Source organism: Dyadobacter sp. SG02, from assembly GCF_900109045.1.
GTDB lineage: Bacteria > Bacteroidota > Bacteroidia > Cytophagales > Spirosomataceae > Dyadobacter.
In genome coordinates, this window is the sequence record NZ_FNYL01000016.1 from 115,344 (window position 1) to 173,014 (window position 57,671).

The 57,671-nt window shown below is 49.2% G+C and carries 54 protein-coding genes (2 of these 54 cut by a window edge); 26 read left to right on the plus strand and 28 right to left on the minus strand.

What is annotated here, in order from left to right; genetic code table 11:
* Together BMW93_RS29545 and BMW93_RS29550 are read left to right on the plus strand one after the other, a co-directional pair.
* On the plus strand, positions 1–934 hold the 3' portion of the coding sequence (locus BMW93_RS29545) for a gliding motility protein (protein ID WP_090385054.1). Its footprint begins 77 nt before the window's first position; the window shows 934 of its 1,011 coding nt (coding positions 78–1,011); its start codon lies off the left edge, out of view; it ends in the stop codon at positions 932–934.
* Between the two features lie 46 nt (positions 935–980).
* A complete protein-coding gene (locus BMW93_RS29550) occupies positions 981–2,066 on the plus strand; it encodes a complex I subunit 1 family protein (RefSeq protein ID WP_090385056.1) in 1,086 nt (361 codons plus the stop codon).
* Here the strand turns inward: BMW93_RS29550 and BMW93_RS29555 are convergent, their stop codons facing one another.
* Genes BMW93_RS29555 through BMW93_RS29565 form a run of 3 tightly spaced genes read right to left on the minus strand, consistent with a single transcriptional unit; the run spans position 2,067 to position 4,455 of the window.
* Entirely contained in the window at positions 2,067–2,519 is a 453-nt protein-coding gene (locus BMW93_RS29555) for a DUF3299 domain-containing protein (RefSeq protein ID WP_090385059.1), read from the minus strand.
* Positions 2,520–2,578: 59 nt separating this feature from the next.
* Positions 2,579–3,823 (minus strand): FtsX-like permease family protein, encoded by a 1,245-nt coding sequence (locus BMW93_RS29560; RefSeq protein ID WP_090385061.1) that lies wholly within the window; start codon positions 3,821–3,823, stop codon positions 2,579–2,581.
* Positions 3,824–3,828: 5 nt separating this feature from the next.
* Positions 3,829–4,455 (minus strand): ABC transporter ATP-binding protein, encoded by a 627-nt coding sequence (locus BMW93_RS29565; protein WP_090385063.1) that lies wholly within the window; start codon positions 4,453–4,455, stop codon positions 3,829–3,831.
* Positions 4,456–4,616: 161 nt separating this feature from the next.
* On the opposite strand from BMW93_RS29565, the gene BMW93_RS29570 reads away from it, so the two are divergent.
* The 4 genes from BMW93_RS29570 to BMW93_RS29585 all read left to right on the plus strand — a co-directional run bounded on the left by BMW93_RS29570 (position 4,617) and on the right by BMW93_RS29585 (position 7,814).
* The gene (locus tag BMW93_RS29570; protein ID WP_229240973.1) at positions 4,617–5,636 is read left to right on the plus strand and encodes a hypothetical protein; all 1,020 of its coding nucleotides are present in this window, start codon (positions 4,617–4,619) and stop codon (positions 5,634–5,636) included.
* A gap of 61 nt (positions 5,637–5,697) precedes the next feature.
* Positions 5,698–6,348, plus strand: a complete 651-nt coding sequence (locus BMW93_RS29575; protein WP_090385069.1) for a DUF6089 family protein — start codon at positions 5,698–5,700, stop codon at positions 6,346–6,348.
* 3 nt (positions 6,349–6,351) lie between these two features.
* A complete protein-coding gene (locus BMW93_RS29580; RefSeq protein ID WP_090385072.1) occupies positions 6,352–6,894 on the plus strand; it encodes a DUF2911 domain-containing protein in 543 nt (180 codons plus the stop codon).
* Between the two features lie 26 nt (positions 6,895–6,920).
* Positions 6,921–7,814, plus strand: a complete 894-nt coding sequence (locus BMW93_RS29585; protein WP_090385074.1) for a trypsin-like peptidase domain-containing protein — start codon at positions 6,921–6,923, stop codon at positions 7,812–7,814.
* A 12-nt stretch (positions 7,815–7,826) separates the two neighbouring features.
* On the opposite strand, the gene BMW93_RS29590 is transcribed toward BMW93_RS29585, so the two are convergent.
* A complete protein-coding gene (locus tag BMW93_RS29590; protein ID WP_090385077.1) occupies positions 7,827–8,522 on the minus strand; it encodes a YjjG family noncanonical pyrimidine nucleotidase in 696 nt (231 codons plus the stop codon).
* Positions 8,523–8,905: 383 nt separating this feature from the next.
* On the opposite strand from BMW93_RS29590, the gene BMW93_RS29595 reads away from it, so the two are divergent.
* The 4 genes from BMW93_RS29595 to BMW93_RS29615 all read left to right on the plus strand — a co-directional run bounded on the left by BMW93_RS29595 (position 8,906) and on the right by BMW93_RS29615 (position 12,580).
* Positions 8,906–9,505 (plus strand): RNA polymerase sigma factor, encoded by a 600-nt coding sequence (locus BMW93_RS29595; protein ID WP_015813074.1) that lies wholly within the window; start codon positions 8,906–8,908, stop codon positions 9,503–9,505.
* A 370-nt stretch (positions 9,506–9,875) separates the two neighbouring features.
* Entirely contained in the window at positions 9,876–10,538 is a 663-nt protein-coding gene (nth, locus tag BMW93_RS29605; RefSeq protein WP_090385084.1) for an endonuclease III, read from the plus strand.
* A 72-nt stretch (positions 10,539–10,610) separates the two neighbouring features.
* On the plus strand, positions 10,611–11,471 hold the full coding sequence (locus BMW93_RS29610) for an FKBP-type peptidyl-prolyl cis-trans isomerase (protein ID WP_229240977.1): 861 nt from the start codon (positions 10,611–10,613) through the stop codon (positions 11,469–11,471).
* A gap of 92 nt (positions 11,472–11,563) precedes the next feature.
* Positions 11,564–12,580: a hypothetical protein gene (locus tag BMW93_RS29615; protein ID WP_143061743.1), complete on the plus strand. Its 1,017-nt coding sequence runs from the start codon at positions 11,564–11,566 to the stop codon at positions 12,578–12,580.
* Here the strand turns inward: BMW93_RS29615 and BMW93_RS29620 are convergent.
* From BMW93_RS29620 to BMW93_RS29635, 4 genes are read right to left on the minus strand one after another with little or no spacing between them, the layout of a single operon-like run.
* Complete coding sequence (locus BMW93_RS29620; RefSeq protein ID WP_090385091.1) at positions 12,564–13,697, minus strand: DegT/DnrJ/EryC1/StrS family aminotransferase; 1,134 nt, start codon at positions 13,695–13,697, stop codon at positions 12,564–12,566. The two genes, BMW93_RS29615 and BMW93_RS29620, sit on opposite strands and share 17 nt — an antisense overlap.
* Positions 13,698–13,710: 13 nt before the next feature.
* Entirely contained in the window at positions 13,711–14,301 is a 591-nt protein-coding gene (locus tag BMW93_RS29625) for an acetyltransferase (RefSeq protein ID WP_090385093.1), read from the minus strand.
* Positions 14,295–14,873: a sugar transferase gene (locus BMW93_RS29630; protein ID WP_090385096.1), complete on the minus strand. Its 579-nt coding sequence runs from the start codon at positions 14,871–14,873 to the stop codon at positions 14,295–14,297. Before BMW93_RS29630 ends, BMW93_RS29625 begins: the two co-directional genes overlap by 7 nt.
* A gap of 4 nt (positions 14,874–14,877) precedes the next feature.
* The gene (locus BMW93_RS29635; RefSeq protein ID WP_090385097.1) at positions 14,878–17,292 is read right to left on the minus strand and encodes a thiamine pyrophosphate-dependent enzyme; all 2,415 of its coding nucleotides are present in this window, start codon (positions 17,290–17,292) and stop codon (positions 14,878–14,880) included.
* Between the two features lie 207 nt (positions 17,293–17,499).
* Between BMW93_RS29635 and BMW93_RS29640 the strand changes: the two genes are divergently transcribed.
* Positions 17,500–17,898 carry a DUF1573 domain-containing protein gene (locus tag BMW93_RS29640; RefSeq protein WP_019944729.1) on the plus strand — a complete coding sequence of 133 codons (399 nt, stop codon included), beginning with the start codon at positions 17,500–17,502 and terminating at the stop codon, positions 17,896–17,898.
* A gap of 68 nt (positions 17,899–17,966) precedes the next feature.
* Here the strand turns inward: BMW93_RS29640 and BMW93_RS29645 are convergent, their stop codons facing one another.
* On the minus strand, positions 17,967–20,720 hold the full coding sequence (locus BMW93_RS29645; protein WP_229240978.1) for a putative LPS assembly protein LptD: 2,754 nt from the start codon (positions 20,718–20,720) through the stop codon (positions 17,967–17,969).
* A gap of 243 nt (positions 20,721–20,963) precedes the next feature.
* On the opposite strand from BMW93_RS29645, the gene BMW93_RS29650 reads away from it, so the two are divergent.
* The 4 genes from BMW93_RS29650 (at position 20,964) to BMW93_RS29665 (ending at position 25,483) form a co-directional block, all read left to right on the plus strand.
* Positions 20,964–21,761: an N-acetylmuramoyl-L-alanine amidase gene (locus BMW93_RS29650; RefSeq protein ID WP_090385103.1), complete on the plus strand. Its 798-nt coding sequence runs from the start codon at positions 20,964–20,966 to the stop codon at positions 21,759–21,761.
* Between the two features lie 128 nt (positions 21,762–21,889).
* On the plus strand, positions 21,890–22,855 hold the full coding sequence (locus BMW93_RS29655) for an MlaD family protein (RefSeq protein ID WP_090385106.1): 966 nt from the start codon (positions 21,890–21,892) through the stop codon (positions 22,853–22,855).
* Between the two features lie 105 nt (positions 22,856–22,960).
* The gene (locus BMW93_RS29660) at positions 22,961–24,574 is read left to right on the plus strand and encodes an acyl-CoA carboxylase subunit beta (RefSeq protein ID WP_090385109.1); all 1,614 of its coding nucleotides are present in this window, start codon (positions 22,961–22,963) and stop codon (positions 24,572–24,574) included.
* 24 nt (positions 24,575–24,598) lie between these two features.
* Positions 24,599–25,483, plus strand: a complete 885-nt coding sequence (locus tag BMW93_RS29665; RefSeq protein WP_090385112.1) for an NAD(P)-dependent oxidoreductase — start codon at positions 24,599–24,601, stop codon at positions 25,481–25,483.
* Positions 25,484–25,556: 73 nt separating this feature from the next.
* Here BMW93_RS29665 and BMW93_RS29670 read toward each other — a convergent pair whose 3' ends face one another.
* Both BMW93_RS29670 and aroB read right to left on the minus strand, forming a co-directional pair.
* Positions 25,557–26,132, minus strand: a complete 576-nt coding sequence (locus BMW93_RS29670; protein ID WP_090385115.1) for a DUF4136 domain-containing protein — start codon at positions 26,130–26,132, stop codon at positions 25,557–25,559.
* Positions 26,133–26,222: 90 nt separating this feature from the next.
* Positions 26,223–27,257, minus strand: coding sequence for a 3-dehydroquinate synthase (gene aroB, locus BMW93_RS29675; RefSeq protein ID WP_090385117.1), 1,035 nt, complete (start codon positions 27,255–27,257; stop codon positions 26,223–26,225).
* Positions 27,258–27,536: 279 nt separating this feature from the next.
* Between aroB and BMW93_RS29680 the strand changes: the two genes are divergently transcribed.
* Both BMW93_RS29680 and BMW93_RS29685 read left to right on the plus strand, forming a co-directional pair.
* Positions 27,537–28,595 carry a VOC family protein gene (locus tag BMW93_RS29680; protein ID WP_090385121.1) on the plus strand — a complete coding sequence of 353 codons (1,059 nt, stop codon included), beginning with the start codon at positions 27,537–27,539 and terminating at the stop codon, positions 28,593–28,595.
* Positions 28,596–28,676: 81 nt separating this feature from the next.
* On the plus strand, positions 28,677–29,858 hold the full coding sequence (locus tag BMW93_RS29685) for an ATP-binding protein (RefSeq protein WP_090385123.1): 1,182 nt from the start codon (positions 28,677–28,679) through the stop codon (positions 29,856–29,858).
* Position 29,859: 1 nt separating this feature from the next.
* Here the strand turns inward: BMW93_RS29685 and BMW93_RS29690 are convergent, their stop codons facing one another.
* On the minus strand, positions 29,860–30,864 hold the full coding sequence (locus tag BMW93_RS29690) for a 1-acyl-sn-glycerol-3-phosphate acyltransferase (RefSeq protein ID WP_090385126.1): 1,005 nt from the start codon (positions 30,862–30,864) through the stop codon (positions 29,860–29,862).
* 104 nt (positions 30,865–30,968) lie between these two features.
* On the opposite strand from BMW93_RS29690, the gene BMW93_RS29695 reads away from it, so the two are divergent.
* Together BMW93_RS29695 and BMW93_RS29700 are read left to right on the plus strand one after the other, a co-directional pair.
* A complete protein-coding gene (locus tag BMW93_RS29695; protein ID WP_090385128.1) occupies positions 30,969–32,009 on the plus strand; it encodes a hypothetical protein in 1,041 nt (346 codons plus the stop codon).
* A gap of 40 nt (positions 32,010–32,049) precedes the next feature.
* Positions 32,050–32,898, plus strand: a complete 849-nt coding sequence (locus BMW93_RS29700; protein WP_090385130.1) for a TIGR01459 family HAD-type hydrolase — start codon at positions 32,050–32,052, stop codon at positions 32,896–32,898.
* Positions 32,899–32,900: 2 nt separating this feature from the next.
* On the opposite strand, the gene BMW93_RS35980 is transcribed toward BMW93_RS29700, so the two are convergent.
* From BMW93_RS35980 to BMW93_RS29715, 4 genes are all read right to left on the minus strand, one after another.
* Entirely contained in the window at positions 32,901–34,328 is a 1,428-nt protein-coding gene (locus BMW93_RS35980) for an FtsX-like permease family protein (RefSeq protein WP_229240980.1), read from the minus strand.
* Positions 34,304–35,557 carry an ABC transporter permease gene (locus BMW93_RS35985; protein WP_229240983.1) on the minus strand — a complete coding sequence of 418 codons (1,254 nt, stop codon included), beginning with the start codon at positions 35,555–35,557 and terminating at the stop codon, positions 34,304–34,306. Before BMW93_RS35985 ends, BMW93_RS35980 begins: the two co-directional genes overlap by 25 nt.
* On the minus strand, positions 35,554–35,889 hold the full coding sequence (locus tag BMW93_RS29710) for a PadR family transcriptional regulator (protein ID WP_090385133.1): 336 nt from the start codon (positions 35,887–35,889) through the stop codon (positions 35,554–35,556). Before BMW93_RS29710 ends, BMW93_RS35985 begins: the two co-directional genes overlap by 4 nt.
* 122 nt (positions 35,890–36,011) lie before the next feature.
* Positions 36,012–37,022 carry an N-acetylmuramoyl-L-alanine amidase gene (locus BMW93_RS29715; RefSeq protein ID WP_090385136.1) on the minus strand — a complete coding sequence of 337 codons (1,011 nt, stop codon included), beginning with the start codon at positions 37,020–37,022 and terminating at the stop codon, positions 36,012–36,014.
* A gap of 133 nt (positions 37,023–37,155) precedes the next feature.
* Here BMW93_RS29715 and BMW93_RS29720 point away from each other — a divergent pair, with 133 nt between their 5' ends.
* Positions 37,156–38,697: a YifB family Mg chelatase-like AAA ATPase gene (locus tag BMW93_RS29720; protein ID WP_090385303.1), complete on the plus strand. Its 1,542-nt coding sequence runs from the start codon at positions 37,156–37,158 to the stop codon at positions 38,695–38,697.
* Between the two features lie 42 nt (positions 38,698–38,739).
* On the plus strand, positions 38,740–39,414 hold the full coding sequence (locus BMW93_RS29725; protein WP_229240985.1) for a Uma2 family endonuclease: 675 nt from the start codon (positions 38,740–38,742) through the stop codon (positions 39,412–39,414).
* Positions 39,415–39,426: 12 nt separating this feature from the next.
* Here the strand turns inward: BMW93_RS29725 and BMW93_RS29730 are convergent, their stop codons facing one another.
* The 3 genes from BMW93_RS29730 to BMW93_RS29740 form a co-directional block, all read right to left on the minus strand.
* Positions 39,427–40,245, minus strand: coding sequence for a hypothetical protein (locus tag BMW93_RS29730; protein ID WP_090385138.1), 819 nt, complete (start codon positions 40,243–40,245; stop codon positions 39,427–39,429).
* 145 nt (positions 40,246–40,390) lie between these two features.
* Positions 40,391–41,221, minus strand: coding sequence for an enoyl-ACP reductase (locus BMW93_RS29735; RefSeq protein ID WP_090385140.1), 831 nt, complete (start codon positions 41,219–41,221; stop codon positions 40,391–40,393).
* 111 nt (positions 41,222–41,332) lie between these two features.
* A complete protein-coding gene (locus BMW93_RS29740; RefSeq protein WP_090385143.1) occupies positions 41,333–42,352 on the minus strand; it encodes a carboxylesterase in 1,020 nt (339 codons plus the stop codon).
* A 174-nt stretch (positions 42,353–42,526) separates the two neighbouring features.
* On the opposite strand from BMW93_RS29740, the gene BMW93_RS29745 reads away from it, so the two are divergent.
* The 3 genes from BMW93_RS29745 (at position 42,527) to BMW93_RS29755 (ending at position 45,876) form a co-directional block, all read left to right on the plus strand.
* The gene (locus BMW93_RS29745; RefSeq protein WP_090385145.1) at positions 42,527–43,213 is read left to right on the plus strand and encodes a response regulator transcription factor; all 687 of its coding nucleotides are present in this window, start codon (positions 42,527–42,529) and stop codon (positions 43,211–43,213) included.
* Positions 43,214–43,282: 69 nt separating this feature from the next.
* The gene (gene hemB, locus BMW93_RS29750) at positions 43,283–44,266 is read left to right on the plus strand and encodes a porphobilinogen synthase (RefSeq protein ID WP_177194238.1); all 984 of its coding nucleotides are present in this window, start codon (positions 43,283–43,285) and stop codon (positions 44,264–44,266) included.
* Positions 44,267–44,355: 89 nt separating this feature from the next.
* The gene (locus tag BMW93_RS29755) at positions 44,356–45,876 is read left to right on the plus strand and encodes a M28 family peptidase (RefSeq protein WP_090385147.1); all 1,521 of its coding nucleotides are present in this window, start codon (positions 44,356–44,358) and stop codon (positions 45,874–45,876) included.
* 84 nt (positions 45,877–45,960) lie between these two features.
* Here BMW93_RS29755 and BMW93_RS29760 read toward each other — a convergent pair whose 3' ends face one another.
* The 4 genes from BMW93_RS29760 to BMW93_RS29775 all read right to left on the minus strand — a co-directional run bounded on the left by BMW93_RS29760 (position 45,961) and on the right by BMW93_RS29775 (position 50,839).
* Positions 45,961–48,141: a DPP IV N-terminal domain-containing protein gene (locus BMW93_RS29760; RefSeq protein ID WP_090385149.1), complete on the minus strand. Its 2,181-nt coding sequence runs from the start codon at positions 48,139–48,141 to the stop codon at positions 45,961–45,963.
* A 58-nt stretch (positions 48,142–48,199) separates the two neighbouring features.
* On the minus strand, positions 48,200–48,382 hold the full coding sequence (locus BMW93_RS29765; protein ID WP_090385152.1) for a hypothetical protein: 183 nt from the start codon (positions 48,380–48,382) through the stop codon (positions 48,200–48,202).
* 1 nt (position 48,383) lies between these two features.
* On the minus strand, positions 48,384–49,247 hold the full coding sequence (locus BMW93_RS29770) for an SPFH domain-containing protein (RefSeq protein WP_090385155.1): 864 nt from the start codon (positions 49,245–49,247) through the stop codon (positions 48,384–48,386).
* A gap of 131 nt (positions 49,248–49,378) precedes the next feature.
* Positions 49,379–50,839: an energy transducer TonB gene (locus tag BMW93_RS29775; protein WP_090385157.1), complete on the minus strand. Its 1,461-nt coding sequence runs from the start codon at positions 50,837–50,839 to the stop codon at positions 49,379–49,381.
* 173 nt (positions 50,840–51,012) lie between these two features.
* On the opposite strand from BMW93_RS29775, the gene BMW93_RS29780 reads away from it, so the two are divergent.
* Together BMW93_RS29780 and BMW93_RS29785 are read left to right on the plus strand one after the other, a co-directional pair.
* Entirely contained in the window at positions 51,013–51,879 is an 867-nt protein-coding gene (locus BMW93_RS29780; RefSeq protein ID WP_090385159.1) for a UDP-2,3-diacylglucosamine diphosphatase, read from the plus strand.
* A 2-nt stretch (positions 51,880–51,881) separates the two neighbouring features.
* Positions 51,882–53,003 carry a glycosyltransferase family protein gene (locus BMW93_RS29785; protein WP_090385162.1) on the plus strand — a complete coding sequence of 374 codons (1,122 nt, stop codon included), beginning with the start codon at positions 51,882–51,884 and terminating at the stop codon, positions 53,001–53,003.
* Between the two features lie 19 nt (positions 53,004–53,022).
* Here the strand turns inward: BMW93_RS29785 and BMW93_RS29790 are convergent, their stop codons facing one another.
* The 5 genes from BMW93_RS29790 to BMW93_RS29810 form a co-directional block, all read right to left on the minus strand.
* The gene (locus tag BMW93_RS29790) at positions 53,023–53,493 is read right to left on the minus strand and encodes an META domain-containing protein (protein WP_229240987.1); all 471 of its coding nucleotides are present in this window, start codon (positions 53,491–53,493) and stop codon (positions 53,023–53,025) included.
* A gap of 13 nt (positions 53,494–53,506) precedes the next feature.
* Entirely contained in the window at positions 53,507–54,085 is a 579-nt protein-coding gene (locus BMW93_RS29795; RefSeq protein ID WP_090385165.1) for a hypothetical protein, read from the minus strand.
* 1 nt (position 54,086) lies between these two features.
* Positions 54,087–55,382: an LVIVD repeat-containing protein gene (locus tag BMW93_RS29800; RefSeq protein WP_177194239.1), complete on the minus strand. Its 1,296-nt coding sequence runs from the start codon at positions 55,380–55,382 to the stop codon at positions 54,087–54,089.
* 192 nt (positions 55,383–55,574) lie between these two features.
* Positions 55,575–56,804, minus strand: a complete 1,230-nt coding sequence (locus tag BMW93_RS29805; RefSeq protein ID WP_229240989.1) for a serpin family protein — start codon at positions 56,802–56,804, stop codon at positions 55,575–55,577.
* A gap of 99 nt (positions 56,805–56,903) precedes the next feature.
* A protein-coding gene (locus BMW93_RS29810; protein WP_229240991.1) for an outer membrane beta-barrel protein crosses the window boundary here: on the minus strand, positions 56,904–57,671 show its 3' portion. The gene runs 636 nt beyond the window's last position; 768 of the gene's 1,404 nt are visible here — the last part of the coding sequence; its start codon lies off the right edge, out of view; the stop codon is at positions 56,904–56,906.

Sequence of the window (57,671 nt, forward strand, 5' to 3'; positions counted from 1 at the left end):
GGAGGCCGACACGAGCAATATCCGGTTTGAACTGGTTTCCAAAAATCTCGACGAGGCGTTGTTCTCCTGCAAATCGGTCGAAGATGTACAAAAGTTTCTAGATAGCCATCCCGCGCTCGCGCAAGCTTATTTCACGGATAGTCCCGTGGAGCCGGCGAAACTGGCGGCGCATTTGTTCACCATCATTCAGAACCCCGATTTGCAGGCATTCCGCACGCAGCTCGATTCGATCATCGGCGACCGGAAAATCCGCATTCTGAACCCGCTTTCGGATGCTTTCAAGCAAATTAAATACCATTATCCCCAATTCAGGATTCCCGAAGTCGATTTTATCGTTACGGGCTTCACCGGTAACGACCTTTATATTTCCGATTCGCTGATCGTGATCGGCCTCGATTACTTTGCCGGCCCGGCTGCGCGCTACCGTCCTAACGTATATGATTATCAGCTCCGCCGCTACCAGCGCGAGTACATTGTGCCGTCGATCGTTTTCTTCGAATCCAATCAGTTCAATTTCATGAACGTCGGTGATCAGACATTGCTTTCGGATATGATCGGTTATGGCAAAGGCTACGAGTTTGTGAAACAGGTAATGCCTCAAACGCCGGATAGCCTCATTATCGGATATTCAGGGGACGACCTGAGAAAAACGTACAACAGCCAGACGGATATTTGGGCATACTTCATTTCCAGCAAGCTGTTGTACGAGAAAAGCGATTTGAAAAAGCGCAAGTTCATCGACGACCGCCCGTTTACAACCGAAATAGGCAACAAAGTACCAGGCGCGATCGGACGCTGGGTCGGCTGGCGGATCGTAAGCCGTTTTCTGGCCGAAAATCCGGATACAAAGCTGACCGATCTGATGGCTATCGACAATGCGGGCCGAATTTTGCAGGAATCGGGATATAAGGGGCAGACAGACGAAGATGAGTAAGTTTTTTACTTACTTTTGCGTCATACCAATGTCCAGATAGCATTTAATGCCTTTTACGCTCATCATTTTCCTCCTGCTTGTCCCCGGCTTTGTCGTGATCGGTGTGTATCTGGAACGGAAGGTTTCGGCCTTCATTCAGGACCGCCTTGGGCCTATGGAGGTAGGTAAATGGGGGTTATTGCAGCTCTTCGCCGATTTGCTCAAACTACTTCAAAAAGAGGACATTGTTCCGAAAGCTGCCGACCGGCGACTGTTTCTGATCGCTCCTTTTGTCATTTTCATATCTGTTTTTGCAGGATTCGCGGTCGTGCCGCTTGCACCGGAGCTTGCGGGCTCAGGCGCCGCAGTAGGCGTTTTCTTCCTGCTGACAATCGTTTCCGTGGATGTGATCGGGCTGTTAATGGCAGGTTGGGGCTCCAACAACAAGTTTGCACTATATGGCGCCATGCGTGCCGTGGCGCAGATCGTCTCCTATGAAATACCGCTCGGCCTCTCGATATTATGTGTAATCATGCTCACGCAAACGCTCGATTTGCAGGTTATCAGCTACCAGCAAGGCATCTACACACCTGAAACTATGTACCTGTTCGGAATGCGTGAACTGGGGATCGATGTGACGGGAGTGGGAGGATTTCTTTCCTGGAATATCGTACGCAACCCGTTCCTGCTGATCGCCTATGTCGTTTTCTTCATTGCTTCGTTGGCTGAATGCAATCGCGCACCTTTCGACCTTCCCGAAGGTGAATCGGAGCTGGTAGCGGGCTTTCACACGGAATATTCCGGCATGCGCTGGGCATTGTTTATGCTTTCAGAATATGGTATGATGCTGCTGGTGTCGCTGTTGGGGGCTATTCTTTTTCTTGGAAGCTGGAATACGCCTTTGCCAAATATCGGCCCCATAAAGCTGGCAGATTGGACCAGCGGGGCGCCAGGCACATTCTTTGGCTACGTTACGGGCATATTCTGGCTGCTATCCAAAGCGATGTTCGGCATTCTCATACAGATGTGGGCGCGCTGGACACTCCCGCGTCTGCGTGTAGACCAGCTCATGTACCTCGGCTGGAAGGTGCTCACACCCGTAGGACTCGTATTATTCTTTATTTCAGGAATTTGGCGCCTGATCGGCGTCTGATCATTTGACGATCTCCGCGCCGTCCAGAATGTAGTTCATCTGGTAAATATCGTCGGCATTGAGTTTCAATGTACCGGTAAAAGTAAGGCGCTCGTCGGTCTTGAATTTCTTCCCGTCCTTCTTCTTGAAATTCAACGTCATAACCGTTTCCGGGCCTGCACCACCGCAGAAAAAGCACGCACTGAACGGAAATGCAGACAATACATACAAATTGGCCTCCAGATCGACCGGCAGAATGTAACCTGTTATCGAAACCTGCTGGTTTTTCAGCTTCTGTACGCTCGGCCCGAATGTCGGGTGCAGCATGTAGATCGATTCTTCTGCATACCATTTCTTTTTGAAAGAAACGTCCCGCAGGGTTTCCCAGGTTAGTTTCACCGGTTCAATTGCCGGTTTAAATGCGAACAGGGAGACAATGCAGAAAAACAATATGCTGATTTTGACAGATTTCATCAGTATTCCAATTTTGTATTACAATGATTTGTACCGGTTTAACAAATTTACACACATTATTATTCCTCCGCCAGTGTCCGCGAGATATTCAGCCGGTAAATGCCCAGCGAAGGCAATGCAGCCGCGACCACACCGATCGCGATGGCACCGAAAAACAGATAGACCTCTTCGGGTAGCAATGCAAATTTGCCCAGCGAATAATGAAAATCCTGCTCGGCAGATTTGGAAAACACCCACAAGCCAACGCGACTGGCAATGATACCCGCAAAAAATCCGATAACCGCCAGCGAGAGCCCCTCAATAAGCAACATCAGGAATAGCCGCGTGCGCGTCGCCCCCATGGATAGCATGAGCGCCATTTCGTATTTCCTGTCTTTCAATGAGTTATATAAAGAAATAAAAACGCTGACACCGGCAATAGAGATAATGATCAATGCCAGGGTCCGTAATGTTTCAATTCCAACACCTAATAAGGAGAACAGGCGGTTGATCTCGATACTCGGTAATGCGGCTTGCATGGAAGTATTGTCGTTAATCTGACGCGGGATCGTGATCAGGCCCATCGGGTTACGGAACTGGATCAATGCGCTGGTTACGTCCTTCCCTTCTTCGTCCGGCTCGGGGTCGACCTGAGTTTGGCCGGCGCTATGCTCTACTTCCGCCACAGCCGGTGTTTCGGCGCCCTCGGAATGCTCGTGAATATCCCAAACGCTCGATAGCCGCGTCACGATCAACTGATCCACAACCGTGCCGCTCGGCTGGAATATGCCTACGACCTTGTATTTTTTATCCTCGTGCTTCTCCCCTTCCGAATCCAGGCCATGTGAGCCGGAAAACTGGTCTCCGATTTTCAGCTTCGAATCCCGGGCGACCTTGCTGCCGATCGTTACTTCCATGGAGGCATTATATAAATGTCCTTCGGCCAGTTTCGCATTGAAATGCTCGATGTATTTAGGCGTAGTACCCAGAATGCGGAAACCCTGGTAGTTGTCGCCCATCGACAGCGGGATCACCGATTTCACGAACGGGTTCTTCCGAAGCGCATTCACTTCGGCCAGCGGGATATTGCCGGTAGGCGCGTCGATCTGGTAAATGCTGGAAAGGATCACCTGCAGCGGGCTGCCTTTGGCGCCTACTACCATATCGATGCCTTTCAAATTGCGCTTGAACTGCTCGTCGAGCTGTTTATTGAGGAGCAGAAGCAGGGATATCATGCCAATGCCGAGGGTCAATAGCAATGCACTCAAAAAACTGTTGAGCTTTTTTTCCCTCAGGTTGGCAATGCTGATCTTGAAGAGGTTCATATATTTTAAAGGAAAACCTGGTTAGGGAATTCATCTTTGAGGCGCTGGTCGTGGGTAACCACTACCAGGCTGGCACTTATTTGCGCAGACTGCTTTTTCAAAAGCTGGATTACGCGGTGGCAGTTGTCGTCGTCGAGGTTCGAGGTGGGCTCGTCGGCGAGAATGATGTTCGGATTGTTCATCAGGGAGCGGGCAATGCTTACACGTTGCTGTTCGCCCTGACTGAGCTGGTTCGTTTTTTTGGACAAATGCTCAGCAAAACCGAGCTCCTCGGCCAGGTGACGGGCTTTCTGTCGGTCTTCCTTCTGATTGGCCAGGTAATTGGACAGCAAAATGTTATCCATCACCGAAAGCGAGCTCACGAAATGCGGGCGTTGATAGATAATGCCGATATTTTTAGCCCGGGTAGCAGTAATTTCCTGCGGTGTCAGGTTTTTCACCGATTTACCCGCGATAACCACATCTCCTGATTCAGGCGTCAGCAACAACGCCAGTAAATGCAGCAATGTAGTCTTTCCCCTGCCCGACTGACCGAGGATAAGAAGTGTTTCTTTATCATTGCAATGAATATCGGGGAAGTTGAATTTTTTCTGAGCGGAATAAGAAAACCGTAGCTGGTTACTCGAAATCATTTTCTGTGGCGCTTTTTGAATACACAATGATAAGCAAGATTTGCGGCGTTTCTAAAAAATCATATCCACACAAATAAAACATTGTTAAAATCGTTGAAATGGTGTTGCATCCTGAAGAAAACCAACAACTATTCTATTTTTGCAAAAAAATCGATCTGAAAATGCGTAGAAATTTCGACTTGAAAAGAGTATCCGGAGCGTTGGCTTTAACCCTGGTTCTAGGGCTATTACTGTCGGGCAACGACGTAATAGCACAAAGCAGGGGTTTCTTCGTTCCCTATTCTACGGCAGGTTTTGGTATTGGTACTTCCAGCTACTATGGCGACCTCGCCCCGTATCGCCGTCCGTTGGCCTCTACCTTCAAAATGGTCCGCTGGAGTGTCGGCGGAAACTATACACGCCATTTTACACCACGCCTGGCCGCACGCGCCAGCTTCATTTACGCAAGAATCGCCGGTGACGACTATATTATGAACCGCGATTCGAAACATGAGACCAGCGTCTATTACGCGCGGAACCTGCATTTCCGCAATGATCTCAAAGAATTTTCTGTTCAGGGTATTTACAAACTGACGCCCGACAACCGGAGCTACGACCGCCGTCCGCAATTGGGCTGGTATTTGTTCGCCGGTGTCGCGCTTACCGCACATAACCCGAAAGCCCTTGATTCACTGAAAGGTGACTGGGTAAAATTGCAGCCGCTGGGAACCGAAGGGCAGGGTAATGAAGGTTACGAGAAACCGTATTCACTGGTTCAGTTCGCTATTCCGGTCGGTATCGGTGTCCGTTACAAAATCAACTCAAAGTTCGACGTTTCTGCTGAACTGGGCTACCGCAAAACTTTCACAGATTACCTCGACGACGCGCACGGCAATTATGCCGACCCGGCGCTTTTTGCGGATGATCCGTTGGCCGCACACATGGCAAACCGCACTACCGAGCAGTTCGCGGTGCGCAAGGGTGTCGACAGGACGGTAGGAGTCGGAAATTTTCTTAATGCCAACTATCCAGGTGTTTTACCGGAAGGAGCTAACCCGCTGCAAGTATTGCCTACCACCGGCTTCGGAGCCCCAGGCACGCCACGCGGCAATAGCCCGACCCAAAAGGATGCTTACCTTTTCGGTATGATCAGCATCCATTATATGCTGCCTTCGCAGGTAAAATGTCCGCCACTGAGATAATTAACTTACCCCGTTGAAATACATTTTCAGACATTTGAATAGACAATACTTGCCGGCTTCAATGCTGGCAGGTATTTGTTTTTTTATGGCCGTCACGTGTGCGCATGCGCAGCGGGTAGAGATAGGTGCGGGCGTGGGAGGCTTCAACTACCGCGGGGACATTTCGCCTACTTTTCGTTTTCGTTTTTTCAAACCGGCCGGAAGCCTTTTCTTCCGTTTCAATCCGAGCCAGGCTCTCTCGCTTCGTGCGGAAGTTGCCGGTGGCTTCATCGGTGCCGACGATCAAAAAAGCGATGATCCTTTTCAGCAAGTAAGAAATATGTCGTTCCGTACCACCATATTCGAAGGCAGTGCGGTAGCGGAATATAACTTCCTCAATTTTCAGGATCGCCGGTTTGCCGTCAATTGGAGCCCTTATGTTTTCGGAGGGTTGGGTTTCAACAAATTTGACCCGAATATCCAGACGAGTTCCTATAAAACTTCCGGGCTTGTACTCCCTTATGGCGTAGGCATCAAATACCAAATCCGTCGCCCGTGGAACATCGGGCTCGAATACGGTACCCGGAAAACTTTCACGGATTACCTCGACAACCTCGGCGGCGATCCCACATCCACCGACAAATTCCAGCAGGGCGATCCTTCCGTGAAGGATACTTATTTTTACGTGCGCCTTTCTGTTAGTTACACATTCTACAAAATCTTCTGTCCCTGATTTATGAAAAGAGTTTTACTGATTGTCTTTGCCTTAATTATCGTTGCATTAGCAGGCTTTTGGGGAGTCAGAAAATATACCAAATCGTTTAGTCCGGAGGCAGTAGCTGAAACCAGTCAGAATAGGGTTAAAATCAAAGTTTCCTACGGACAGCCCAGCAAGAAAGGCCGGCTGATTTTCGGCAGGGAGCAAGATAAAGCATTACTCCCCTACGGAAAAGTATGGCGCACCGGTGCCAATGAGGCAACACTACTCGAATTGGAAGAAGATGTAACGATGGGGGGCAAACTGGTAAAAGCCGGCACCTATTCGCTTTTTTCGGTACCTGGGCAGAGCAGTTGGAAAATCATCCTCAATTCCGAAACCGGCCAATGGGGCACGGAATATAACGACGGCAAAAATGTCATGAGTGTGGAAGTACCTATCCGCATCCGTCCGTCGGTCCAGGAAATTTTTCACATTTATTTTGAAGAAATCCCCAATGGTGTCGATATGGTCCTGAGCTGGGACCAGACGGAGGCACTCGTTCCCTTTACCCACCCTTAGTTCGATATGGCCTCGGCCAGTTTTTTATGTTTGTTGATGCTATTGAAAAAATAGATCAGTTTACCCGTCCGGTTCACTTTATCATCCGATATTACGCAGGGAGCGACATCGTTCCGGGTACGGCTACATTGTTTTTTGTCAATGAAGATGGCTTCGCGGTCACGTGCAGGCATGTCGCGCGGCAAATCCTGTATGCCAATAGTATTTATGAAAACTATCTGAAATTCAAGGGCGAACTGCGCCAATTCGAGAAAGATCCCGGGCTTGCCACGCAACGCAACTTGCTGGAAACCAAATACAAGATCGCGCCGGACAGCCCGATCCGCATTCTATTTAATTTCATCCATTGCGTATCGGCGTATAAAGGGCTCTCCATTCATCTGCATCCGACGCAGGATCTGGCAATCATCCAGTTCCGAAATTATGAATCGAAGCAATACCAGTCCCATGCACATTTCCTGAAAGATTCCAGGATGGTGAAACAAGGCCGCTATTTGTGCCGGCTAGGCTACCCGTTCCCGGAATTCACCAATTACCGGTACAACAAGCATACGGGGGACATCGAATGGACCACCGATGGGAAGATTAAAACCCCCAGTTTCCCGATCGACGGCATTATCACCCGCCATATCGGTGATAACAGCGAGGTCGTGGGCATCGAAATGAGCACACCGGGTCTACGTGGCCAGAGCGGTGGTCCGCTGTTCGACCAGAACGGGATTATTTACGGAATGCAAAGCTCCACCCGTCACCTGCATTTGGGATTCGACCAGGTCAATCGCGAGGTAACCATTGATGGACACCGGAAAAGAGTTTCCAATTACCCTTTCCTGAATGTCGGGCAATGCGTGCATGTAGACGTAATCAAGCAATTTTTAAAGGAAAAACATATTCGATATTACGAAGCGGACCCTGCCTAGCCATTCGCATCATTACAATACAAGCAAAAGCTCTTCGAGTCTCCGAATGTTATAGGTAGGCTCCTCGTCGAACTGCAATCCGGCCGGGTTCATGTAAGCGGTATCCATACCTACTTGCTTTGCTCCCAGAATATCGGCGATCCAGTTATCACCGACCATCAGGCTTTCTCCCGCCGTGGTTTGCGCGAGGTCCAATGCATGCTCGAAAATGCGGCGGTCGGGCTTTTTGGCGCTGGCCGTTTCAAATGTGACGACATGATCGAAGAAATGGCCGATTTCCGAGCTGGCGATCTTCCTCGCCTGGATTTCATTGAAGCCATTGGTAATAATGTGCATTCCGTAGCCTGCCGCAGAAACGTAATTCAATAAATCGAGCGCCCCTTCGAGCAAATGCTTCTTTGTCGGCAGCGAAGTAAGGTATAGCTCCCCGATCTCCGTATGCTCGGGCGGGCATTCGGCCCCCAATTCTTCAAAAACCATGCGGAACCGGTTCTCGCGTATATAGCTATGGTGCAACTGTCCCCTATCGAACTTATCCCACAACGCAGTATTGATTTTAAGGAATGAACACACAAATGCTTCCAAAGACGGAATACCGTAACGTGTAAGCTGGTGATGGTGGAAAATCTCTTCCAGGGATTCGGACGAATTTCTTTCAAAATCCCAAAGTGTGTGGTCCAAATCGAAGAAGATATGCTTGTATTTCATATCTGGTAAAAATTCAATTTTTATAAGAAAAGTGAAATTACGATGCGCGAGTGAAAAAAGTAGCGGTCTGCACACTAAAATCGATCTAACTTGACACGCACATCGTAGGTTATGTATTAAGTACTATTATTTATTCTAATATGTATACATGCCGGTAACAACGAACACGACGCATCTAAAACATGCACAACTTGTTAACATCTGTTAACGGGAAATAATTTTTCTGCAAAAAGGAACTCAAACATTTGCAAATTATTTTCCAAATCCATTTCTTTGATTCGTATAATTCGAAATGCCGAAAAGTCACATCTAATTTTTCACCAAACCAGAAAGGAGAAACAATATCGACGAACTGCTCTACGTTAACTAAATCGAATAGTAAAATGGAGAAAGTCCAAGTTAGCGACAGTGAGTTGGTAACATTGTATATCCGGGGCAATGAGAAGGCTTTCGAAAAGCTTGTTCAACGCCATAAGTCGAGAATATACACCACTATTTATCTGATTGTCAAGGATCAATATGTAGCCGAAGATTTATTACAGGATACATTTATTAAAGCTGTTGACACGATTAAAGGTGGTAGATATAACGACGAAGGTAAGTTCCTACCATGGATTATACGAATCGCACACAACCTCGCCATTGATTATTTCAGACGCGATAAACGCTACCCCAATGTAGTGTTCGAAGATGGGAGCAGTGTTTTCAACACGCTGGATTTTTCGGAAGATTCCGTTGAGTCGATCCAGATTCGTCAGGAGACACATGAGCAGCTGCGGGAGATGATCCAGCGGTTGCCCGACGTGCAAAAGCAAGTTCTGATCATGCGCCACTATGAGGACATGAGCTTTCAGGAAATTGCCGATGCCACGGGTGTGAGTATTAATACGGCATTGGGGAGAATGCGTTACGCGTTGATAAACCTGCGTAAGCAATTTAACCAACGTGCCCCACAGTATGACAAAAACCTTTACCTACGATGATGTTGTAAGGTATCTATATGCCGAAACAACTGAGAATGAAAATGAACAGATTGTTGAGGCGCTCGCACTTGACGATAACTTGATGAACTTTTATCTCGATTCCCTGGAAATCCAGAATCAGATGAATAAGATCACCCGGACTCCTTCCGAGAATGTGATTTCAGAAGTTTTCAGATATTCGCGACAATTCTCTTCTAAAAGATCTGCTGCACTCCTGTATTAGGGCGAGTCGGCAGATTTTTTTGTTTCCAGCTATCGGTCCGGTGGCTGGAAATTGTCATTACTTTTAAGATTTGGATCGGAACGTCGGCCTCCGTACCCATGAGATTTCTGTGTCGGAATTCGTTCCTTCCAGAACCATGATCGTATTATGTTAAAAAAAGAACGTTATAAATACTTCCTGGACTATTTTACCCAAAATTTTCCGGAACCTGAAACCGAGCTGCATTATTCCAACCCGTACGAGTTACTGGTGGCGGTAATCCTTTCCGCACAGTGTACCGACAAGCGCGTGAACATAGTCACACCAAAACTTTTCGAGCGCTTCCCGGACCCCGAGTCACTGGCAGCCTCTAACGCGGAAGAAGTTTTTACCTATATCCGATCCATTTCCTACCCCAACAATAAGGCGAAACACCTGGTAGGCATGGCGCGAATGCTGGTTGAGCAGTTTCACTCGGAAGTCCCGTCGACAGTCGAGGAATTGCAAAAAATGCCGGGCGTCGGCCGTAAAACGGCTAATGTAATCGCATCCGTGATTTTCAGCATGCCGGCCATGGCGGTCGATACGCACGTTTTCAGGGTATCGCGGCGGCTTGGCCTGGTGCCCCTCACTGCGAAGACGCCATTAGCAGTGGAGAAGGAGCTGGTAAGCCATATTCCCAAGAATTTGATCCACAAGGCACATCATTGGTTGATCCTGCACGGGCGTTACGTATGTACAGCGCGCAACCCGCAATGCTTCCAGTGCCCGCTGTCGCCATTTTGCAAATACTTTGAAAAAAATGTAAAAATCGACGTTTTTCACTCGTGATTACAACCAATCCGGACTCCACGGCGTCTACCCTGAAACTAAAACAGTCCCCATTAATTACTTAGAAAAGAAATGAAGCGTATTAATCTGGTGTGGTGTCTACTGCTGACAATGATGATCGGCTTTTCATCTTGTATGAAAGACGATAATAAGGATGAAGAGAAAATCGTAGAAAATGAGGCAGAAATAGAAGCTTTCCTGAAAGCCGACAGCCAAGGCAGTACAGCGGCAAGAGATAGTAGCGGAATCCACTACATTATCCGAAAGTCCAATCCTTCCGGCTCGTACACCAAAAAAGGTGACGGCGCTACGGTCAAGCTCAATGGTTACCTTCTTAACGGCACAAAAGTCCTGTCTATAGAAAAAGATTCATCTATCAGTTTCCCCGTACTAGGCTACTCTACTGGCCTACCGGGACTGGAACGAGCTATTTTCCTTTTAAAAACGGGAGAAAAGGCAACATTCCTGCTCCCATATTATCTCGCATTTGGAAATATTGATCGTGTAAATATCCCTGCATATTCTGTAATAAGGCTCGAACTGGAATTCATTAAGACACGAACAGAGCAACAACAGATAGATGATTTTCTAAAAGTTAAGAATTTCCCTATTTCTGAGCGCACCAGCGATGGTCTCGTATTAGTGCGAACAAACACAGTGACCGGCGACACATTAGGTGTTGGCAAATCGGTGACAGTAAAATATATTGGCAAGTTTCTGGACGACAAGAAATTTGGTGAAGGAAGTTTCAATCATACTACTGGAACAAGCGGAATCATTCCGGGATTTGATCGGGCAATAAGAAAAATGAGAAAGACTGAAAAAGCGATCGTTATATTTCCATCTCCTTTGGGCTACAAAGATTTAGGAAGTTCTGATGGTGTAATCCCAAGATACACCCCTTTACAGTTCGAACTAGAAATACTTCCGTAGAATTAATTTAAAGTTCGCCTCGAATTAATTAGTTTTTAAAAAAATAACGTTATGTTTGTAACCGATTGTTTACAAAACGTAACGTTATTTTTATGAAAAAAGTCTTAGCAAGCTTTATTTGCCTTTTCGCCTTGTCATGCGAAAAACCAGGTAATGATCCTGTTTCAAATTCTATCGAAGGATCAGGGATCGAATTCAAAGATGGGATTGCCGTATTCAACGACATGGAAACTTTCCTTTCAACGTCTGAGAAAATCGGCGCTCTAAATGGTAAGGATTATGATGAATGGAGCGAAAAAAACAAGTTTTATTCCCGCTACACCGAGTATCGGGAAGAGATTGGGAAAAAAACTATTTCTGAAATCAATCTTCGTCCAGAAGGGTCGCTAATCAAAAATGAAAAGGGCGGCTATTTCCAACTCAACAGCGTAAACTCGAACTACGCCCGCATTACAAACAAGGACGGACTAGTCATGATAGGTGGGAGCACTTATCAATTTACCTATTCAGAGATTAAAAAAATTGACGGGACCTCACAATCGTCAATCAGCTCGCTACTCAACAGCAAAACTGCGGCCGATTACCAAAGAAATCGGATAATGTCAAGTGAAGTCAAAGTCGTAAGTTCAACTGACCCAAATGCCAGAACATTCGACGAAAGTGTTGTGGTCGAACGTAAGACACAACAAGGTCCAGACATCAGCGGAGATGCTTTTTGGAACTGGTATCTAGACGCAACTTTGGAAATCAGAGGATATTCTCTTCCAGGCTGTGCAATCTGTCCGACTCCAACGCCTGGCGGATACATTTATCGCTACACCGCGGTAGTTGAGCTCTTCTACTATTCAGACGGACTGATTGACAAAGACAAAGAAACTCCTGAACGCTTTGAGCTAGCTTGGACGTACGTTCGTCACCATCCGCCGCTAGCTGAAAATCAAGGTGAAACAATTACCGGAAGCTATACAGAAAGTGGGGTGAATACAGTACTGAGAACAATATCGGATGGCGGAAAGATTCTAAGCTATGACATTGAAGCGAAAGCATTAGATGACAGGTTTAATGAAACGCTCAAAACTTCCGGTACTCGGATTATAAGAACTCAATAAAAGGCGGTGTCATTATTATTGAAATAATTGCCGTCAACTCCGAATCATCCAAATTTGACCCGGACGGCAAACAAAGTCCCCGCTCAAACAACCTTTCCGAAACGCTACCTCCAAACCGGGGTAGCGTTTCGTATATTTTCTGGCAATGCATCGGTTTCCACACCGGGCGCGATTCGATGCCTTGTTCTGAAAGCGCATTACGGACGTGAAAAGGTCGTTCCTCCTTATATTTCAAAATCAGGGCCGTCAGCCAGCGATTTGAAAATGTATAGCTGCTTTCCTCCTGAAATTCAATACCTCGAACTTCACTGAAAGAAGTTTGATAAACCTGGAAATTTGCCCTCCGCTGCATAACCCTTTCATCGATCACCTCCAACTGCCCCCTACCGATTCCCGCACAAACATTACTCATCCGATAATTGTACCCAACTTCATGGTGCTCATAATGTGCCACAGGTTCGCGGGCTTGCGTTGCCAGAAAGCGGGCCTTTTCAATGTATTTCGCATTATCCGACAGCATTGCACCACCTCCTGACGTGGTAATGATTTTATTTCCATTAAAAGACAAAACTCCAATATCCCCAAAAGTGCCCACTTTCCGGCCCCTGTATTCAGAGCCCAGGGCCTCCGCGGCGTCTTCAACCAATGGGATTTCATATTTTCTACACAAATACAAAATCTCGTCGAGCATGGCAGGCATGCCGTATAAATGTACCGCTATCACCGCTTTGGGCTTCCGTCCAATGCTCAAATAATGCCGGATAGCATCTTCCAACGCATTGGGACACATATTCCAGGTAACCGGCTCGCTGTCGATGAAAACCGGCGTTGCGCCTACATACATTACCGGATTTACGGTGGCGACGAATGTCAGCGATTGGCAAAGGACGATGTCATCTTTTCCCACGCCTAGTACCAGTAATGCAAGATGCAACGCTGCCGTACCCGACGATACCGCCAAGGCATGCTTACTACCGGTATAGCGACATAATCCCTCCTCAAATGCATCTATATTCGGCCCGACAGGGGCTATCCAATTGCTACCAAATGCGTCCTGAACATATTTCATCTCACGCCCGCTCATATGCGGGGGCGACAGGCATATTTTGTATTTCATAGTGTGTTTTGCGTTAATAAATGATCCTGGCAGGATTTCCTGCCACCTTCGCATAATCGGGCACATCGCTTACGACGATTGAACCCGCTCCGATTACACATTCCTTACCGATACTTATTCCCGGCAAAACTACGCTTCCCGCGCCCACGAGCGTGCATTCGCCTACGCATACATCCCCGCATAGCGTCGCACCCGGGCCTATGTGCGCGAAGTCGCCAACAATGCAGTCGTGATCTATAATGGCCGCAGTGTTGACGATGACATGATTCCCAACGCGGCAGTCGGCTTGTATGACCGCATTATGAACGATTACAATGCCCGGTCCCACCCGCGTCGTGGCATCGATCATCGCAGAAGGATGAATCGCTTGGCCCAGGGAGTGACTTATCTTTTCTGCTACCTTTCTGCGATCGTGATTGTTTCCGATGGCGATAACAAGTGGTTGCGCCGGGAAATATCCCGCATTATAATCACACAAAAAATCGTAGCCTCGCAATGTCGCATGACGCCAATTATCATCGAATATGCCGGTAACCTGCACTCCGGATGCCAGAAGAATGCTCGCGACCACCTTCGCATGCCCACCTGCGCCATAGATCAACATGTCGCATTTCCTTTAAATGGGACTACATCCACCCCGCTACCATCGGTTTTACGAACCAGCAAAAATCTCGAAGCTGTGGTCAGAATGATCCGAACATCCAGCATAAATGTGACGCTACGCACATAATGCAGGTCATACCCGAATTTCTCGTCCCAATTGAGCCTGTTCCGGCCATTGATCTGCGCCAAACCCGTCATGCCAGGCTTTACCGTATGCCGCACGCGTTGTTCGACATTGTAAAGAGGCAAATACTCGGCAAGCAACGGTCGTGGGCCTACGATACTCATATCGCCCACGAGTACATTCCAGAATTGTGGCAATTCGTCGAGCGAAGATGCCCGGAGCAATTTGCCAAGCCCGGTAAGGGGCCGGCCATTACCATGCATTGTCCTGAATTTCAGTATCCTGAAAAACCGTGCATTCAGTCCCGGTCTGGTTTGCAGAAAGAATGGGTTATCTCTGAAATGAACCCACAGAAGCGGAGGCAATACGACAAAAAACGGCAATGAGGTAATCAACCCCATTGCCGCCAGTAAAATGTCTAAGATTCTTTTTCCTTTTGAACGATACATAAGATCATACGTTAAACAGCTCCGGATATTTATCTGGGGCCGCTTCTCGCATGATTTCGTAAACAGTTTCAAAAATGTCGTCCATATTAGGCTTCGAGAAATAATCGCCGTCCGAACCATAGGGCGGGCGGTGATCTTTCGCTGCAATGGTTACCGGGGCAGAATCGAGCCAGCGGTAAGCCTGCTGTTTTTCCAAAACCTGTTGCATCATAAAACCCGATGCACTTCCGGGCAGGTCCTCATCGGCGAAAATAACCCGGTTGGTCTTTTTAATGGACTCCACTATCCTGTTGTCGACGTCGAAGGGCAGAAGTGTCTGCACGTCGATGACTTCAACTTCAATGCCTGAATGCTGCAATTGAGAAGCGGCCTCCATTACTATACGACACATTGAGCCGTAGGTAACAATAGTGACGTCATTTCCTTCCCTTAAAATTTCAGGCTGGCCTAGCGGAATGTAATAATCGCCCACGTTATCGGGCAAAATCTCTTTCTGACGGTAAGAATTGAGCGGCTCTACGATCAATGCAGGATCGTCTCCTTTCATTAATGTATTGTAAAAACCTGCCGCCTGTGTGAAATTCCTAGGAACGACTACGTGCAGACCGCGCAAGCTGCTCAGCATAGTTCCCATCGGCGAGCCGGAGTGCCAAATGCCTTCAAGGCGATGTCCTCTCGTACGGATGATCAACGGGGCACATTGGCCGCCCGCAGTCCGGTACCGGAGTGATGCCAGGTCGTCGGTAAGCGTCGCTAATGCGTAGTAGATGTAATCGAAGTATTGAATTTCTACGATGGGTCGCAAGCCGCGCATAGCCATGCCTATTCCCTGACCGATGATCGTCGTTTCGCGGATACCGGTGTCGGTAATGCGGACCTCGCCGTATTTTTCCTGCAAACCGGCAAAACCCTGGTTCACGTCGCCGATGAAACCGATGTCCTCGCCCAATGCGACCACGCGCGGGTCTTTTGCAAAAAGCGCATCGAAATAGGTCCGTATGACCTCGCGGCCGTCGACAGTAGGGCTATTATCCGAAAATATAGGGCTCACCGGCTCTACGAGCATGGGTGAATAACGCGTTTCGCTGTATAAATGGGTATTAAAACGCTCCTTGTTCGCTTTCAGGTTATCCTGCAAAAATGCCTGCAAGGTCCGTTTCTCACTATTTTCTTCTTTCCCTACAATTCTCAGCACCTTACGTACGACTGCGATCATATCCCTGCGAACGGGCAGGTAAGTTTTTTGAAGTTCGAGAATAGCATTATTGATCTCGGCGGTAGAAGTACTAGCCTGGGCTACATCCTGCAAAAGCCGGATCGTCTCGACGTATTCTTTATCCAGCTCCTTACGGTAAGCCTGCCATGCCTCATTACGTTCGCTGAGCGCACGTTCTTTGGATTCCGCTTCGATTTGTTCCAGCTCATCGTCCGTCGCGTAGCCGTTTTTCAATATCCAGTCGCGGAAACGCACGTTGCAATCGTGCTCGCGTTCCCAGGCCAACCGTTGTTTCGACTTGTAGCGCTCGTGCGAGCCCGAAGTGGAATGCCCCTGTGGCTGAGTGAGCTCGGTAACGTGTACCAGCACCGGCACATGCTGTTCCCGGCTGATTTTGGCCGCTTTCTGGTAAGTTTCCACCAATGCAGGATAATCCCAGCCGTTCACAGTCAATATCTCTATCCCCTCACCATCTTCATTACGCTGCAAGCCTCCCAATGCTTTGGAAATACTGCCCTTTGTCGTCTGATACTCAACTGGAACGGAGATTCCATAACCATCGTCCCAAACCGAGACGATCAGCGGAATCTGCAACACACCCGCCGCATTCATCGCCTCCCAGAACATCCCCTGAGACGTGGAAGCGTCGCCGATCGTGGCAAATACAACCTCATTCCCATTGCGGGAAAACGTCGTCATATCATGCAGTTCGGCATTTTCGCGAAATAATTTGGAAGCGTACCCGAGGCCTACCGAGCGTGGGATCTGCCCGGCGGTGGAAGAAATATCGCAAACGGAATTGTACAATTGGGTCTGATCGAGCCAGTCGCCATTCTCATCTACCCAGCGGGTCGAGAAGTGTCCGTTCATCGAACGTCCGCCGGTGTTCGGCTCGTGTTCGAGATCGGCGTGGGCGTACATTTGGGCAAAAAATTGCTGCCAGGTAAGGTTCCCGACAGCCGCTTCAATGGTCTGATCCCGATAATATCCGGAGCGAAAATCGCCCGGCTGAAAAACTTTGGAAAGCGCTATCTGTGCAACTTCTTTTCCATCTCCAAAAATCCCGAATTTAGAACGGCCGCCCATTGTATCCTTCCTCCCCAGCAAACTTACCTGACGACTCTCGCACGCGAGGCGATAATCGTCGATAATCTCTTCCTTACTCAAAACACTGGAACCGGTCAAACTATCATTTTGAAGCATAAGCAAAAATCACGGGTTTTAATCCGTAAGTTAAATTACGTTTTTTTGAATGCAAGCCAAAATTAGGCAGGAAAATAATAACCCCGGCATCGGAATGCCTACTTTTGGGGCATTGTTAATATTGGTTAATGATTATTATATTTAACTTTTTAAGCGTTAACCTTGTTTAACAATAAGTTTTTCACCACTTAAAGTATAGTTACAACTATGAAAGTATTCTTTTCAGCGCTGGTTTTAATCCTCGGGCTGACCACCGTAAGTTTTGCTCAGAAAGGTGTTCTGAAATTCAAAGAAGAAACACACAAATTCGGTAAAGTACCACAAGGAACTCCTGTGACACACGAATTTGTATTCACCAACACAGGTTCCGATCCGGTAATCCTTTCCAACGTAACTGTTTCATGCGGATGTACTACGCCCGTATGGTCGAAAGATCCTGTACTTCCAGGTAAAACCGGTTCAGTAAAAGCTACTTTCAACGCTGCTGCGGCAGGTCCTTTCAACAAGCCTGTAACTGTTTTCAGCAACACGGAAGGTGGTTCTATTACCCTTTACCTGAACGGAGAAGTGGTTCCTAAGGCAGCTGCCAAGCCATCATCCAAATAAGCATTATCCGCAAGCATTGCAGTGGCCGTTCCGTTGGGACGGCCATTTTTGTTTCCACAAATGACTGATTAATAAGCTGCTCTGTCGTAGAATGACCGGCGGCGGGTCACTTTCAGGTCTTGCAGGATCGCCGATTTCACCTTCAATGTGAAGCTGTAATTGCTCGCACGGGCCGCGCTGCCGGCAAATGGGGTCCAGTTGAAGCTCATATCCCAGCAATGCAGGTCGCGCGTGAGACCGAGCTGCGTGATAGTAGGCTCGAATGCAACGAAGTCAAAACCGGTACTAAGGGTTACTTTCAGGTTTTTGGACAAACTCAAATCACCCGTGGCCTGAATCGCCTGGATAATCTGTGCTTTCGACAAACCCGGCTTGGTAAGCCCGAAGTTGTAGTTCAGCGAAACGTTCCAGGGGATATTGAAATCTACGTACAAATCAGGGTTTTGCGCGATAAACTCTTTCGCTTCCTGTTTTGCAGCGGCATTAGGGTCGTTTGGATTGGTCGTTTGCGGGTTAGTGGTATTGGTGTTGGAAGAGCTGCTTTTTGGAGAGAAACTGGTTCCTAATGTAAACCCGAGGCTTTGCAAATTCGCAAGGCCCTGCCCGGAAGTGACGGCGTATTTGTTGACCTTCGTCCCGACCTGGTTCCCCACGATGTTGGGGTTCGCCACGTAAGTATACGGGTCGAGGTTCATGTTGAAATTCAGGTTCAGGTTACGTCCGATCCGCGCATTCGCATTGATAGTGATATTAGACAAATTCAATGAGTCGGCCAGGAGGTTGTAACTTCCTCCCAGGCTCAGGTTATCCAGCAGCGAAACCTTCTCGAACTGCTGAGCGGCGGTATCGCTTTTGCTTTTGAGCTTCATTTCGAATGAGTTGTTCAAACTGAATGAAATAACGCTCGACGCCCGCCCATTGGCCACGCCCGAACCCACGCCCCGGAACTTGGAGAGGGAAAGGTCTCGTACATTACCCTTTCTGTCCTCTACCTGTATCCGCTCGTAAAAACCGAACGCATCACCGGTAAAATCAGGCGTGTAAGTAAATGACACCGAAGGTATTACCGTGTGCCGGATAGCTTCCAGCCGCTTTCCACCGAAGAAGAATGTTCCATAGAAACGCGTGTTCATCCCCGCACCGAAGTTGTAGGAATACTCGGTACCCACTTTTCGCAACGTATCGATTTTGATCGAATCGCGGCCTGTTTTGGTGTATTGGTATTGTTTGGTGAATACCTCACCCGACAGCGACAGGCTCGGCGTGATATTCACAAAACGTAGTACTTTGAAGTTGGGTAGCGAGATCGGAAGGCTGTACCGGCCCGTGAACTGCGCATCTTTGAGCATTTCAGGCAGGTTATTGAGGTTGAACGCGACAACCTTTGTTTTGTTCAAACGCGTCGTATCGATTTTCGCGTCGGTTACGACAAAGCCGAGGGTGCTATAAGATGTGTCGATGGCCGTCAATGCATTGGCTAATGCATAGTTACCATTGAAGTCGAGCCCCAGACGGAAGCTCTCGTACCAGCGCCCGCGACCACCCTTCAATGCAAATGGGGCGATCTGGTTGACCCCGAAACTGAAATCGGTAGAAACGTTGGTCTTACCACCCACACGCTTTCCGTCGCTCTGCGGTGTAATCTGCCCGAAATTCTGGTTCACGCGCAACGATCCCGCCGCCCGCATATACTGCCCGAATGTGCGGTTATACTGCACCGAGGAGCTCGCGACGTTGGAGGTATACTTATTTACATCAAATGCCTGTTGCTGGTTATAGGTGTTGCTACTTACGTTCACATTCGCAGAGAACTGCGAGTTGCCGCGGGGTTTCGGCGCATGCGACCACAAAATGCTGAAATCGTTGGTATTTCCGGAACCGAGCTGCCGTTGCACCTCATCGCTGGATTTGTTCTTGTTGAAACGCAGCGAAAGGTTCCCTGAATACTGGTAGCGTTTGATATAGGTCGACGTAACCCCCAATCCCCAGCTGCTATTGGAATAGATCTGCCCTGTCACAATCGCGTTCACGTACTCGCTGATTGCGAAGTAGTAACCGCCGTCGCGCAGGTAAAACCCGCGACCATTTGGTTCCTCGCCATAAGTAGGAATAATTACCCCGCTCGTTCCATTCTCTTTCTTTTTGGGAAAAGGGAAAAAACCGAAAGGCAATCCGATCGGCAGCGGCACATCACTGATAACCAGGTTGAATGGCCCGGAGATCACCTGCTTTTTGTTCACCATCTTGATCTTCGGCGCATTGATGAAGTAATGCGGGTGTGTGAGATTACACGTCGTGTAAATGGAATGGCGGATGTAGAAATTACCTTCCGTGTCCTTTTTAACCTTATCACCACGGATGTTCCCGTCGCCTTCCTGGGTGACGATACCCTGGATCAGGGCCTTTTTGGATTTGAAGTTATAGCGTATCTCTTTGGTATTATACGTCTCCGGGCCATCCTGGAAAATCGGCTCTCCGGCCATCTTTTTAGCCGTTGAATCATAAGTCCCGATCGCGTAAACTTCGTTGGTAATCCAGTTGAGACGGATGTAATTGGCTTTGAGGTTAATAGTCCCGTAGGTCACTTCCGCATTCCCGTACAAATGCACCTGCTTCAAAACTGCGTCCATGATCGTGGAATCTTCCGCGGTATATTCTACGGTGTTTTCGAGGTCGTCAGGGTTTTTAAGCGAATCGGCGGCAGTGGAATCGGCAGCTAATCCTTTGCCTGTCAGTGTAGTATCTGCATTAATACCGCCTCTTGGAATGGACGCGCCGGGTTGGCCGGCACGGGAGGTATCCGCACCTGCTTGCTTTTGCACTGTAAGAAGGGAATCCGCTGATTGCTTTGCAGAAGTCGAACTTTTAAGCTTACCCTGATTTTTCCCGGAACCCTTGGAGCGTTGCTGCACACATGCCACAGTGCTGAACAGGAGAAACGCCACAACTACCGACGATATAATAATCGCCTTTCTTTTCAGTTCTAACAATTAGCGTATTTTTGCATAACGAATTTCAAAATTAGCAGAGAAACCCCTTTCGCGTAAGGCCCCAACTAAAAAATAATGTTAAAACTTCTTAAATTAGTAATTGTAACAAGTTTTTTGCTGGCGAGCGTCGCCTTTGTTTTTCAGCAAGAACCGGTTACTGCGAAGTCGGGAAGCAAGGTTAATACAGTTGTAATCGACGCCGGGCACGGCGGCAAAGACCCCGGCACGAGGGGCAAATATACCAAGGAAAAGGACGTCGCACTGGCCGTAGCTTTGGAGCTCGGTAAAAAGATCAAGGAAGAAACGCCGGATGTAAAAGTGCTCTACACACGTTCCACCGACGTATTCATCGAACTCGGCGAACGTTCCGCATTTGCCAACCGTAATAACGCCGACCTTTTCATTTCCATCCATTGCAATGCCACACCGCGTTCAAGATCCGTGAGAGGTACTGAAACGTTCGTGATGGGTTTGCACAAAACCGAGGGTAACCTCGAAGTCGCGAAACGCGAGAACTCGGTAATCTTGCAGGAAACCAACTATAAACAGAAATACAAAGGCTTCGACCCCGATTCGCCGCTCGCACACATTATGCTCGCGAACTACCAGAGCGCATTCATTTCAAGCAGTTTGAAACTGGCCGATCTGATCGAGAAGAAGTTCCAATCGGTCTCCGAGCGCGACAGCCGCGGCGTAAAACAAGCGGGATTCCTCGTACTATGGCGCTGTGCAATGCCGAGCGTACTCATCGAAACCGGCTTCCTCTCGTCCCCTGACGAGGAAGAATACCTGAGCTCCGATGCCGGACAGGAAGAGGTGGCCAAATGCATTCATTCGGCGTTTATGGCTTACAAAAAAGATATGGACCGGTAGCTCAACGGTCACATATTGCTTTGATTTGTCAAAACAATTTTTGATACTTTGGTGTTGAACCCTAAACCATCTGAAAGTTTAATACCGCCTAGCCTGCCGCTGATACACGCAGGACAAACAAATAGTCCATGAAAATATCAAGAGAAGCAAAAGTCGGAGTCATGGCACTTTTCGCCATTGTTATGCTGTATTTCGGCTTTCACATCCTTAAAGGCTCCGACGTTTTTTCCAGAACATATAAATACCACATTGTTTACGACAACATCGACGGACTGACGGCCTCCAATCCTGTTTTGCTTAATGGCCTGAACGTAGGCCGCGTCCAGGAAATCAAGCTGCTCCAAAACCGTGGAAACCATCTGCTCGTGACCATTGATGTGCAGAAAGGCATTGTTGTTCCGCAGGGAACAGGTGCGGTACTGGCCGACGGCGGTCTGCTGGGTGGTAAAGTTATCCATTTGGCCATGGGTACCGGTGCTCCGATGAAAGACGGAGACACACTCATCGCGAGAAAGGAATCGGGTATTTCCGCTGTTTTGCAAGAAAAAGCATTGCCGCTCGTTTCCCACGCCGATTCACTCATTAAAAACCTCGACCTCGTCGTGGGCGGTTTCCAGGAAACGGGTTTGATCCTCAACCAGGTTTTAAAAAACTATAACCAGACAGGCACCAGTCTGCAAGGGCTGCTGGCAGAAAACCGCTCGAACCTGCTGACGATGACCTCCAACCTCAACAAGCTTACCTCTTCACTCGTGGAAACCGAGAAAGAGCTGAAACCATTGCTTGCCAAAACCGGAACTCTGGCCGATTCGCTGAATGCATTGCGCCTCGGCGAAACCGTCACAAGCGCGCGGAAGACGATCGAAGAACTGCATACCCTGCTCGCAAGCGTCGAATCGGGCAAAGGAACGGCGGGCAAACTCGTGAAGGACGAGACATTGTACAACAACCTCAACCGCACGATGATCAGCATGAACAAGCTGCTCACCAACTTCCGCGAGCATCCGAAGCGTTATGTCAATGTGTCCGTTTTTGGTAAAAAAGACAAAGGGCCTGCCGAGTCGCCGCTGGACACCGCCACGACCATTAAATAGGGCCTTACGTTTTAAATAAATATGAAAGTCGTTTGCTTACCGGTAAACGACTTTTTACATTTGAAATAAGCCCATTTCCCATTACTCACACCATTCTTCATCATCATGACCAGCCAGGAGAGCCTACCACACCTTATCGAAATACTGAACGAGAAATACGAGCAGGTAAAGCTCGGCGGGGGCAAGAAAAAGATTGAAGCGCAGCACCAGAAAGGTAAGTTAGCAGCCAGGGAAAGGATCGCTTACCTGATCGACGAAGGTTCCGATTTTCTCGAAATCGGCGCATTTGTCGGCGACGGTATGTATGAGGAAGAAGGCGGCTGCCCGTCGGGCGGCGTGGTGGTAGGCATTGGGTATGTTTCGGGCAAGCAATGCATGATCGTCGCGAACGACGCCACGGTGAAAGCCGGTGCCTGGTTCCCGATCGCTGCCAAGAAGAACCTGCGCGCGCAGGAGATCGCGATGGAAAACCGCTTGCCGGTCATCTACCTCGTGGACAGCGCAGGCGTATACCTGCCTATGCAAGCCGAAGTTTTCGCGGATAAGGAACATTTCGGCCGCATCTTCCGGAACAATGCACAGATGTCGGCGATGGGCATTGTGCAAATTTCAGCCATTATGGGTGCTTGCGTGGCCGGCGGGGCTTATTTGCCGATCATGTCCGACGAAGCATTCATTGTGGAAGGTTCGGGTTCGGTGTTTCTAGCCGGGCCTTATTTAGTGAAATCTTCCATTGGTGAAGATATCGACGCCGAATCGCTCGGCGGTGCAGCCATGCATTGCGAAATCTCCGGCGTTACCGACAACAAGTTTCCCGACGACAAATCCTGCCTCGACGCCATTAAAAGGCATATCGATAAAATAGGTAAGCCATTATCAGCCGGTTTCGACCACAAAACACCACAGCAACCAACCCGGCAACCAGAGGAAATTTACAATCTTCTCCCGACAGACAGACTGAAACCCTACGACGTGCTACCTATTCTGGAATGCATTGTGGATAACTCGGAGCTCGATGAGTACAAACCCGATTACGGCAAAACCCTCATATGCGCCTACGCACGTGTGGGCGGCTGGGCGGTAGGCATTGTGGCTAACCAGCGCAAAATGGTGAAATCCGGCAAAGGTGAAATGCAAATGGGCGGAGTTATTTATGCCGAGGCAGCCGATAAAGCGGCACGTTTTATCATGAATTGCAACCAGAAAAAGATCCCGCTTGTTTTCTTCCACGATGTAACCGGCTTTATGGTCGGCAGTCGTGCGGAGCAGGGGGGCATTATCAAGGATGGTGCTAAAATGGTGAACGCAGTGGCGAATTCGGTGGTACCGAAGTTTACATTCATCATTGGAAATTCTTATGGTGCGGGTAACTACGCCATGTGCGGCAAAGCCTACGATCCCCGGCTGATATTCGCATGGCCAACAGCCCAAATGGCTGTCATGAGCGGCTCCACGGCGGCGCGGACATTGTTGCAAGTACAAACCGCGACATTGAAAGCCAAAGGCGAAACGATCACACCCGAGGCGGAGAAGGAATTGTTAAAACAAATTACAGACCGCTACAACCGCGAATTATCCCCCTACTACGCCGCCGCGCGCCTTTGGGTCGATGGCATCATCGATCCCGTAGAAACGCGACGCATTATTTCGGCCGGCATTCAGGCCGCCGATCAGGCACCTATCGAGAAGCCATTCAACGTAGGTGTCATTCAAGTCTGATTTTCACTATCCAAACCAATCATTATGTCTGAAAAAATAGCGTTTCTCGGACTCGGGAACCTTGGCACTCCTATCGCTGAAAGCCTGCTCGACGCCGGTTACGAAGTCGTAGTCTGGAACAGAACGGCCTCCAAAGCAGAACCATTAATCAAACTCGGCGCCACCGTCGTAGAAAACGCGATCGATGCCATCACAACCGGCGGGCTCGTATTTTCGGTACTGGCCGATGATACCGCCGTAGAAGAGCTATTTTCGATGGAACTCGTCGAAAAGCTTGGGAAAGATGGTGTACACGTTTCCATGAGCACTATTTCGCCGGAAACCTCGCGCCAGCTCGCGCAGGTGCACAAGTGGTACGGCGCGCATTATGTAGCCGCGCCCATATTCGCCCGCCCGGAAGCCGTACGCGCGAAGGTGGGCAACATTTGCCTTTCGGGTAATGCGGACGCGAAAGAGCGCATTAAACCTATTGTACAGAGTTTTGTAAAAGGTGTATTTGATTTTGGAGATGATCCGGGCGCGGCAAATGTGATCAAGCTGGCCGGTAACTTCATGATCGCTTGCAGCCTCGAAATGATGGGCGAGGCATTCACTATGGCCGAAAAGAATGGTATTTCAAGACAAAGCATTTATGAAATGCTGACGTCCACTCTGTTCGCGGCGCCTATTTTCCAGAATTATGGAAAGATTGTAGCCAATCACGCTTACGAACCCGTCGCATTCCGCTACCCGCTCGGTTTGAAGGATATCAATCTCACACTCCAGACCGCTTCGGATGTAAATGCGCCGATGCCGTTCGCCGATATTATCAAGAACCGCTTCATTTCCGGCCTCGCCAAAGGGCGCGAGCATCTCGACTGGGGCGCGTTGGCGCTCGGAGCGTCCGACGATGCCGGGCTGACCAAGTAGCGTCATCAAAAATGCCGGTCTCGCGTACCCCTGACAGAGCACGTGAGACCGGCATTTCACATAAAAAAGTAAATTATCGTCCAACCTGCTCGCTGTACCGCCGCGGGTCGTACCCTTTCGCGAATAGCGGATACTGGTCAAAAATGCGCCTTACAACGCTCCGGTAATGGTTATTGGAACTTTCCACTCCTTTGAATATCCCGGAAGCATAACCTCTCCAGACTACCTGGTCGCTCTCCGCGTCGATCAGTGAAACGATTAATGTACCCTTGTCGAGTGCATATTTGATCGGTTCGTAGCGGAATCCCTCGTTCTCCGTATCCACCCAGTTCTTGATCACCGGCTGCATGTAGCCCTGGTAACGCAGGTTATCATAGAAAATACCATAGTTCACCAGCAGCGTGGGCTTTTCGGCGGTGAGCTTGTAGCCCCTTACCTGCATCTGGCGGCGGATCGCCTCATAAATTTCCGTGCAAAGATTATTGGTATCCCTCTCACATTCCAGAAACGTATAAGAAGAGTAATCTTTAAAATTGGTTTCGTAGCTGTAATCATGCTCCACAAACACTTTCCGGCCACTGGAACACCCTGCAATCACGACTACGAGCAGTAAAGCGGCATAAATAAAAATAGACCTCAGCATAAGCATTTAAATTTGTCAGGTTGTGAATTAAAATATATCAAGAATGTATTTCGATACGCTCTTACCCTACCAATAGCTTATGCCTTACCTGTAAATCTATCCCAAATAATAAGCTATTGATCTCCGCATTTCAGCAGCCGTTACTACTATATCAAAGGCACATTGCCCGGCCCCTTTCAGCAATGAAAACCTGATTTCCTTTCCTTTGTTCTTCTTGTCCTGGCGCGTCAGCGCGATAATCTCCTCGATATCCTCCGGCTTGATCTTCACCTTGCCGTAGGTCGCAAAAAGAAACTCTTCAATATCCGTCAGCGTCTGCTGGTCGATCATTTTCCGCTCGAACGACAGGTACGCTTCCATGATCATCCCCACTGCGATCGCTTCGCCGTGGAAAAGCCGCTGGTTGGCGGTTTTATTCAAAAAGCACGTCTCCACCGCGTGGCCGAGCGTGTGCCCGAAATTCAATATCTTCCGCAGGCCTTTCTCCGTCGGGTCCTGGTCTACCACCTGCTGCTTGATCTTCACCGAATGCGCGATCAGGTCCGGCCAGTTTTGTTGTTCAAAATCCTTCGCCCGGATTTCCTCCCATTTCGCACCGTCGGCGATCAGGCAATGCTTGATTACTTCCCCAAATCCCGACCGTATTTCCCGCTCCGGCAAAGTCTTCAAAAACACCGGGTCGATGAGCACGCTTTTCGGAATATTGAAAACGCCCAGATGGTTTTTAAATCCCTGAAAATCAATCCCCAACTTTCCTCCCACACTCGCATCGACCTGCGAAAGCAAAGTCGTCGGTACCTGGATAAAATCTATTCCACGCTTGTACACCGCGGCGCAAAAACCGCCCATGTCGCCGATCACCCCGCCGCCTACATTGATCACCAATGCATGCCGGTCGAGTTCTTCTTTGGTCATGGCCTCCCATATTTTCTCGCAAGTCGCCAATGTCTTGTGCGCCTCGCCGCTGGGAACGGTTACAACACTATGCTTGGGTAAAAAAGCCTTCAAAATCGGATAACAATGCCTTTTGGTGTTGTTATCGGCTATTACTACAATTTTTGAATACTGCTTGGAACTCAAAAAATCCGGTAAGCTCTCGCCTATCGGTGCAATTACTACTGACTGGTTCATTCTAGACTATCATTGAGACGGGCTCATCACAGATACGATGAGAGCAACCAAATGGATGCGTTGATTTCCAGGTTTTTAAAATAAAATTTTGGAAAACCATTTTAAAGATAGCAATTATTATGCTTTTCAAATAATCATTTAGTTTTTGTATCCCGAGATTTTTTTCCACAGGCCGCATTCACGGTTCAAACGCCTGTGCCACGGCTCGTTTGCTTTTTATTTTGTAAAATTGCCCCTTCTTTAAGATTATCCACCTTTATCCTCATAATAACCTCAACAATGAGTGCTCCGCTGATCTCTGGAATTCAACAGGTAGGAATAGGTTGCCAGAACGTGCCCGAAACCTGGAAATGGTACCGGCAGGTGCTGGGTTTCGACGTACCCATATTCGATGAAAAAGCCGACGCCCCGCTCATGACGCCCTATACCGGCGGCAAAGTACAATCACGGCAGGCCGCACTGGTCATCAATATGGCCGGCGGCGGCGGACTGGAAATCTGGTCGTTCACCAGCCGCGTTTCCCAACCCGCGAATTTCAAAGTGGAACTCGGCGACCTGGGCATTAATGCGATCCGTTTCAAGGCACCCGACGTCAAAAAGGCCCACGAATGGGTGAAAAGCCATTCCAAAGAGGCCACCGGTCCGCTCGCGAAGCTGCCCGAAGGCGAAGGTTTTTGGGGTACGGACCCTTATGGCAACCTGTTTCAGATCACCAGCGACGCTACCTGGTTCCAGACCAAGGGCAAAAACGTCGGCGGCGTGGCGGGTGTCGTGATCGGCGTTTCCGATATCGATAAGGCGGCGGTTTTCTACCAGAACCTGCTGCAACCTTTAAATGTAGTGTATGATAAAACCGGCGTTTTCGAAGACCTGCCGACTTCCATTCCAGGCCAGCGCTTCCGCAGAATGCTCCTCCGCAAAAACTTCACCCCCGACGGCGCATTCAGCCGCCTGCTCGGCGACGTGCAGATCGAGCTCGTACAAGCGCTCGACCGCATGCCCAAGAAAATATTCGAAAACCGTTATTGGGGCGATTGCGGGTATATCCACCTCTGTTTCGACACGCTGGATATGGACACGTTGAAAACCAAACTCCAGGCGCAAGGTTACCCATTCACCGTCGACAGCGAAAGCTCATTCGGCATGGAGAATGCGGCCGGCCGCTTTGCCTACCTTGAAGATCCCGACGGAACATTGATCGAACTCGTGGAGACGCATAAAGTGCCCATTCTGAAAAAGCTTGGCTGGTTTATGGATTTACAGAAACGCGGGCTAAGGAAACCTTTGCCGAACTGGATGTTGAAGGCGATGGGGCTGGGAAAGGTGAAAGACAAATAGTACTAATTTTCTCTTTATTAAATACAATTATTTGAAATTAACCATGTAAATTTGTACTTCAATGTTAAATTTACATGGTTAATGATCAACAGGGCTCTTGAACAAAGCATTCTTCGCTCGCTTAACTACTTTCCGATAGTCGGGATTTTAGGACCGCGCCAGGTCGGGAAAACGACGTTGGCAAGAAAGCTTATGGACGAGTTGAGCAAGCCCGCCATTTACTATGATCTCGAATTACAAGAAGATTTCGAAACGATATCTCAAAATACGACGTGGATTCTCGAAAGCAATATCAACAAGACTATCGTAATCGATGAAGTTCAGCGCCTGTTACCGCTATTCCCCCAATTCCGCGCGTTGGTGGATCGCAAGCGTGAGGCAGCACGTTTCATACTATTAGGATCAGCATCGCCAGACTTCCTTCAAAAAAGCTCGGAGTCACTCGCTGGCAGGATCGCCTATCACGAACTGTCACCTATCCTGCGCTCCGAGGCCGAACGCGCCTTTATTTCGCAGGTAACGCACTGGCATCGGGGCGGTTTTCCGGATGCACTCCTCGCACCCGATAACGATTATTGGTTTCAATGGCAGCAAAACTTCATCAAAACCTATGTAGAACAGGATTTGTCCCAACTAGGTATTAATGCGACCATCCCGGTAATCAACAATTTCCTTCGGATGATCTCACATTTGCATGGCTCGCTGCTCAACTATTCTACATTAAGCAATTCGCTCGGGATGGCTAATCCCACCGTCAAGCGCTACATCGATATTCTGGAACAGGCCTATCTCATCCGCCGATTGGAGCCTTGGTTCGTAAACGCTAGCAAAAGGATCGTCAAAAGCCCCAAAATCTACATTCGCGACTCGGGTAATCTGCATTTTCTCAGCAATATCCGCCATTATGAAGATCTGATTACACATCCTATCGCAGGTGCATCCTGGGAAGGTTATGTGATTGAGCAAATCATTCCATTGCTCGACCCGGCAATCCGACCGTATTTTTATCGAACGTCCAATGGAGCTGAAATGGATCTGGTGCTGGTAGACGGCATTACGCCGGTAGTTTCTATTGAAATAAAACTATCGCTGGCGCCAGCCCTCAAAAGAGGCTCAACCGAGTCGGCTGCCGACTTGAAAACAATGCACAATTATGTAGTAACACCAAATGGCGGCAATGTCGCAGTTCGCCCTCAATGGATACACTGCAATATCCACGAGCTGATCGAGCATTTGAGAACACTTAAAATAATTGCGGAATAACCTAGTATTTGCTCCCCACCCAGGCCAGCAGCGGCAGCGCTACAAACAGCCCCAACCCAGCCTGCCAGCCCATAAATGCAGCAACAATAATCGAAAGCAGCGCAACAATCACCGGATATAAATACAACAGCATTCCAAACAGCACAGAATCATAGAAAACCGATCTGGCGGTCAGTTTCGCTGCTTTTTTCTCGAAAAAGGAGTATAACGGCATGTGAATTATGCGACCAATCCAGCCTAATGCTCCAAGTAATGGGTTACTTTTCGTTTTTGGCGTCGCGCATTTATCGAAGAATGCATTCAGCTGACGTTGCTGCTCGGCCTTGGATGCGTCCGCAGGAATGGTCAGGATTTCCGCATTCATTTTCTGGTCGAGAATGTCGTTGAACTCCCGGAGCCACTTTTCGTATTCCTGCGGGCTGGTCTGAATGTCGTCGGCGGCAATGGCTTCCCCGAAATTCAGCGAAACGCGCTTGCCCGGGCCGCGGAAGTTTTCATAGTTCAGGCCGGTCGGGATGACCTTCATGCTTTGCAATGCGTCGTCGCCGTACCAGATTTTATACGCCATCCGGGCGGTACCTTTGCCAAGCGGGCGCAGGCGCCATTCATTTACACAAATACCTTCCGAGAATACCACTACGGCGTCGCCCTGTTTCAGCGCATCATGGCTTTCTTGTGCCGTAACATCATGGTTTTTAAGATATTGCCTACCTTCCGAGCCGCGAAAAACCGGGATCAGGTTGATCTGCCGCAGCCAGAATGCGGCCGCTTTTTTGCGGAAAACGTCCCCGCGTGTGAGCGTATGAATGGGTTGTTCGAGCACGGAACCGATCACGACCGCGTCGAAAAAAGAATCGGGGTGGTTGGAGGCCAGCAGCAGCGGCGCCCCTTTGGGTAATTTATCGAAATTGACGACGCAAAGCTTCCTTAGATAAATAGGCAATGCGAGGCGGACCAGAAAACGCGAGAAAAAGTAAAACAAAGTTGAAAAAGTAAGTTTTTGCAAAATTATGCGATTATTTTTTTATTCAATCCTAACAGCCAGGGTATTCTGCTCCGGCGAGTTTGCTACCTTTGGTGCCATCTGTAAAGCCAAATGCGAGATCAGGAATGCGTTTAAAAGATTATCCCGAAATTATCCGGAAGGCCTGGGCAGGGTTCGATAATTCGATCGGGGTCAAATTTGTAGAAGATATCAGTGCCAAAGTTTCGACCAACCACGTTTTCCGCGTCACACTCGACAATGACGACAAAGTGGTTGCGAAGCTTTCCTATTTTGGAAAATACGAGCATTTCAAAGAGGACCACCGGATCATCCAGGCCCTTTCCAATAACCTGCTTTACCCGTTTGAAAACGTCCTCGCGAAATCCCTGGTGAAGAATAACCAGGTTTATACCTATCGCTATCAGGAGGATTTCGTCGATACCTGGGTAGTTTTTTACAACCCTATCCGCGCCATGAACCGCATGCCGCGGCGACTGGAAGAGGAGCATATCCGTAAGCTGGGCACCGAAACCGCTAAGTTTCACCAGGCATGCTTCCGGGCGAGCCGGTCTATTCCAAAATCGTCCAAAAACCTCCGTACCGACATTCAGCATCTGCTGGAAATCCTGGATACCGATACCGGCCAGTACGAGCACCGGGGGTATATCAATATTCTCCAAAAACAGTGCGATATTTTCATGAAGAATATCCAGCGCCTGAACGTCAGCTCGTTCGACCTCATGCCTGTTTTTGTGGACTGGAATATCGGGAATTTCTCGGTTACCGACGATTTGAAGCTTTTTTCCCGCTGGGATTACGACTGGTTCCGCGTATCGTCGCGGGTGATGGATTTCTATTTTTTCAGCCGCGTATGCTCCAACGTGGGCGACCGCACGGTGTTCAGCTACCTCATTGGGCCGCTGATGGAAGAGCGGTTTATTATGTTCTTGCAGGAATACCACAAAGTGTACCCGCTCACCGAAAACGAGGTGCGCTTCATGAAGGAAGCCTACCGCTTTTTTATATTGAATTATGTGATCAAATACGGCAAATACTTCTTCCACCGCTCGTATTGCACCAAGTTGCAACGTGAGGCCTATGAGCTGTATTTCCCGTCGATCGACGGCTTCGATGCCGACAAGATCCTTCGCGCCCTGAAAATCTAGCCACCTCTATCATCCTATTCACTCCAAAGACACCAACTGTATGGTACTCGATAATTTTAGATCTGTCCTTTCAAAATACGATGTCATTTTCTTCGACGCATTCGGGGTACTCAAAACGTACAACGGGCTGATCCCCGGCATTGAAAATACGTTTGCCTACCTCCGCGAGCACGAGAAGGATTTTTATGTGGTTACCAACGACGCCTCGCGCAGCCCGGAGCAGCTTGCACAAAGCTATGTGAACCTGGGGATTAACGATGTGACGCCCGACCGGATCATCTCATCGGGCATGCTCGCGCGCGAGTACCTCGAATTGAAAGTAAGAAAAGGCACCGTCGCCTATCTTGGAACCGAAAACTCGGCGCACTACATTGAAACCTCGGATCTCAAAACGCTCTCTATCCGCCAATTGGATTTGAACAATGTCTCCGATATCAATGCATTGGTATTTCTGGACGACGAAGGTTTCGACTGGAATACTGACCTGACCAAAACGCTCAATCTGCTGCGCAAACGGAATATCCCGGTGATCGTGGCTAATACCGACAAAACTTATCCCGCATCCAAAAGCCGCGTTTCTTTCGCCATCGGCGCATTGGCCAAGATGATCGAGGACACGATCGGCCGGCAATTCATCCGCTTCGGTAAACCCGACCCGCAGATGTTTATTTTTGCCTATCAACACATTAAAAACTACCCTAATGTGAACAAAAAGGATATTCTAATGGTAGGCGACACGCTGAATACCGACATTCTGGGCGGTAACAAGTTCGGCCTCGACACCGCCCTGGTGCTCACAGGTAACACGCAGGCGGAAGACGCGGAGGTACGCATCCGTGCGACGGGCATTATCCCTACTTACATTTGCGTGTCGGCGGTAGTGGAATAAGGTTATTCGCTCCGCAAACTCACGACCGGATTGGTTCTTGCCGCCCGCATGGATTGAATGGAAATGGTCAGGATTGTGATCAGGGTTGTTATTCCAATGGTCAATGCGAAGATCCACCAGCCGACATCGATGCGGTAGGCATATCTTTGGAGCCAATTGGCCATCAGAAACCAGCCTAATGCCGCCGCAGGTACAAAACCTATGACCAGTAACCGCCCGAAATCCCTTCCGAATATCCAGAGCACCTGGTTCTCGGTAGCACCGAGCACTTTTCGCACACCGATCTCTTTCGACCGGGATTCGGCCATGAAGGTGACGAGCCCGTACAAGCCGAGGCAGCCGATGAGAATCGCGATGGCGGAAAATACGCGGATCAGGCCCAGCAGTATTTGTTCGGTGGAATAGAAATCGTTGATCTTCTCTTCCAGAAAACCGGAATGGTAGACATTCTCCGGGAACAATTCATTCCAGGCCTTTTCAATGCGGGGTAACGTCGCATTCATCGTGCCGGTTTGAAGCTTAATGGCCGTCATCGCATAAGCGGCAGGCTCGTTGACCACGGCCGCGGGCTGCGCGGAATTGCTCAGCGGGTCCAGGTTAAAATCCTTGATAACCCCGACAATCGTACGTTCGCGGGCAAAAAGCCGGATGTCCTTGTTCAAAATGTCTGTCGGATTCTTGATTCCCAGCTGTTTCAGCATCGCCTGGTTTACGAGTGCTTCCCGACGCGAAGTATCCCCGGATTCCAGGTTCCGCCCGGCCAGCATTTTTAATCCAAAAACAGGCACATAATGGTCGTCCCCGATTCGAACGCGCACCTGGAATTTCTCCTTTTCCATGCGGTGATCGAATGTAAATGGCTCATCGGTATCCATTTGGGACATAGGCGGTTCTCCACCCAGCGCCACTGCCCGCACACCCGGCATTGTCCCGAGCTGATTCGTCCAGGCGTCGGTTCTCGCCGCATTACCACCCGGAATGCCCACCATCAGAATGGCTTCGCGATCAAATCCGGGATCGGCCGTTTTCAAATGCTTCACCTGTGCCGACATCACAATCACCCCGATAATGAAAAGCTGCGTGATAAAAAACTGCACGACCACCAGGCTCTTCCGTACCGAAAACCTTCCATTGCGCCGGGCTCCGGGCTTGCCTTTCAATGCGGCCACCGGATTGAAGCGGGCTAGCACAGCCGACGGGTAAAGTCCGGCGAGCAGGATCACCAGCATTACCAGGCTTCCAAACCACCATATCGCGTGGGTATTTAATAAATCCAGCACAGAAATGTCTGCGCGAAGCATCCACAATGCCCCGTTCAGCATCGGCAGGTTCAATTGGGTAAGCAGCAATGCCATGACGAAAGCCGCCCCGCACAAAATCGCCGTTTCCAGCATAAATTGTCCGATCAGCTGCGCCCGCGAGCTGCCCATTGTTTTACGAACCCCACTTCCTTCGACCGTCTGACCGCCTGGGCTGTGGAGAGGTTAATAAAATTCACACAGGCCGCAATCACCAGAAACACGCCGACGAGAATCAATGCATATAAAATGGGACGTGGCGCCGGGCCGTAACCGGGCATATGGAACATTTCGTGCAGCGGGATTGTCCGCATTTTGTACGTTGCTGCGTCCTTTGCATTGTAATGCTTCCGTGTGATTTCCGCCAGCGTCTGGTCCAGCCGAACCACATCGCTGCCCTCTTTCAATGCTACCCAGCACATGGTAACGGGCTCGCCCCAGGTTTGCATCATGCCAGGCTCATTCCACAAGCCCGGCAACGTGGAGTAGGAAATGAGCACGTCGTACCGCAGTTGCGAGTTGGAAGGCGGGTTTTCGATAATACCAGTTACCGTAAGGTCCGTTTTATTATCCAGCCGTAATACCTTACCGATGGCCTGGTCCGTACCGAAATACTTTTTCGCATACTCCCTCGATAGCACGACGGTATTGGGAGCGCTTAATGCCGCCCGCTGGTCACCTGTCGCCCATTCAGAATCGAAGACTTTGAAATACTCCGGTTCTGTGAAACAGATATTCCGGGATTCTTCAAATTTCTTTGACATGCCGCCCTTCCCATCCGGGACACCCACTAATGCGCCGAATACATTGTTCAGTCGCACGGCACTTTCAACAAACGGATATTCATCGCGAAGAACCTGTCCGACCGGCCTCGGCGTTACGTCTGTCGGCTGCGGTTTATCATTCAGAATATCGGTAACGACCCAATAAATGCGGTCCGATTTGGCGTGATAGCGGTTAAAACTAAACAGGTAACTTACAAGCAGGAAGATCACCAGTCCGCTCGTAAGCCCAACCGACAGGCCCAGAATGCTGACAATGCTGGTCGTACGATTGCGCCAAAGGTTCCGCAGGGCGATTTTGAAGTAATTGTTAAACATGGCCGCGTATGGGGTCTGATGATTCGAATTAGTCTGCGTCCTCAATGCTTTTGACCAGCCAGCCCGTTCGAACCCGAACCGCAGGCGGATGAAACCTATTACATTCAGGGAATAGCGCCGGCTCGCCTCCTTCCGGCCAAGAGCCAGGTAATCGGCTTGAAAACGTTCGTAGAGATCGCCTTGCACTTCTTCCAGCAAATGGGGTGTGCACAACAACCTGAGCAGGGCGTCGGCCCAGCGGGGAGGACGAGGAGGGTTCATATCGTGGGTATTAATGTATCTGGTCCAATCGCATTCCAAAGGCGGTTTCGCATTTCCTTGATCTCCGATAATGTCGCGGCGCCCAATGCAGTCACAACAAACAGTCGCTTGCGCCTGCCGCCACGCTCGGCCGTCGCTTCTCCTAAATGCGATGCCAGCATTCCTTTTTCTTCTAACCGGTGCAATGCAGCGTGCACAGCGCTGATATTGGCCGAGCGGCTCGTCTGGTTCTGCAACTCATCGGCGATAGCCACGCCGTAAGCTTTATTTTTAAGCACAGCCACGGTCAGCAAGACCAGTTCTTCAAATTCTCCAAGGTAAGTCCGCTTCATTATTTTATATATTTCACTTTTGTAGATAAAATAATCATGCCAATTTGAAAGATACTTATATATCAATTAATTACATATGAAGTAAAGTGAGTTTTTGTCCGCAACCGGACGGCCTTCATTCGTTAGCGGACGGCAGGCGTAGCCGAGACGGGCACATAATATTCGCGAAAACGTTGGTCCTCCTGCCCGGCCTCGACGGCTTTGCCCAATTTCCGAAGCAAGACTGCGCGGTTCTGATGGCATTGTCCGGCTACCCAGGAATCGGGGAACGAGCGGGCCGAGCGTGTGAAAAGCTCGTACGATTCGCGAAGTAATGCGGTATCCCGTTTGGCCATAAACACTTTTCCCTCCTCAAAATCCTGCCGCCAGCGCTTTGCAATAGGCGTCATACGCTCCGCTTCCTGGAACACTTTGAATGCGGGTATCACGGGGACTTTCGAGTTTTTGGCCGCGATCGGCGCGACGGGTTTTGTAAAAAACGCGATAATGGCCTCGGTGTAGGCCAATGCTTCTTTCTGGTTATGTGCCGGTTGTTTGAGGCGCTGCTCTTCGGAAGGATTTGTGAAAAACGAAGCTTCCGCCAGAAGTCCAGGCATTCCGTAGGTATTTCTGAGTACGGAAGCGCCGGCATCGGCAAATATGGTGAAGTCGGAAACGAGGGATACCGGGGTATTGGGTTTATGTAAATATTTCAATAACCGCCCGGCCAGCTCTTTACCAAAATCCACACTGGCTACATTCTCCGACATATTTCCATGAAAATAAATGATCGGGAAATTTACGGAAGAGTCCGCAGTCGCATTATGGTGGATCGACACGAACAGATCGGCTTTGCGGTCTTTGGCAAGTTTCGAGCGGTCGAGCAATGGCACTTCGACGTCCTCGACGCGCGTCATGACTACTTTTGCACCTTTCTTTTCGAGCATTTTTTGCAATAGGAATCCAACGCGCAGGTTCACCCACTCCTCCCGTTCGCCACCCGGGCCGACACGGTAACTATCGGTAGCGGCGGTACCCCCGTGGCCGGGGTCTATACAAATGATTTTTCCTTTCAGCGGCTTTCGTTTCGATTGCGCTACGATAATTGGAATGATACCAACGAAAAATAACAGGGTCAGGAGAATACGGTTCATGGGCTTAGTATAATGGATTCATAAATTAGGAATGATCAGGCGGTTGCGCAAGCCTTGCGCACGGTTTCCCGGCTTTAACCTTTTTCATGCTATTTTTACCAAAAATTTTTCTATTTACTCAAAGCACACACTTATGCTTGCTAAAACCTACGGAAGCGCCGTTTCCGGCGTCGACGCCACGATCATCACCATTGAAGTAAATGTCGGGCAGGGGCTCGGATTTTACATGGTCGGCCTCGCCGACAGCGCTGTGAAAGAAAGCCAGCAGCGGGTAGAAGCCTCTGTGAAACACTTCGGCTACAAGATGCCGCGCCAGAAACTGGTCGTAAACCTCGCGCCTGCCGATATCCGCAAGGAAGGTTCCGCCTACGACCTGCCTATTGCCATCTGCACATTGCAATGCTCCGACCAGCTCGTCTGCATTCGTAACACCGAGGAGTACATTATCCTCGGAGAACTCTCGCTCGACGGCATTCTCCGGCCCATCAAAGGCGTATTGCCTATCGCCATCGAAGCACGAAAGCAAGGTTTCAAAGGCATTGTCCTGCCTGCCGAAAATGCGTCCGAAGCCGCTATTGTGAACAATCTCGACGTCATAGCGGTGGAAACGCTGGCCGACGCGATCGGTTTTTTCAAAGGAACGCTGGATATCGCGCCTCTCGTTGTGGATACCCGCGACCTGTTTTTCACTTCTCAAAACGACTACGAAGCCGATTTCGAGCATGTGCAGGGCCAGGAGAATATCAAACGCGCATTGGAAATCACCGCCGCGGGCGGGCACAATGCGATCATGATCGGTCCGCCGGGAGCCGGGAAAACCATGTTGGCCAAGCGCATACCGAGCATATTACCCCCGCTAAGCCTGCCCGAGGCATTGGAAACGACCAAAATCCATTCGGTAGCAGGGCGGCTCGGCAAGCAGGCCACATTAGTTTCGCGCCGTCCATTCCGCTCGCCACACCATTCCATCAGCGACGTCGCATTAGTGGGAGGCGGAAGCTACCCGCAACCGGGCGAAATATCTTTGGCGCATAATGGCGTGCTGTTCCTGGACGAATTGCCGGAATTTAAAAGGTCGGTACTCGAAGTAATGCGGCAGCCTCTGGAAGAACGGCGAGTGAGCATTTCCAGGGCCAAAATGGCCGTCGAATTCCCCGCGAATTTCATGCTGATTGCCAGCATGAACCCTTGTCCGTGCGGCTACTACAATCACCCCGAAAAAGACTGCGTCTGCGGGCCGGGCGTCGTTCAGAAATACCTCAACAAAATCAGCGGCCCGCTGCTCGACCGCATCGACCTGCATGTCGAAGTAACACCCGTTTCCTTCGAACAAATCTCTTCCACCCGCAAATCCGAAAGCAGTGACCAAATCCGCGAGCGCGTGATACTCGCCCGCCAGCGCCAGACCGAGCGTTTTAAAAACCACAAGGAAATCTACTCCAACGCCATGATGACGCCCGAAATGGTGAAACAAATCTGCATAATCGAAGAATCCGGCAAAATGCTACTTCGCAAAGCCATGGAGCGCGTCGGCCTCTCCGCCCGCGCCTACGACCGCATCCTCAAAGTCTCCCGCACCATCGCAGATCTGGCCGATAGTGACGATATCAAAGTCGAGCATCTGGCGGAAGCGATTCAATACCGCAGCCTGGACCGGGAGAATTGGGCTGGATGACAATGCTAATAGTGTATTTTTTCACCTTAAACTTTGTTAAATTTGGAAACACTACTATTGACAAAAGAGATGAGTAACCGTATTTTTTCGGAGATCATGGATGCGCCAGACGCATATCTTGTGCTGGATGCGGTGCATAAAGCGCTCGATGAGGAGCGCGAACGTCGGTTAAAATTCTATAATGACATCACGGAGGAGCAAAAAGTAGAATTTATTAATGGAGAAATTGTTACGCACTCACCTGCCAAGTTTCGGCATTCTAATATTGGTGGAATGCTTTATACGCTCCTAACACTTTATGTCCGGAAGAACAAGCTTGGATTTGTAGGGTTTGAAAACGTCATGATATCGCTAACGCGGAATGACTATGAGCCTGACATTAGCTTTTTCAGAAAAGAAAAGGCTATCGAGTTCTCCCAAGATAAGATGTTTTATCCTGCACCGGACCTAATAGTTGAAATACTCTCGCCCTCCACAGCGAAACGCGACCGGGGTATAAAGTTTAAAGATTATGGAGCTCACGGGGTTGAAGAATATTGGATCATCGATCCCGTGAAGAAAACGATGGAACAGTACCACCTGATGGATAACAAATACGAGCTCGTACTTAATGCTGATTCAGGCGACGTCAAAAGCTTCGCAGTAAAAGGCTTCCAAATCCCCATCCGCGCGATTTTCGACGATGATGAGAACCTGAAAGCCATTCAAAATCTATAATACTTCAACTACTCAAAGTTCCTCTACACTTACCCCGCCCAACTCCTGAAAGAGCGTCTGCCAGTAATGCGTCACGTGCGGGTTATTCTCTTTGCTTGAAGCCGTCGGTTCGAATGGGGATACGATCGTAACCTGCGGAGAACCGATAGCGTAACGTTCCAGCTTTTTAATATCTTCTTTCGCATCTGTCTCGGCCTCGGCGTCGCTTTTCGGCGGATTGGTATGGAAATCGCGACGATCGGCACCTTTTACGCTTTCCACCATATCACTGAAATAATACACTTTTACTTCCGAACCGCTTTCACCGGCTTTGGCGATGACGGGCAAGCTGGCCCAAATGTCGGTCGAGAGGTTGGATGAACCGGTGTTCTGCTGGTTGAGCTTGGCTAGCAACTGGCGCAGGTAAATGCTCTTTTCCTTCTGCAATGTCAGCTGGAATGCCGTTTCAATGCCTTCGCGGTCGGTAGCATTCGCGCCTTCGAGGTTATCGCGCTCGCTGCGAACGGTGAGTGACAATGCACGGGCCTTCGAGGTATTCTCGTGGATGAAATACACTTCCAGTTTATCGCCCTTGTTCTTCATATTGTTCTCGATAATGTCGGTCAGCGCCTGGCGGTATTTGTCGTTGACGTAGCGTTTATCGACATGCACACTTTGTGTTTTATCCAGAAATACCAGCGTGTAAACCGGCGCGTCGGGCGCGGCTTGTTGCTGGGTGGCTTCTTTTTCGCCTCCGCATGAAAGCAATGCGATGAACGTGGCTGCGAGCAGCAGGCGGCTTGCCTGTGCCATTAGTTTGCTGAAAAAGGGGTGATGCGTCTGCTGATTCATAAATGGATTTTATTTTGGCTAAACTAATTGGTTCTTCAAACATTACACAACGCGAAACGGTGTGTATACGCATTTATTTTAATACAAAAAGAAAACCCTTCAAAACACGTGCCTTGAAGGGTTTTCAGAATATGGAATCGAAATACTACTGCTGCGCTTGTGCCTGTTGCTGGATCATCGTTACCAGTTCTTCGGAGATACCGGTTGAAGAATATCCGCCGTCGTGATACAGGTTCTGCATCGTCACGAAACGGGTCAGGTCGGAGAAGAGGGTGATGGCGTAATTAGCGCAATCATCCGCCGAAGCATTGCCCAGCGGGCTCATTTTTTCCGCGAAATCATAGAATGCGTCGAACCCTTCGATGCCCGAGCCGGCCTTGGTTTTGGTAGGCGACTGCGAGATCGTATTCACGCGCACATTTTTAGCTTTTCCGTAGCGGTAGCCGTAGCTGCGTGCAATGCTTTCCAGCATCGCTTTCGCCTCCGCCATATCATTATAGAATGAGTAGGTACGTTGCGCCGCAATGTAGGATAATGCCACAACCGATCCCCAATCGTTGATCGCATCGAGCTTCTCGGCTACCTGTAAAAATTTGTGCAGCGAAAGTGCCGAAATATCCACGCCTTTCTGGAACCAGTCGTAGTTCAGGTCGCCGTAGGACTTGCCTTTGCGTACATTCAGCGACATTCCGATCGAGTGCAGTACAAAATCGATCTTCCCGCCGAGGATCTCGGTCGATTTGGTAAAAAGGTTCTCGATATCTTCCAGGGAAGTAGCATCGGCAGGGATGATCTCGGCGTCGCATTGCTTGGCCAGGTCATTGATAGCCCCCATACGCATCGCGATCGGCGCGTTGGTCAATACAAACGTGGCACCTTCTTCCTTTGCTTTCAGCGCTACTTTCCAGGCAATGGAGTTTTCGTCCAATGCACCTGATATGATTCCTCTTTTTCCTTTTAATAAACCGTAAGCCATGTTTCCTTTTATTGTTGATTAATTAGGACGTCCGTTCAAGGCGGCAAAGTAAAGCATTTTTAGCGGGTTTAACCACAATATCCACGCTGGCAATGCCTTTCACGTACGCGTTCAAGGCTGCGCAAGGAGGTTTTCTACTGGTCTCAAATGCAGCTTTTCCTGGAAAAACCGGTCTGTGGCCTCGTACACGCCCTTCACGTCCTTCGACCGCAAGTGTGAACCGATCACATGGTCGCCGCTTTCGGGAAATGCCTTTTCCTCTTTCAGGTCCGCCGGCGTGCCTAGGCCTTCGAACATTTTACGGATTGCCTTCACCGACACCACTTTATCCTGGTGCTCTTCATCTTTATAATAGTAACCCACGAAAACCGGCATTTTCACCTCAGCGAAAATTTCCGGCCGGGCAATGGCGTCGATCATCTGCTGCAACGTTGTAAGCCCATTGGTATGATAGCCTTGCAACCAGAACTGCGCCTGTGCCGGAATCGAGTCCTTGCCCATATTGTGGGTACCCATTACCTTATGCAGGATTTGCTGTCCCCACGGGCCTGTCACGAGCTTCATAGCAGGGTTTGCAATGGCCATACAGGGTGAATAAAGCACCAAACCTTTGATTTCCGGATGGGTAGCCGCCAGGTAAACGGAAAGCAGCCCGCCTGCCGAAGTACCGATCACGATCACGCTGTCGCCCAAAACCTTCCCGATCGCCAGCGCACGTTTCGCACCGGCCAGGAAATTGGCGGGCGTGAGGTCTTCCAGTGCATTCGTATCGGCGATACCGGCATCGTGCATACGCGCGAGGTACAGATTGGCGCCATATCGTTTTGCGAGGTCTTTGTGAACAGGGTCACCCTCCGCCCAACTCGCGCCGAATCCGTGGATATATACGATACTGTACGTCGTTTTCTGCTTCAAGCTGTCGTTGGCCCACACAATGCGTGCCTCGTTATCGGGTTTGAGCAACGGCGTGGCTTTTTCGGAGCGGTTTACCTCCTCTTCCAGCTTCGTGAGATCGCTGGTAATGGTGGGTAAAACAGGCGTCAGGCGGGCTTCCGGAACTTTGGGACCGGAAATGTAGACAACACCGATGATCACGAGGATCGCGGCGACCCATAGGATGAATTTTAACATTTTTTATGAGTTAAGAAGGTTTCAGAGATTCGAAAGATCGCTAGTTTTATCGGGTTAATTTACGCAGGATGTAACCATTCAGCAATTTTTCCTGAATTCTGTTATTCACAGGCCAACTCACCCCGCACCGGGATGTTGTATCTTGCAAACCTAACCGATTTACCCGTTTTCCAAATGCCCAATCTCCTACTCGTTGAAGACGACGCCAACCTCGGAATGCTCCTTCAGGAATATCTGACCGATAAAGGCTTTCCTACCGACCTTGCTACTGATGGGCAGAAAGGCTGGCAACATTTTGTCGACAAAGAATACGACCTGTGCATTTTCGACGTGATGATGCCCAAAAAGGACGGCTTTTCACTGGCCAAAGAGGTGCGTATGAGTGGGCGTGATGTGCCTATTATTTTTTTAACGGCGAAGTCGATGAAAGAGGATACAATGCAGGGCTTCCGGGTCGGGGCGGACGACTATGTTACCAAGCCTTTCGACCGCGAAGAACTCTTAATGCGAATCCAGGCCATTCTACGGCGCTACACCCGGCAAACTGACCAGCAAGAAGAGGTCAAAGTATTCTCGGTTGGCCTATATACCTTTGATTATAACCACCAGCAGTTGTCGATCGGCGAAAATTCTGCCCGTCTTACGAGCAAGGAGTCCGAGCTGCTGCGGTTGTTTTGCCAAAATCTAAATCAGCCTATCAGCCGCAGTTTTGCATTGAAAACCATTTGGGGCGACGATTCCTATTTCAATGCACGCAGCATGGACGTGTACATCACCAAGCTCCGTAAATACCTTCGCGAAGACCCTTCTATCCAGATTATGAATTTGCATGGAGAGGGTTTTAAGTTGATGGTAGGGTGATTTTAAATCGTTTTGGAAACTGAAATCTGAGGCGGATGGTTTTTCTTTGAGTAATCATATTGCCATACCATGATCCAAATATCCCGTCGTCCCCGACGCAATAGAAAATCCGCAGGTGTGCGTGACCTCGTTCAGGAAACCAATTTGCAGGTTTCCGATTTCATTTTTCCCATGTTTGTCGTCGATGGAACGCGGCAGAAGTCCGAAGTGAAATCGATGCCGGGCATTTACCGCTACTCGCTCGATAACCTGCTCGAAGAACTTAAAGAAGTGACCGACCTTGGCATTAAGGCCATCGATCTTTTCCCTAATTATCCCGAAAGCAAAAAGGACCGTTTCGCGTCGGAGAGCTATCACGAGGATACTTTTTACCTGAAAGCCATCACCGCTATCAAGGAGCAATTCCCCGAGCTCGTGATCATGACCGACGTGGCCATGGACCCGTACAGCTCCGACGGCCACGACGGATTGGTTGAAAATGGCAAAATTTTAAACGACGCCACGCTCGAAATCCTCGCCAATATGTCGCTGGCGCAAGCGAAAGCCGGAGCCGACATCCTCGGCCCGAGCGATATGATGGACGGTCGCGTAGGTCACATTCGCCGGCACCTCGACGCACATGGTTTTACCGACGTGAGCATTATGTCGTATTCGGCCAAATATGCCAGCGCATTCTACGGCCCATTCCGTGATGCATTGGAGTCGGCGCCCAAGTTCGGGGATAAAAAGACTTACCAAATGAACCCGGCCAATAAGCGGGAGGCATTGCTCGAAGCGCAACTGGACTTCGAAGAAGGTGCGGATATGCTGATGGTAAAACCCGCTTTGTCGTACCTCGATATCATCCGCCTGCTCGACGAAAACTTCGATATTCCAATCGCCGCATACAACGTTTCGGGTGAATATGCGATGGTGAAGGCTGCCGCGCAAAATGGCTGGCTCGATGGAGAGCGTGCAATGATGGAAGTACTGACGAGCATCCGCCGTGCCGGTGCCAAATGCATTCTCACCTATTTCGCGAAAGAAGCGGCCGTGCTATTGAACAAACGGTAGCGAATTCCAAGTGGCACAATATAGAATGTGGAGATGTCTGATTATCTTACATCTTCACATTTTCTTTTTAAAATCATCACAAAACAGTCATGAAACTACCTTTCCTCCTGCTACCGCTCGGCCTGGCCCTCACGCTCCCGGCCGATGCGCAGAAAAAGACTTCGTCATTACCTGAATTTCAAATCAAAAAATCTGAAACCGAGGCGCACATCCGCTTCCTCGCGGGTGACGAGCTCATGGGCAGGCGCACGGGCGAGCAGGGAAACTTCGTAGCGGCCCGCTACATTGCCGAGCAGTTCCGCAAACTGGGCGTGGTACCCGTGCCGGGCAACAGCGAAACCGGTACTTCGAGCTATTTCCAACGCGTACCCTTCGAAAAAATGGGCGCTAACGGCACCGGCGAGATCGCCGCGGATGCCGAAATTATGAAAAGCGGCACCGACTGGATCTTGATGGCCGGCGACGCCGTGGATTTGAAAGCACCGATCGTTTACGCAAGTTACGGTCTGGAAAACGCGGCCAAGAGTTGGGACGATTATAAAGGCCTCGATGTAAAAGGTAAAATAATATTGGTTGAAAGCGGCACGCCGGAAACGCAGACGACCTCCGAGCTTTTCGCCACTTCTGCTGAAAAGCGCAAAATTGCCCAGGACAAAGGTGCTATTGCCGTGATCGAACTTTTCAATGCCGCCGTTCCCTGGAATGTGGTAAGCAAGTTTTTTGCAGGAGAAAAAATATCGTTGGCCGAAGGTAATGCCGCGAAATCTATCCCGCATGCCTGGGTAAATGGCAAGGAAGGCAAATTCGCGCGTGCATTGCGTGCTGCGAAAGAAGTTACTTTCAAAACTTCCGGCAGAGTTGCCAAACCTGTTTACAGTTACAATGTGGCCGGCTACATTCCCGGTTCGGACCCCAAACTGAAAGAAGAGTACATCCTGCTCTCCGCGCATTATGATCACGTGGGCGTAGGCAAGCAAGGCGGGCAGGCGTACACGCCCGAGGACAGCATCTTCAACGGTGCACGCGACAATGCATTTGGCGTAACCGCATTGCTCACCGCCGCGGAAGCATTGGCCAAAAACCCACCGAAACGCTCAATCGTCATCGTCGCGTTGACGGGCGAAGAGGTTGGCTTGCTGGGCAGCAAATATTATGCGTCACACCCGATCATGCCTTTGAACCAATGCATTTTCAATATGAATTCCGACGGCGCAGGTTACAATGATACCACCATCGTTTCGGTAATGGGCCTCGATCGTACGGGAGCACGTGTGGAAATCGAAGCCGCTTGCAAGGCATTCGGCCTGGGTGTTTTCGCTGATCCTTCACCGGAGCAGGGCCTCTTCGACCGTTCGGATAATGTCAGTTTTGCCAAAGAAGGCATTCCAGCGCCGACATTCACACCCGGCTTCAAGGAATTCAACGGGGATATCATGAAAAACTACCACCAGGTGACCGACCATCCCGAGACGGTAGATTTCAATTACCTGCTCAAATTCAGCCAGGCTTACACCTACGCGACACGCCTGATCGCCGACCGCAAAACCGCACCGCAATGGAGCGCGGGCGATAAATATGAGCCCGCCGCGAAGAAGTTATACGGGAAGTAATTTTGCAGGCATTATGTCAAGAAAAACGCCCTTCGGAATGGTTCCGGAGGGCGTTGTCTATTGTACATAATATCATTCCTAAAATTACTTCGCTCCCGGAGGGCAGTTCTTTCTCAGATAATCCGTAAACAGCGACTGCAAGTGCCGCGAGGTGCCTTCGCCTTCGGAAATGCTGTGCGTACGGTTCGGATAAGGCATAAACTGGAATACTTTATTAGCCCTGATCAGCTCATTGACGAGCATTTCGGCATTCTGGTAATGCACGTTATCGTCGCCCGTTCCATGGATGTATAGCAGGTTGCCGCGCAAATTTTTAGCATAGGTAATCGGTGACCCTTTCACAAAATCCTCCCGATTTTCCTGCGGAATACCCATGTAGCGTTCCTGATAAATGTTGTCGTAGGTGAGCTGATTAGCCACGGCGGCTACGGCAATACCGGTTTTGAAATGCTGCGGATACTGGAACAGCAGATTTAAAGTCGATGACCCGCCGCCGCTCCATCCGTGCACTGCCACTCGACTGGTGTCAATGAATGCATACTGTCTGAACATCGCAGTAGCAGCGCCATCCATGTCTTTGATATTGATGCGGCCGATGTTGCGGTAGATCGCCTTGCGCCATTTGGCACCTTTGGGTGAAGGCGTGCCGCGGTTGTCCATGGAGGCGTAAATGTACCCGTCATCGGCCATGCTGCCTGCGTACAAACGGTTTCTGCCCGTTCCCCAAACGTCTTTCACAGTACTTCCGGCTGCTTCGCCATACACCATGAATACGATCGGGTACTTCTTGCTCGCGTCGAAATTGGTAGGTTTCACCATCCACGCGTCGATCTCTACTCCCTCATCGGTCTTCACTTTAAAGAACTCGATATTCGCTTTCGACGAGTTTATCTTGTCTTTGGACTGTGCGATGGAATTGTTTGGGTCGATAGAAGCGTGTTTAGGGAACGAAATCCATTCTACCAATGGCGATGTCTTCGCATTCGAGAACTGATGACGCCCGAATTTGGCCAGCGGGGAAATGTCGTAGGCATGCGTTCCCGGCTGATCGGCCGGGGTAATGCGTACCGGTGTGCCTTTGCCGTCGAGCGTGGTTTTGTACAAGTAGCTTTGCGTCGCATTGTCGGGTGAGGCCATGAAATAGTAGGCATTGTTTTTCTCGTCGATGCGGACGGGGCTGATCATATCAAAATTACCTGCGGTAATGAGCGTTTCCTTCTTGCCGTCGCGGCTCACGCGGTAGGTGTGGCGCCAGCCGTCTTTTTCACTTACCCACAAAAACTCCTTACCGCCATTGATCCAGTCCCAGCCCATCGGATCGTTTTCCCAGCGGCTCTTGATATCGATCCAGGCTTCATCTTTTTCATTGTAAAAAGGTTTCGCGCTGCCGTCTGTTGTATTAATGTACAACAATGTGCTCTCGTTCTGCTTGCGGTTAAGCTGCTGGATCACGAGTTCGTTCGGCATACCCGACCATTCCATGCGCGGAACGTAGGTATTTTGCGGGTCGCCGGGGATATTCATCCATTTGGTCTGCGCCGAAGCAATGTCCACCACACCGATTTTATAGGGAGAAGGCGTTTCACCCACTTTCGGATACTCCACCGGTACATTGAATGAATAAATGGAATCCGTCGTATTGATCATCAAAAAGTTGCGGATCTTACGGGCGTCGAGCTGCCAGTAGGCGATCGACTTGCTGTCGTCGCTCCAACGGAAACCGTCGCGGCAATCGAATTCTTCTTCGTATACCCAATCGAACGTCCCATTGATCACGCGATCGGTTCCGTCGGTAGTAATTTGCTTCACCGCGCTGCTCGCGAGGTCCTCCACGTACACATTATGCTTGCTCACATATGCGACTTTCTTGCCGTCCGGCGAAAATTTTGCAAACATCAGCGACGATTCCGGCAAGCCTTTTCCGAGCTGCTTCAAAGTTTTGGCGGTAATGTCGTAAACCCAGTAGTCGCCGCGGGTATCGTATCGCCACACGCGTTTGGTATTGGCGTAAACCAGCACTTTATCTCCCGCTTTGCTGATGGAATAGCTCCGGATCGTCAACGGCGAGCCGCCTTGTGGTGTGAGCTGCGCGGATGAAACGATAATTTTCTCCTGATTGGCGGGCAATGTTACTTCCACGATCTGGCTATCACCGGCGTCGCGATAACCGCTACCGTCGGGCAGCCATTGAAATGTGTCGGGAATCTGCGCAAAAAGCTGAAAGGAAAGGATTGTTAATGAAAGTGTCCTGAATAATTGCTTCATCTGAGCTTTAAAAAATTAGTACGACAACTATATACTCCATGCAATTTTAACATTTTAATTAATCTTTTGCATCTTCACCGTCGTTTCCCTTTGATTTTGAGCGCCTTTGTTTTTTCAATGCCTCACTCAGTAAAAACTCGATCTGTCCGTTCAAACTGCGGAAATCCTGCTGTGCCCAGGTTTCGAGTTCCCGCAGCATATCAGGATTGATCCGCAAAACAAATGCTTTTTTCTCCGCCATATCATGGATACAAGGTTCCGGCGTTCAGTATGGGTGTCGCCGCTTTCTCACCGCACAAAACTACCAACAAATTACTCACCATCGCGGCCTTGCGCTCCTCGTCAAGTTGGACAATACCCTTCTCCGAAAGCATGGCCAATGCCATATCCACCATTCCGACAGCGCCATTCACGATCTGACGACGTGCCGCTACGACCGCCGATGCCTGCTGGCGTTGCAGCATCGCACCCGCAATCTCGGGCGCATAGGCAAGGTGACTGATCCGCGATTCGAGGACATCGATGCCGGCCCGGCTCAAACGTTCCGTCAACTCCGCTTCGAGCATTTCGTTTATTTTACCGCTACCATCTCGCAAAGTCACTTCCTGAATATCCGCTTCTTCATCTTCCATCGAATCGTAAGCATAAATACCCGCCAAATGCCGCACCGCCGCTTCCGACTGGATTTCCACATATTTTACATAATCATCCACTTCAAAAGAAGACTTGGCCGTATCGCCCACGCGCCACACGACCACCGCCGCGATTTCGATGGGGTTACCGAGCTTGTCGTTCACTTTCAGTTTCTGGCCGTTGAGGTTCCTCGCGCGGAGGCTGATCTTTTTCCTACGGAACAGCGGGTTTACCCAGCGGAGACCATTCTGCTTCATGGTACCCATATAATCTCCGAAAAATGTGGTCACGACGGCTTCGTTCGGGTTAATCACTGTGAGCCCGATGAGGATGACAAATCCGGTAACGCCGGTGACGAGCCCTGTAACAGGACTGCCTCCATTAATCGCATATACAATGCCGCCAAATAGCAGCGCCAGGCCTATCACAAACAGCAGATAGCCAGAGATGGAGCGTAATTCTTTTTCGATCATAGTTGGTTTAGTTTGATATTAAATTGATATCACAATATTATCAAACTCCGCGCAACTTCCTAATGCATTTGGGACAAAAAAATTCCCGGAACCTGTGACTGGCTCCGGGAAGTGATGAATGGTGATAGTGATCATCGTAAGACCACTCCTGCCAGCTGAAAATTAATCGGAACATTGTATTTAACCCTCACTTTCTGGCCCCGCATTTCACCAGGGCTCCATTTGCCATTCATTAGCTTTACAACGCGAAGCGCTTCCTCGTCCAGACCATAACCAACCCGCTTCTCGACTCTATATTCACACATTGAACCGTCTTCACAAACCACGAATGAAAGCATTACGCGTCCTGCAACGCCGCTGCGTGCTGCATTAATAGGATATTTGATGTTCATCGCCAGAAACTTGTAAAACTCTTTGATCCCGCCCTTGAATTCAGGTTGAGCTCTCGGTTGGCTATATTCAGCTTTTATGCCATTAACCCAGGAAACGCCGGTCTTAAATTGGCCCAGATCATACCCTTCCTCATAATATCGCGTACTATCGGCCAGCTTTCCGATCCATTTGCCATCTTTAATACCATTCACCACTCTTCCTTCCTCAAAAAGCCATTTGCCGTCCGGAGTTTCTCCAACCGCTCTCCAATACCCCTCGCCGTTTTTCACATATTGCGCGCCATCCGGCCCCCAGGCGTTCAACAGAAAGGGCTCTTCTTTCACGCCCATTTTATTAACAGGGAAATCCCTGTGGGCCCTTATTTGTCCATTTGGGTCCCAATAAACATCGGTGACCAGTGAGTCTGTCAGCAACTGCTGGCGCCTGACCATGCCATTCAAATCATAATCCTTGATAAGGTATGCTTTCCCATCTACACCATATTCGGCGTACGACAACACGCGCCCTTCGGAATCGAATGTGGCTTCGGTAGCGTGGCTGGCTTCATTGTAATCCCGCGCGGAAATGTGGTAAGCGGTAATCGAATCCGCATCCGGGTTTACAAAGCGCGATTTGTAGCGTATCTCCTTCTTTACAAATTTCGCCTCGCCTAGCCGCTTCCACTTTTTACCTTTCGATTCTTCGTAAGCCACGTCGCCGGCTACGAATCCACGTTCGTCCACGGGCGTGGTCCTCCTGTATTGGGCACGCGCCGAATCTATTGGCACAAATGCTTCATTAAAATAATCTATGAAAGCATGCCTGGCTTCCTGGTAGGTAGCTTTGGCGTCTGCCTTGAATGTTACGGGAAAAAAGATCGTCTGCCGGACATGTTGCCCGCCCAGCATGGCGGGCTTCCAGGCTTTGTACATCGCCAGTACCTTCACGGCGGCCGCATTACACAGGGTATCTATCCCACGCGTCACCTCGATGTTGCTCATGCTGCCGTCGGGCTGCACCACGCCTTTGAGATACACCCGTCCATTTACGCCTTTTATTGAGCTTTGAAAAGGAATTTGAAGGTTGGAGCTAATAAATTGGTTTAGAACCGTCAATCCGCCCGCCGGCTCGGCCTGTTTCTCCACTTCATGCGGCAAGTAGACTTGCTGTGCGAATGCCTGTACAGCGGAAAACAACAATAGAGTGAGTAGTTTTTTCATTAGAGTTGATGAGTTAAGCCAACAGTAAAAATGCTGTTTTTCTTTTAAATAAACTTATAGTTACTCTGCAAATATTTCAAAATTGGATTGTAGAAGTAGTTTTTAGTACAAACTTAACCTACTGATAACCTGCGAATAATATGTAGTTAATATAAAATGAGAAAATTTGTATCATGGGAGATACAACTCACTTTCGGACTATCATCATTTCTGACGTTCACCTCGGAGCAGGAGGATCGAAGGCAGAAGAGGTCACCAATTTCCTGAAAAGCTATACCTGCAAAAAGCTTATCCTGAATGGCGACATTATCGACGCGTGGCAACTGAAAAAGTATGGTGTGTGGAAGCGCAAGCATACGCTGTTTTTCAAACGCGTGCTGAAAATGATAGAGGACAACAAAACGAAAGTGATCTACATCCGCGGTAACCACGACGATTTCCTCGATCAGATCATCCCACTCCGCCTCGGCAAGCATTTCCAGATCCGCAAAGATTATATACTAACTTCCGGCACACAGCGATTCTACGTTACCCATGGCGACGTTTTCGACTCTATTACCACGCATTTGAAGTGGCTGGCCTACCTCGGCGATATCGGGTATACGTTTCTGTTGTGGGTTAATAAATTTTACAATAAATATCGCGCATGGCGCGGTCTCTCCTATTACTCTTTGTCTCAACGTGTGAAACAGTCGGTGAAAATGGCTGTGAACTACATGACGGATTTTGAAGAGAAACTTACCGAGCTCGCCCGTTCGCGTAGCTGCGACGGCGTGATCTGCGGGCACATTCACCACCCGGCGATCCGCGAAATCGATGGTATCAAATACATGAATTCCGGCGACTGGGTCGAGACCCTGAGCGCGCTGGTAGAGGATTTCGATGGCAACTGGAGCCTGCTCTATTACGACCAGCAGGAGATCGTCGAAAAGCCTGTAAAAAAAACGAGTACCAAAAAAGTCGTTGAAAACTTCCCCAGCCTCGAAAAGCAGGTGGCGTTCACCGGTTTTCTGACGGGGCGGAATCAGCGCTATCTATAATCATGAGAATTCTTTTTCTGGTTCAGGGAGAAGGCCGGGGGCATTTGACGCAAGCCATTTCGCTCGGCCAGGTTTTGCGTGGCGCAGGACATAAGGTAGTGGGCGCGATGGTGGGAACATCTCCGGGCCGGAATATCCCCTCGTTTTTCCAGGAGCAGCTCTTCGCGCCGGTGCATCATTTTGCAGCGCCTAATATCATTTACAAGGCGCAAGGCGGCGGCATGAATGTGGGTCGTACCATTGCCACGCACCTCGCGCATTTGCCCAAATACCTAAAAAGCCTGCACCGCATTCACGAAACGGTAAAGCAGATCAACCCCGACCTGATCGTCAGTTTTTATGATACTTACGGCGGGCTGTATAATATGATTTACCGCTCGGGCATTCCAATGGTTTGCATTGCGCACCAGTACCTTTTGCTTCATCCTAAGTTCATTTTTCCCGAAAACAGTCGGGTAAACCAGTTCCTGATCAACCTCAACTCGAAGGCGACGTCGTGGCTTTCGGCGAATCGGCTTGCATTGTCGTTCCGCGAAATGCCTTCTGCCCCCGAGCTGAAAATTACGGTGGTACCACCATTGCTACGCAAGGAGGTTACCCGGCTTATTCCGCAGAAAGGCTCATTTATACTCGTTTACATGACGCACCACAGCCTGAGCTCGCAGGTGATCGACTGGCATTTGAAACACAAGGATGTGCAGTTGCATTGCTTTTGGGACAATGCGGATGCTTCGGAAGAATTTGTTTTTGACAGTACCCTTACTTTCCACCAGATCAACAGCGAAAAATACCTGCGGATGCTCGCTACCTGCCGCGCGTTGGTGACGACAGCTGGTTTCGAATCAGTTTGCGAGGCTATGTATTTGGGGAAACCCGTGATGATGGTGCCGGTTCCGAACCATTTCGAGCAGGAATGCAATGCGATCGACGGGGTGATATCCGGTGCGGGAGTTATGTCCAGGTCGTTCGATCTATCGGTGATTTTTGATTATCTGCCGAAGCATATCGACCAGTCGGAGAAATTCAGGAACTGGTACAACCGTGGGCATCAGCTATTTGTGCGGGAAATTGCGGAATTCGAAAAATCAATCAATATCAGGCGGAAAATGCAGTCGGAAATCTGACATCCTCCGCCTGAGTACTTCATTTATCCTTTTTGAACACAAGCTGTTCGGGGTTTTGGTCGAATTTAAGGATCAATTTGTCGGACAAAACGGAATAGTTTCCCTTACCTCCCGCAGAATCCGACGGAAACCATGCTTTCCGGCTCCATTCCGGCTCGCCTACCTTGCTTCCCCCAAAGCTGGTTATCTTGAAAGTACAGTCCGAGCCGAGTGTATATGCCCCGCTGACGGTATTCACGAAGGTATGGCCCGAAATCGTCCCGCTTTTCTGATCATCTGAAAAGGTAAATACAACACTCTTACCGCTGATTTCGGGGTCCGTGTCCACCACACCAGTGGCAGTATTCTGAAAGTAATCCAGCCGCCACGTACCTTTCAACGAGCCGATTTGCGAACAAGGCGGAGGCTCGCAACAAATCCTGCCTCCGCAGTCAAATGCAGTCAATGCAACTAAAATGCAGCAGGCCAATAGATAGGTAATTCTTTTCATGACTGATATATTTTTAAAAACTAATCCCTAAACGTAATGCGAGCCTGTTATAGACCCGGTCTTCAAACCTTTCTTTCTGATCCCATAAAGGCACTTTTGTGACATGCGCTTCCTGCCTTTTATAGGTTAATGCAATGGTAAATGCAGCCACTCCCGGCTTTCCTACCTTGATCCCCACGCCCGGGTTTATCATCACTCCCCCTTTTGTATCAGCGCCGTCCGGGTCGTCGTGGAACCAGGCGAACGCATAACCCGCATCGACTGTGCCGAACAACTTCACGTTCTTATCCTTGACAAAATCATATCGCAGGCCACCTGCAATCGGGTTCAGCAGGGCAGTTTTATACCAATCCATCCCCAGCGTTAATCCGGCAGACAATTTCTCATGAATCTGAACGCCATTGAATGTCTGGATAGTCAGGCTCGTTTTGCTGTCCACCTGGTCCGCATTCCCTGCATAAGGATTCTGGTACTTCACTCTACCGAATAACCCACCGAATTCGGTGTGGTTGACGAACCGCACGGTGCTGGTCTTTTGTGCATAGGAGGTAGTGCCAGCCAACAAGATCAATAAAAATGTGAGCTTTTTCATGTCACATCGCTTTTCCGACTGGAATTTTACTCAGCATTTTCAAATCTTTCGGATTCGACGAATCGTATTGATAAAATCCGTCCTCTCCGATCAGCAGCAACGTTTTCCCAAGTGAGATTACGTCGTACGCATGCATGTCCTTGAAATGCGCCAGCTGGTTCCGATCTACCAAAAACTTGTCGGTTACATCGAAAACTTTCAACCCATGTTCACCCTCGCAAAGGAAAAGCGTTGGAAAGTCGATACTCAGGCCATGCGGGTTCTCCATTTGATAGCTTTTGATGAGTTGCGGAGCCGCCGCATTGCTTACATCGACGAGATCGAGTTGGTTCTGGGTTCCTGCGCACGCGGTACCGGTACGCAACGTCACATACGCAATATCGTTGTGCACCACCACGGGATCGCAGGCGCGGCCATGCTGGAAGTTGGAGAGCTGTTTCGGTTCCGCAGGATTGGTATTGTCATAAATAAACATCCCGGTCGCGGAACCGATGAAGAGTTTGTTGTTGTAAGGGAAAATGGTTTCGATACCCCAGCCAAGGTTTACGGTAGCGAAATCGGTAGGTTGCGCTGGCTTGTCGATCTTAAAAAGATGCATTTGGCTTTGACTTACCGCGTAAAGAAAGTTACGATCCAGCGCGAAGCGCGCCATCGACCCGGCCTGGCCGTTTGTTCCGCCGGATGACTGAGGTGACGCCGATGATGCACTATTGAAAGACGCCCTGTCGGCCATCATCCAAACAATGCCTCCGCCCCACCATGAGCCGGGCGGAACGTTGTCTTCGCAGTTGACGGTGACCGTTTCCGTCACCCATTCCACATTCTGATCTGTTATCGAGCCTACGGATTCGTTCAAAGACCATCCGCCTCCGTCGAAAAGGCCGGTTTTAAATACATTCTTGACCCTTCCTACTTCTTTTGGCGCAGTTGGATCGGCAATGTCGATCGAAACAAGGTCGCTAAAACTGTCGGCGTAAAGGATATTGTCACGGACGGCGATATCACCATTGCCGGGAATATTAATGAATGTTACAAATTTGGGACTCGCAGGGTTACCGTTGTCGATGATGTGAATGCCTTTTTTAATTTCATTCACATATAAATATTTACCCTTCACATACATTTTTCCCGGCTGTTCCAAAGTACGAGGCGATTCGGCCTTCACCTGCGTCCGGAGTTCCATCAAGGAATACGTAACGTTGCTAAAACGGCGCACTACACGTGTTTCCTTACATTGATCGTTACACGACCAGCAAAGCCATGCCACGGCACATAACAGTAAAAGTTTAGGTTTCATACGGTTAGGTTTTAGAGGCTAGTAAAAATGATATTTCAACTTGGGTAAATGCAGGACAACGCTTTTTTGTAATTGGTTGGAATACAAAACAAAATCGTCCGAAAGCAAGGCCTTCGGACGATAACGCACCCCGAAAATACCGGCGAACCGGTATTTTTTATCTTTGATATTTTTAAATGCTTTTCCGCATTGCTATTTCGATTCCGGATTTTTAATCCTGCCTACAAAAAGGATAGTGTTGGAAGTATTTTCGCTGATTATTAAACCAAACGGGCGGTCGCAAATGTACCTCGGTGGTTCTGACCCGGCTGAGGTAAGACCGATACCGATCGTTGTTACCGCAGCGGCTTCGGTTCCTTGCTCATCGATTCCCAGGTATGCATCCTGTTTCACAAAATCCACATACAACTCGGCCAGTTTGTTGATCTTCGTCAATTGAGCACTATTCTCAAATGCACGTTTGATTCCCATTCCCGTCAGTGTCTCCTTCAACTGAGCTGAATAATCGAGTGTAAATTTGGGTAACCCCACTGTAATACCTCGTTCGGTCATTCCGCCGTTCAATTTCGACCATCCTTCGCCTGTGATCCCTTTGAGTGCCTCGTCGATTGTGTTCTGGCCTTTCGGAATAATCAAGGTCATATTGAACTGGCCATTGGCATAAGGAAGACGGACAGCGTCATAGTTGCTTCCCGCGCCTACTTTGAAATCGGACCCGGCAAACATCATTTTTACGTTTTTGCTTTGCCCGTTTTCCAGCCTGAATGGTGTGTCTTGTGTTTTCTTTGCATCAAACCTGGTTTGCCAGTCGCCCTTGAAATACAATGCATTCAAAAGGAACATCACATGCTGTGGCTGAATGTTATCAAGTACCTTCTGAATTTTACCATTCGTCTTATCGCTTGCCCATTTATTAATGCGATCTTTTGCAGCATCGTCAAATGGCAAACCTGTTACCTCCGATTCAAACGAGTTTTTCAAAACAGATTGAAAATCATCTTCAACGGAAAACCCATTTCTATACCAAACCGAATTCGCTAATCCTAAACTCACTTTCGAATCGGCGACGGGCAAATCGTTAATCAATGTTTTATATGCCGCATTCAAATCAGCCAATGCAACGGCATCCATTTTTAATGCTTTTTGAATTTCATCGGCTGTCTCTTTCTCAGCCCCATTCAAAAGCATTCCCAAAGCCATGTGCAAGCTGAGTGGCGATACAAAGAAATTCTCCTCCGCGGATTGGGTTTTCTGTAACGCATGAATAAAGTCGAATGCAAAAGATGTAGTCCCATTTGAAACCGAGGCCGGTATTTCCACCGGATTCACCTCGTTTCCAGGAGCGACATTATCTTTTGTGCAGCCCGACAGCATTGCTGCGGCCAGCATAGGAATAGTGATCGACTTCTTTAAAATTTTCATGGCTAACAGATGCAAGAATACTTTCTTTCCCCACAATCAACCCACAAATCGATAGATTCAAATCAACCGGCAATGGTTGGAAACTTTCTAGAAATTATATCAAAAAGAATAGCGAACAGACCACGATACCCCGTATAAATAAGGATGTGAATCGAGGCTTTGGTTGGATTTGAAACCGGATGAAACAGCCCTTTGGTATGAGCCAGTCAGGTTGGCGCCCCAGTTCGCGGACAATTTATAATTCAACCTCAATCCTGTTGTAGCGGCCCAGTTCATGCCGCGATATATATCGTCGCTGGCCGTAGTCCTGATAATCTCTCCCGAAGCAGACTCGAGTTCGTTAGCCAAAAAGAAATTCGCCATCATCCCGCCGAGCACCGAATAGCTGAATTTTTTGTCGGGATTTAATGTAAAGCCCGCCTGCACCGGCAATTGGAGATACTGGTAGTTATTGCTTGCTTTTTTGGCAATATCTATATACAATGCTCCATTATTAAAGCCGGCCGCTTTATCGGCCGCAGGGCTATTCAATGAGCCATTCAATCCTGCCAATGCGTTTTCCAACACATTCGAAGACTGGTTATTGTATGGACTCAGCACATAACCGCCACCCTCATAAGCCGAATTGCCGCGGAGATAACTGATACCGGTCTCCACAGACCAATGCTTCGACAATCGGACACCACCCTGTGTTTGCACCGCATACGAAGCGCGCGCCTCACTCGATCCGGTAGTAGCCCGCCTTTGGCTTACCGACTGTGCTGAAAACGCCATAGGCGCCTCTTTTAATTGGACATCCGGATTAAATGATGCCGGCATAACACCGAGGCCTGCATAATATTGTTTCGGTTTTTTCTCTTTTACCGG

Excerpts from the sequence above, each read along its gene's own strand:
- BMW93_RS29660 (WP_090385109.1), top strand. The coding sequence starts at position 22,961 with ATGACCAGCCAGGAGAGCCTACCACACCTTATCGAAATACTGAACGAG.
- BMW93_RS29745 (WP_090385145.1), top strand. The coding sequence starts at position 42,527 with ATGCCCAATCTCCTACTCGTTGAAGACGACGCCAACCTCGGAATGCTC.
- BMW93_RS29580 (WP_090385072.1), top strand. The coding sequence starts at position 6,352 with ATGAAAAGAGTTTTACTGATTGTCTTTGCCTTAATTATCGTTGCATTA.
- BMW93_RS29800 (WP_177194239.1), bottom strand. The coding sequence starts at position 55,382 with ATGAAACCTAAACTTTTACTGTTATGTGCCGTGGCATGGCTTTGCTGG.
- nth (WP_090385084.1), top strand. The coding sequence starts at position 9,876 with ATGTTAAAAAAAGAACGTTATAAATACTTCCTGGACTATTTTACCCAA.
- BMW93_RS29585 (WP_090385074.1), top strand. The coding sequence starts at position 6,921 with ATGTTTGTTGATGCTATTGAAAAAATAGATCAGTTTACCCGTCCGGTT.
- BMW93_RS29620 (WP_090385091.1), bottom strand. The coding sequence starts at position 13,697 with ATGAAATACAAAATATGCCTGTCGCCCCCGCATATGAGCGGGCGTGAG.
- BMW93_RS29595 (WP_015813074.1), top strand. The coding sequence starts at position 8,906 with ATGGAGAAAGTCCAAGTTAGCGACAGTGAGTTGGTAACATTGTATATC.
- BMW93_RS29770 (WP_090385155.1), bottom strand. The coding sequence starts at position 49,247 with ATGATCGAAAAAGAATTACGCTCCATCTCTGGCTATCTGCTGTTTGTG.
- BMW93_RS29550 (WP_090385056.1), top strand. The coding sequence starts at position 981 with ATGCCTTTTACGCTCATCATTTTCCTCCTGCTTGTCCCCGGCTTTGTC.
- BMW93_RS29790 (WP_229240987.1), bottom strand. The coding sequence starts at position 53,493 with ATGAAAAGAATTACCTATCTATTGGCCTGCTGCATTTTAGTTGCATTG.
- BMW93_RS29615 (WP_143061743.1), top strand. The coding sequence starts at position 11,564 with ATGAAAAAAGTCTTAGCAAGCTTTATTTGCCTTTTCGCCTTGTCATGC.
- BMW93_RS29735 (WP_090385140.1), bottom strand. The coding sequence starts at position 41,221 with ATGGCTTACGGTTTATTAAAAGGAAAAAGAGGAATCATATCAGGTGCA.
- BMW93_RS29730 (WP_090385138.1), bottom strand. The coding sequence starts at position 40,245 with ATGAATCAGCAGACGCATCACCCCTTTTTCAGCAAACTAATGGCACAG.
- BMW93_RS29555 (WP_090385059.1), bottom strand. The coding sequence starts at position 2,519 with ATGAAATCTGTCAAAATCAGCATATTGTTTTTCTGCATTGTCTCCCTG.
- BMW93_RS29680 (WP_090385121.1), top strand. The coding sequence starts at position 27,537 with ATGAGTGCTCCGCTGATCTCTGGAATTCAACAGGTAGGAATAGGTTGC.
- BMW93_RS29765 (WP_090385152.1), bottom strand. The coding sequence starts at position 48,382 with ATGGCGGAGAAAAAAGCATTTGTTTTGCGGATCAATCCTGATATGCTG.
- BMW93_RS29805 (WP_229240989.1), bottom strand. The coding sequence starts at position 56,804 with ATGAAAATTTTAAAGAAGTCGATCACTATTCCTATGCTGGCCGCAGCA.
- BMW93_RS29570 (WP_229240973.1), top strand. The coding sequence starts at position 4,617 with ATGCGTAGAAATTTCGACTTGAAAAGAGTATCCGGAGCGTTGGCTTTA.
- BMW93_RS29775 (WP_090385157.1), bottom strand. The coding sequence starts at position 50,839 with ATGAAAAAACTACTCACTCTATTGTTGTTTTCCGCTGTACAGGCATTC.
- BMW93_RS29575 (WP_090385069.1), top strand. The coding sequence starts at position 5,698 with ATGCTGGCAGGTATTTGTTTTTTTATGGCCGTCACGTGTGCGCATGCG.
- BMW93_RS29710 (WP_090385133.1), bottom strand. The coding sequence starts at position 35,889 with ATGAAGCGGACTTACCTTGGAGAATTTGAAGAACTGGTCTTGCTGACC.
- BMW93_RS29590 (WP_090385077.1), bottom strand. The coding sequence starts at position 8,522 with ATGAAATACAAGCATATCTTCTTCGATTTGGACCACACACTTTGGGAT.
- BMW93_RS35985 (WP_229240983.1), bottom strand. The coding sequence starts at position 35,557 with ATGAACCCTCCTCGTCCTCCCCGCTGGGCCGACGCCCTGCTCAGGTTG.
- BMW93_RS29640 (WP_019944729.1), top strand. The coding sequence starts at position 17,500 with ATGAAAGTATTCTTTTCAGCGCTGGTTTTAATCCTCGGGCTGACCACC.
- BMW93_RS29740 (WP_090385143.1), bottom strand. The coding sequence starts at position 42,352 with ATGTTAAAATTCATCCTATGGGTCGCCGCGATCCTCGTGATCATCGGT.
- hemB (WP_177194238.1), top strand. The coding sequence starts at position 43,283 with ATGATCCAAATATCCCGTCGTCCCCGACGCAATAGAAAATCCGCAGGT.
- BMW93_RS29695 (WP_090385128.1), top strand. The coding sequence starts at position 30,969 with ATGCGTTTAAAAGATTATCCCGAAATTATCCGGAAGGCCTGGGCAGGG.
- BMW93_RS29755 (WP_090385147.1), top strand. The coding sequence starts at position 44,356 with ATGAAACTACCTTTCCTCCTGCTACCGCTCGGCCTGGCCCTCACGCTC.
- BMW93_RS29670 (WP_090385115.1), bottom strand. The coding sequence starts at position 26,132 with ATGCTTATGCTGAGGTCTATTTTTATTTATGCCGCTTTACTGCTCGTA.
- BMW93_RS29610 (WP_229240977.1), top strand. The coding sequence starts at position 10,611 with ATGAAGCGTATTAATCTGGTGTGGTGTCTACTGCTGACAATGATGATC.
- BMW93_RS29665 (WP_090385112.1), top strand. The coding sequence starts at position 24,599 with ATGTCTGAAAAAATAGCGTTTCTCGGACTCGGGAACCTTGGCACTCCT.
- BMW93_RS29785 (WP_090385162.1), top strand. The coding sequence starts at position 51,882 with ATGAGAATTCTTTTTCTGGTTCAGGGAGAAGGCCGGGGGCATTTGACG.
- BMW93_RS29685 (WP_090385123.1), top strand. The coding sequence starts at position 28,677 with ATGATCAACAGGGCTCTTGAACAAAGCATTCTTCGCTCGCTTAACTAC.
- BMW93_RS35980 (WP_229240980.1), bottom strand. The coding sequence starts at position 34,328 with ATGGGCAGCTCGCGGGCGCAGCTGATCGGACAATTTATGCTGGAAACG.
- BMW93_RS29795 (WP_090385165.1), bottom strand. The coding sequence starts at position 54,085 with ATGAAAAAGCTCACATTTTTATTGATCTTGTTGGCTGGCACTACCTCC.
- BMW93_RS29635 (WP_090385097.1), bottom strand. The coding sequence starts at position 17,292 with ATGCTTCAAAATGATAGTTTGACCGGTTCCAGTGTTTTGAGTAAGGAA.
- BMW93_RS29760 (WP_090385149.1), bottom strand. The coding sequence starts at position 48,141 with ATGAAGCAATTATTCAGGACACTTTCATTAACAATCCTTTCCTTTCAG.
- BMW93_RS29650 (WP_090385103.1), top strand. The coding sequence starts at position 20,964 with ATGTTAAAACTTCTTAAATTAGTAATTGTAACAAGTTTTTTGCTGGCG.
- BMW93_RS29715 (WP_090385136.1), bottom strand. The coding sequence starts at position 37,022 with ATGAACCGTATTCTCCTGACCCTGTTATTTTTCGTTGGTATCATTCCA.
- BMW93_RS29625 (WP_090385093.1), bottom strand. The coding sequence starts at position 14,301 with ATGTTGATCTATGGCGCAGGTGGGCATGCGAAGGTGGTCGCGAGCATT.
- BMW93_RS29630 (WP_090385096.1), bottom strand. The coding sequence starts at position 14,873 with ATGTATCGTTCAAAAGGAAAAAGAATCTTAGACATTTTACTGGCGGCA.
- BMW93_RS29720 (WP_090385303.1), top strand. The coding sequence starts at position 37,156 with ATGCTTGCTAAAACCTACGGAAGCGCCGTTTCCGGCGTCGACGCCACG.
- BMW93_RS29655 (WP_090385106.1), top strand. The coding sequence starts at position 21,890 with ATGAAAATATCAAGAGAAGCAAAAGTCGGAGTCATGGCACTTTTCGCC.
- aroB (WP_090385117.1), bottom strand. The coding sequence starts at position 27,257 with ATGAACCAGTCAGTAGTAATTGCACCGATAGGCGAGAGCTTACCGGAT.
- BMW93_RS29780 (WP_090385159.1), top strand. The coding sequence starts at position 51,013 with ATGGGAGATACAACTCACTTTCGGACTATCATCATTTCTGACGTTCAC.
- BMW93_RS29560 (WP_090385061.1), bottom strand. The coding sequence starts at position 3,823 with ATGAACCTCTTCAAGATCAGCATTGCCAACCTGAGGGAAAAAAAGCTC.
- BMW93_RS29565 (WP_090385063.1), bottom strand. The coding sequence starts at position 4,455 with ATGATTTCGAGTAACCAGCTACGGTTTTCTTATTCCGCTCAGAAAAAA.
- BMW93_RS29700 (WP_090385130.1), top strand. The coding sequence starts at position 32,050 with ATGGTACTCGATAATTTTAGATCTGTCCTTTCAAAATACGATGTCATT.